Origin of the sequence: Glycomyces sp. L485, assembly GCF_022548875.1 — a bacterium.
Lineage (GTDB): Bacteria > Actinomycetota > Actinomycetes > Mycobacteriales > Micromonosporaceae > Glycomyces.
Genome location: NZ_JAKZEW010000001.1, coordinates 227,270 through 270,068, shown reverse-complemented (window position 1 = coordinate 270,068; position 42,799 = coordinate 227,270). Strand labels below are relative to the sequence as shown.

General features: G+C 68.9%; 38 protein-coding genes, 1 tRNA gene and 2 pseudogenes (1 of these 41 only partly in view). 15 read left to right on the top strand and 26 right to left on the bottom strand.

The features are described 5' to 3' along the window. Nucleotides 1-690: 690 nt before the first annotated feature. The 7 genes from pknB to L0U85_RS01230 form a co-directional block, all read right to left on the bottom strand. Nucleotides 691-2,622, bottom strand: a complete 1,932-nt coding sequence (gene pknB / locus L0U85_RS01260) for a Stk1 family PASTA domain-containing Ser/Thr kinase (RefSeq protein ID WP_241375793.1) — start codon at nucleotides 2,620-2,622, stop codon at nucleotides 691-693. Between the two features lie 70 nt (nucleotides 2,623-2,692). Beyond that, nucleotides 2,693-3,967, bottom strand: a complete 1,275-nt coding sequence (locus L0U85_RS01255; RefSeq protein WP_241375792.1) for a serine/threonine-protein kinase — start codon at nucleotides 3,965-3,967, stop codon at nucleotides 2,693-2,695. A gap of 44 nt (nucleotides 3,968-4,011) precedes the next feature. Continuing rightward, a complete protein-coding gene (locus L0U85_RS01250) occupies nucleotides 4,012-5,475 on the bottom strand; it encodes a penicillin-binding transpeptidase domain-containing protein (RefSeq protein WP_241375791.1) in 1,464 nt (487 codons plus the stop codon). Next, on the bottom strand, nucleotides 5,472-7,229 hold the full coding sequence (locus tag L0U85_RS01245; protein WP_241375790.1) for an FtsW/RodA/SpoVE family cell cycle protein: 1,758 nt from the start codon (nucleotides 7,227-7,229) through the stop codon (nucleotides 5,472-5,474). Before L0U85_RS01245 ends, L0U85_RS01250 begins: the two co-directional genes overlap by 4 nt. A gap of 51 nt (nucleotides 7,230-7,280) precedes the next feature. Further along, nucleotides 7,281-8,558 (bottom strand): PP2C family serine/threonine-protein phosphatase, encoded by a 1,278-nt coding sequence (locus L0U85_RS01240; protein WP_241375789.1) that lies wholly within the window; start codon nucleotides 8,556-8,558, stop codon nucleotides 7,281-7,283. A gap of 27 nt (nucleotides 8,559-8,585) precedes the next feature. Continuing rightward, the gene (locus L0U85_RS01235) at nucleotides 8,586-9,065 is read right to left on the bottom strand and encodes an FHA domain-containing protein (protein WP_241375788.1); all 480 of its coding nucleotides are present in this window, start codon (nucleotides 9,063-9,065) and stop codon (nucleotides 8,586-8,588) included. A 74-nt stretch (nucleotides 9,066-9,139) separates the two neighbouring features. Continuing rightward, on the bottom strand, nucleotides 9,140-9,859 hold the full coding sequence (locus L0U85_RS01230; protein ID WP_241375787.1) for an FhaA domain-containing protein: 720 nt from the start codon (nucleotides 9,857-9,859) through the stop codon (nucleotides 9,140-9,142). 228 nt (nucleotides 9,860-10,087) lie between these two features. On the opposite strand from L0U85_RS01230, the pseudogene L0U85_RS21010 reads away from it, so the two are divergent. Then, nucleotides 10,088-10,423: pseudogene (locus tag L0U85_RS21010) on the top strand (helix-turn-helix transcriptional regulator); the annotation flags it as partial. Here L0U85_RS21010 and hisC read toward each other — a convergent pair. Both hisC and L0U85_RS01215 read right to left on the bottom strand, forming a co-directional pair. Continuing rightward, on the bottom strand, nucleotides 10,393-11,457 hold the full coding sequence (hisC, locus tag L0U85_RS01220; RefSeq protein ID WP_241375786.1) for a histidinol-phosphate transaminase: 1,065 nt from the start codon (nucleotides 11,455-11,457) through the stop codon (nucleotides 10,393-10,395). The pseudogene L0U85_RS21010 and the gene hisC overlap by 31 nt on opposite strands. Then, entirely contained in the window at nucleotides 11,454-12,308 is an 855-nt protein-coding gene (locus L0U85_RS01215) for an RDD family protein (RefSeq protein WP_241375785.1), read from the bottom strand. Before L0U85_RS01215 ends, hisC begins: the two co-directional genes overlap by 4 nt. Nucleotides 12,309-12,817: 509 nt before the next feature. Between L0U85_RS01215 and L0U85_RS01210 the strand changes: the two genes are divergently transcribed. Both L0U85_RS01210 and L0U85_RS01205 read left to right on the top strand, forming a co-directional pair. After that, the gene (locus L0U85_RS01210; RefSeq protein ID WP_241375784.1) at nucleotides 12,818-13,222 is read left to right on the top strand and encodes a DUF4190 domain-containing protein; all 405 of its coding nucleotides are present in this window, start codon (nucleotides 12,818-12,820) and stop codon (nucleotides 13,220-13,222) included. A gap of 49 nt (nucleotides 13,223-13,271) precedes the next feature. Continuing rightward, a complete protein-coding gene (locus tag L0U85_RS01205) occupies nucleotides 13,272-13,634 on the top strand; it encodes a DUF4190 domain-containing protein (RefSeq protein WP_241375783.1) in 363 nt (120 codons plus the stop codon). On the opposite strand, the gene nagA is transcribed toward L0U85_RS01205, so the two are convergent. Then, a complete protein-coding gene (gene nagA, locus L0U85_RS01200) occupies nucleotides 13,631-14,734 on the bottom strand; it encodes an N-acetylglucosamine-6-phosphate deacetylase (protein WP_277605234.1) in 1,104 nt (367 codons plus the stop codon). The genes L0U85_RS01205 and nagA overlap by 4 nt on opposite strands. A 109-nt stretch (nucleotides 14,735-14,843) precedes the next feature. Here nagA and L0U85_RS01195 point away from each other — a divergent pair. Then, nucleotides 14,844-15,545, top strand: a pseudogene (locus tag L0U85_RS01195) (DeoR/GlpR family DNA-binding transcription regulator); the annotation flags it as partial. A 110-nt stretch (nucleotides 15,546-15,655) separates the two neighbouring features. On the opposite strand, the gene L0U85_RS01190 reads toward L0U85_RS01195, so the two are convergent. The 7 genes from L0U85_RS01190 to L0U85_RS01160 all read right to left on the bottom strand — a co-directional run bounded on the left by L0U85_RS01190 (nucleotide 15,656) and on the right by L0U85_RS01160 (nucleotide 21,819). Continuing rightward, nucleotides 15,656-16,936, bottom strand: coding sequence for a hypothetical protein (locus L0U85_RS01190; protein WP_241375780.1), 1,281 nt, complete (start codon nucleotides 16,934-16,936; stop codon nucleotides 15,656-15,658). A gap of 50 nt (nucleotides 16,937-16,986) precedes the next feature. Next, nucleotides 16,987-18,270 carry a hypothetical protein gene (locus L0U85_RS01185; RefSeq protein ID WP_241375779.1) on the bottom strand — a complete coding sequence of 428 codons (1,284 nt, stop codon included), beginning with the start codon at nucleotides 18,268-18,270 and terminating at the stop codon, nucleotides 16,987-16,989. Nucleotides 18,271-18,334: 64 nt separating this feature from the next. Beyond that, entirely contained in the window at nucleotides 18,335-18,889 is a 555-nt protein-coding gene (locus L0U85_RS01180) for a DUF3180 domain-containing protein (protein ID WP_241375778.1), read from the bottom strand. After that, the gene (gene folK, locus L0U85_RS01175; protein ID WP_241375777.1) at nucleotides 18,882-19,406 is read right to left on the bottom strand and encodes a 2-amino-4-hydroxy-6-hydroxymethyldihydropteridine diphosphokinase; all 525 of its coding nucleotides are present in this window, start codon (nucleotides 19,404-19,406) and stop codon (nucleotides 18,882-18,884) included. Before folK ends, L0U85_RS01180 begins: the two co-directional genes overlap by 8 nt. After that, entirely contained in the window at nucleotides 19,403-19,801 is a 399-nt protein-coding gene (folB, locus tag L0U85_RS01170) for a dihydroneopterin aldolase (protein WP_241375776.1), read from the bottom strand. Before folB ends, folK begins: the two co-directional genes overlap by 4 nt. 66 nt (nucleotides 19,802-19,867) lie before the next feature. Continuing rightward, nucleotides 19,868-21,187 carry a hypothetical protein gene (locus tag L0U85_RS01165; protein WP_241375775.1) on the bottom strand — a complete coding sequence of 440 codons (1,320 nt, stop codon included), beginning with the start codon at nucleotides 21,185-21,187 and terminating at the stop codon, nucleotides 19,868-19,870. After that, nucleotides 21,184-21,819 carry a hypothetical protein gene (locus L0U85_RS01160; RefSeq protein ID WP_241375774.1) on the bottom strand — a complete coding sequence of 212 codons (636 nt, stop codon included), beginning with the start codon at nucleotides 21,817-21,819 and terminating at the stop codon, nucleotides 21,184-21,186. Before L0U85_RS01160 ends, L0U85_RS01165 begins: the two co-directional genes overlap by 4 nt. Nucleotides 21,820-21,890: 71 nt before the next feature. On the opposite strand from L0U85_RS01160, the gene L0U85_RS01155 reads away from it, so the two are divergent. After that, the gene (locus tag L0U85_RS01155) at nucleotides 21,891-23,654 is read left to right on the top strand and encodes a glycerol-3-phosphate dehydrogenase/oxidase (protein WP_241375773.1); all 1,764 of its coding nucleotides are present in this window, start codon (nucleotides 21,891-21,893) and stop codon (nucleotides 23,652-23,654) included. Nucleotides 23,655-23,883: 229 nt separating this feature from the next. Beyond that, nucleotides 23,884-23,956: transfer RNA gene (locus tag L0U85_RS01150), tRNA-Arg, on the top strand. A 153-nt stretch (nucleotides 23,957-24,109) separates the two neighbouring features. Here the strand turns inward: L0U85_RS01150 and L0U85_RS01145 are convergent. Beyond that, complete coding sequence (locus L0U85_RS01145) at nucleotides 24,110-25,552, bottom strand: FAD-dependent oxidoreductase (RefSeq protein WP_241375772.1); 1,443 nt, start codon at nucleotides 25,550-25,552, stop codon at nucleotides 24,110-24,112. Between the two features lie 58 nt (nucleotides 25,553-25,610). Here L0U85_RS01145 and L0U85_RS01140 point away from each other — a divergent pair, with 58 nt between their 5' ends. Beyond that, nucleotides 25,611-26,066, top strand: a complete 456-nt coding sequence (locus L0U85_RS01140) for a MarR family winged helix-turn-helix transcriptional regulator (protein WP_241375771.1) — start codon at nucleotides 25,611-25,613, stop codon at nucleotides 26,064-26,066. Between the two features lie 25 nt (nucleotides 26,067-26,091). Here L0U85_RS01140 and L0U85_RS01135 read toward each other — a convergent pair whose 3' ends face one another. Beyond that, entirely contained in the window at nucleotides 26,092-26,787 is a 696-nt protein-coding gene (locus tag L0U85_RS01135) for an NUDIX domain-containing protein (protein ID WP_241375770.1), read from the bottom strand. Nucleotides 26,788-26,953: 166 nt separating this feature from the next. On the opposite strand from L0U85_RS01135, the gene L0U85_RS01130 reads away from it, so the two are divergent. Genes L0U85_RS01130 through L0U85_RS01120 form a run of 3 tightly spaced genes read left to right on the top strand, consistent with a single transcriptional unit; the run spans nucleotide 26,954 to nucleotide 29,924 of the window. Next, nucleotides 26,954-27,847 carry a hypothetical protein gene (locus L0U85_RS01130; RefSeq protein ID WP_241375769.1) on the top strand — a complete coding sequence of 298 codons (894 nt, stop codon included), beginning with the start codon at nucleotides 26,954-26,956 and terminating at the stop codon, nucleotides 27,845-27,847. Nucleotides 27,848-27,876: 29 nt separating this feature from the next. Then, the gene (locus L0U85_RS01125) at nucleotides 27,877-29,505 is read left to right on the top strand and encodes a hypothetical protein (RefSeq protein WP_241375768.1); all 1,629 of its coding nucleotides are present in this window, start codon (nucleotides 27,877-27,879) and stop codon (nucleotides 29,503-29,505) included. A gap of 2 nt (nucleotides 29,506-29,507) precedes the next feature. Then, nucleotides 29,508-29,924, top strand: coding sequence for a hypothetical protein (locus L0U85_RS01120; protein WP_241375767.1), 417 nt, complete (start codon nucleotides 29,508-29,510; stop codon nucleotides 29,922-29,924). A gap of 266 nt (nucleotides 29,925-30,190) precedes the next feature. Here L0U85_RS01120 and L0U85_RS01115 read toward each other — a convergent pair whose 3' ends face one another. Further along, the gene (locus L0U85_RS01115) at nucleotides 30,191-30,505 is read right to left on the bottom strand and encodes a hypothetical protein (protein ID WP_241375766.1); all 315 of its coding nucleotides are present in this window, start codon (nucleotides 30,503-30,505) and stop codon (nucleotides 30,191-30,193) included. Between the two features lie 546 nt (nucleotides 30,506-31,051). On the opposite strand from L0U85_RS01115, the gene L0U85_RS01110 reads away from it, so the two are divergent. Together L0U85_RS01110 and L0U85_RS01105 are read left to right on the top strand one after the other, a co-directional pair. Continuing rightward, nucleotides 31,052-31,297, top strand: coding sequence for a DUF397 domain-containing protein (locus L0U85_RS01110; protein ID WP_241375765.1), 246 nt, complete (start codon nucleotides 31,052-31,054; stop codon nucleotides 31,295-31,297). Nucleotides 31,298-31,418: 121 nt separating this feature from the next. Continuing rightward, nucleotides 31,419-32,300, top strand: a complete 882-nt coding sequence (locus L0U85_RS01105; RefSeq protein WP_241375764.1) for a helix-turn-helix transcriptional regulator — start codon at nucleotides 31,419-31,421, stop codon at nucleotides 32,298-32,300. Between the two features lie 85 nt (nucleotides 32,301-32,385). Here the strand turns inward: L0U85_RS01105 and L0U85_RS01100 are convergent, their stop codons facing one another. From L0U85_RS01100 to L0U85_RS01085, 4 genes are all read right to left on the bottom strand, one after another. Next, on the bottom strand, nucleotides 32,386-33,228 hold the full coding sequence (locus L0U85_RS01100) for an SAM-dependent methyltransferase (protein ID WP_241375763.1): 843 nt from the start codon (nucleotides 33,226-33,228) through the stop codon (nucleotides 32,386-32,388). A gap of 171 nt (nucleotides 33,229-33,399) precedes the next feature. Continuing rightward, complete coding sequence (locus L0U85_RS01095; protein ID WP_241375762.1) at nucleotides 33,400-34,506, bottom strand: LCP family protein; 1,107 nt, start codon at nucleotides 34,504-34,506, stop codon at nucleotides 33,400-33,402. 9 nt (nucleotides 34,507-34,515) lie between these two features. Then, a complete protein-coding gene (locus tag L0U85_RS01090; protein ID WP_241375761.1) occupies nucleotides 34,516-35,505 on the bottom strand; it encodes an NAD-dependent epimerase/dehydratase family protein in 990 nt (329 codons plus the stop codon). 51 nt (nucleotides 35,506-35,556) lie between these two features. Continuing rightward, entirely contained in the window at nucleotides 35,557-37,044 is a 1,488-nt protein-coding gene (locus tag L0U85_RS01085) for a sugar transferase (protein WP_241375760.1), read from the bottom strand. A 243-nt stretch (nucleotides 37,045-37,287) separates the two neighbouring features. Here L0U85_RS01085 and L0U85_RS01080 point away from each other — a divergent pair, with 243 nt between their 5' ends. Then, entirely contained in the window at nucleotides 37,288-38,448 is a 1,161-nt protein-coding gene (locus L0U85_RS01080) for a glycosyltransferase family 4 protein (protein WP_241375759.1), read from the top strand. Here L0U85_RS01080 and L0U85_RS01075 read toward each other — a convergent pair. Next, complete coding sequence (locus L0U85_RS01075) at nucleotides 38,445-39,083, bottom strand: CDP-alcohol phosphatidyltransferase family protein (RefSeq protein WP_277605228.1); 639 nt, start codon at nucleotides 39,081-39,083, stop codon at nucleotides 38,445-38,447. The two genes, L0U85_RS01080 and L0U85_RS01075, sit on opposite strands and share 4 nt — an antisense overlap. A 272-nt stretch (nucleotides 39,084-39,355) precedes the next feature. Here L0U85_RS01075 and L0U85_RS01070 point away from each other — a divergent pair, with 272 nt between their 5' ends. Then, complete coding sequence (locus L0U85_RS01070; RefSeq protein ID WP_241375757.1) at nucleotides 39,356-40,852, top strand: glutamate-cysteine ligase family protein; 1,497 nt, start codon at nucleotides 39,356-39,358, stop codon at nucleotides 40,850-40,852. Here L0U85_RS01070 and L0U85_RS01065 read toward each other — a convergent pair. After that, nucleotides 40,849-42,051 (bottom strand): hypothetical protein, encoded by a 1,203-nt coding sequence (locus L0U85_RS01065; RefSeq protein WP_241375756.1) that lies wholly within the window; start codon nucleotides 42,049-42,051, stop codon nucleotides 40,849-40,851. The two genes, L0U85_RS01070 and L0U85_RS01065, sit on opposite strands and share 4 nt — an antisense overlap. A 188-nt stretch (nucleotides 42,052-42,239) precedes the next feature. On the opposite strand from L0U85_RS01065, the gene glyA reads away from it, so the two are divergent. After that, on the top strand, nucleotides 42,240-42,799 hold the 5' end (the start) of the coding sequence (gene glyA, locus L0U85_RS01060; protein WP_241375755.1) for a serine hydroxymethyltransferase. 715 nt of this gene lie beyond the right edge of the window; only the first 560 of its 1,275 coding nucleotides appear in the window; the start codon lies at nucleotides 42,240-42,242; its stop codon lies beyond the right edge, outside the window.

Below are 42,799 nucleotides of genomic sequence, written 5' to 3'. Positions count from 1 at the left end.
ACTCCGAACAGGACTTCAATCTGGGCTCCGGACCGGGCGGACGCTCCGGCCCCGAAGACGAGCACACCCCCACACCGACCACACCACCAGCAGACGCGGCCTCACCAGCCGCCCCGGTCGCGGCGATGCGCCTGGTACACCCGAAGACGAATAAACCGCTGATCCCGGTGCGCTCGAACGTGATCGAAGATCCCATCCCGTTCTTAACCTGCCCGCCGCGGGAGGCCGCGGCGGGGAAGGCGCCTCATACCGCCGCCAGCTCGAAACCGGAAACGGCTTCGAGCCATTCCCCGTGCTCAGAGCCAGAACAGCAAACCCGAGCGGCCCGAGACTCCGTGCTCGACCGGCCCGAACCGGCTCCCCCTCCCGGCCGTCCCGAACCGGCATCCCCTCACAGCCCCCGAACCCACGCCCACAGCGCCCGCCGCAGCCGCCGAACCGGCCCCTAGAGTCCCACTCCTGCTCCCCACGACCGGCCTCCGTGGCCGACGACCCGCCCCCGACCTCCACTCAGCTCTTTCGTCGCTGATCGATTGAAGCCCAAGCGAGAGGCACCGTGGAGCCGAAGACACCGCTCCGGGCCAACCACTACCTCGTCATCGCTAAGACGCCTGAAACTCAATCCAGCACAATTTACAAGCAACCCGGCCGACGACAACTCAGCACGACCTTCAAGAGCTGAAGCATCGACTAGCCCTCGCCGTCGTCCCCGTCAGGGTCGCACTCGGGATCGGTGAGCGGATTGCATTCCTCATCGGTCGGAGGGTCGTCACCGCCGCCACCTCCGCCTTCGTCCTCCGGCACCGTGACAATGGTGATGTCACTGCCGACGGCCACCACGTCGCCGCTGCTGAGGGCGCCGTCGGGTCCGGAGACCGATTCGATGGCGGTGGCGCCCTCATCGCCCTCGATCGTCACGTTGAGATCGGCGGCTTCGAGCGTGGTCTGGAGGTCCTGGGCCGTCGTGGCCTCGTCCCAGACGACTTCGACCCCCTGGACGGTGATGGTCACCGTAGTCCCGTCGGGCTCGGTGGAGCCGGCGTCCGGACTCTGCGAGTAGACCGCGCCGACCGAGCCGCCGCCGGTGCCGTAGACGACCTCCGGCTCGAAGCCCGCGTTCTGCAGCCGGTCGATGGCGACGTTCTCAACCAGACCGAACAGGTCCGGGACCTGTGACTGGCCGCCCTCGGAGACCGTGAGCGTCACTTCGGAGCCCTTGTCGAGCATTTCGCCCTCGCGCGGGTCCTGACCGAGGACCTCCCCGGCCGGTCTGGCGCTCGACTCCTCTTCCACTGTGACGACGAACTGGTAGTCGTCGCCTTCGAGCAGTTCTCGGACCTCGTCGACGTCATCGCCGACGACATTGGGCATCTCGACCTCGCCCGGCGGGTCCAGGACGACGATGGTCACCTCGGTGCCCTCCCCAACCTCCGAGTCGGGTTCCTCGGACTGCTCGATGACCGAATCGATCCGGTCGTCGTTGACGTCCGTGGCTGCCTCCCGCTCGACCACGAAGCCGAGACGACTTTCTGTGAGCCTTTCGGTCGCTTCCTCCTCGCTCAGGCCGACCACTTGGGGGACGATCACGGTGGGCGGCGTCTCCATGGCGCGCATGATGCCCCAGGCCGCCAGCCCGACCAGCGCGAGCGCGGCGATCACCCCGAGGGCGACGAGCCACGGCCTCCTGCGGCTGGACTGGGTCTCTATCGGGGAGATCGGCGCGGTCGAGTCGGCACCGCCGATGATCTGCGTGCGCGCTTCGGCGCCCATGACCATGGGCGCGCCGACGGCCTCGCCCCGGGCGGCGCGGATGAGGTCCTCGCGCATCTCCCCGGCCGTGCGGTACCGGTTCTCGGGGTTCTTCGACAGCGCCTTCATGACCACGGCGTCCACGCTCGCCGGCACGGCCGGGTTGAGCTCGGACGGAGGCCTGGCGTCCTCCCGGACGTGCTGGTAGGCCACGGAGACGGGGTTGTCGCCGGTGAAGGGCGGGTGGCCGACGAGGAGCTCATACAGGACGCAGCCGACAGCGTAGACGTCTGAGCGGCCGTCGACGGTCTCGCCGCGGGCCTGCTCGGGCGAGAGGTACTGGGCGGTGCCGATCACCGCAGAAGTCTGGGTCATGGTGGCCTGGCCGCTGGCCAGGGCCCGGGCGATGCCGAAGTCCATGACCTTCACCTGGTTGGTGTCGGACAGCATCACGTTGCCGGGTTTGACGTCGCGGTGGATGATGTGGTGCTTGTGGCTGAAATCTAGCGCCGAGCACATGTCGGCGACGATCTCGCAGGCGTTCACATAGTCGAAGCGGCCCTCGGCGATGAGGACCTCCTTGAGGGTCCGGCCGGTGACGAACTCCATGACCATGTAGGGGATGCCGTGCTCTTCACCGGTGTCGAAGACGGCGACGATGTTGGGGTGGTTCAGCGAGGCCGAGTTCTGTGCCTCGCGGCGGAACCGCACGAGGAACGATTCGTCGCGAGAGAGGTCGGCACGCAGGAGCTTCACCGCCACGTCGCGGCCGAGACGCAGGTCGCGGCCTTGGTGGACTTCAGCCATCCCCCCGTAGCCGACGACCTCGCCGATCTCGTATCTGCCGCCGAGAAGGCGGGGCTCTGTCGTCATCGCCGTTTACGTCCTCGTGTTCCGTTCATCGCGGATTGATTCTAATCGCAGCGGTCGGCCGGAAAGGCCGCTATCGGTCCTCGCAGTTGCTCCCCGGCAGGCAGCCGTGGGACGGGCCACCGTTCCCGGGGTCCTCGGACCTCTCGGGCTGCGACGGCGTCTCGGTCTGATCCGACTGGTCGGGTGTCTCCTCGTCGGTGGGCTGGATGGTCTGCCGGTCCGCCGGTTCGACCGTCTCCTCTGCACCGGGGTCATCGCCGGCGAGGTTCTGCAGCAGCAGCCACACCATACCGCTTATGAGGGCCAGCGCAACCACGCCCACGAGGGTGCCGACGAGGGTCTTGTTCACACCGGGCTTCGGGGCGGGCTGGACGGGCGCGCCCATGTTGATCTCACCGGGCGGCGGGCCGACGGCGGGCGGGTCGGCGACGGCGGCGAGCGGGCCGCCCATGCCGACGACGCCGGCGCCGGGGTTCGGTGCTGGCGGGCCGCTCGGCATGAGCGAGGTCGGCGGGTGGGCCGTGAGGGAGGCGCGCGCCGCCCCGGCCATGTCGGCGCCGGTCGCGAAGCGGTGCGAGGGGTTCTTGCTCATGGCGCGTTCGACGAAGGCCCGAACGCCCGGGGCGATCTCGGGCGGCAGCGGCGGGGCGGGGGTGCGGACGTGGTGGAGGGCCAGCTCGATCGGGTTCTCGGCGTCGAACGGGCGCCGCCCGGTGAGGCCGTGGAAGGCGACCACGCCGAGGGAGTACATGTCGGAGGCCGGGAGGACTCCGGTGCCTTCGGCCTGCTCGGGGGCGATGTAGGAGGCGGTGCCCATGACCGCGCCGGTGGCCGTGAGGTCGCCGGCGGCGCCGGACCTGGCGATCCCGAAGTCGGTGAGGACGGCCTGGCCGTTGGCTCTGACGAGGATGTTGCCGGGTTTGATGTCGCGGTGGATGACGCCGTGGTCGTGGGCGTGTTGGAGGGCCTCGGCGACCGAGGCGACGACGGGCATGAGCTCGGCGGCGGGGATGGCGCCGCGCCGGGAGATCAGGTCGGCCAGGGACTGGCCTTCGATGTACTCCATGACGAGGTAGGCGGTGGTGTCACCGCTGGGGAGGGGGGCCTCGCCGTAGTCGTGGACGTTGACGATGTGGGCGTGCGAGAGCGCGGCGACGGTCTTGGCCTCGGCGGCGAATCGCTTCGCGAAGCCGGGCTCGCTCAACAGGGCGGGCAGGAGCGCCTTGACGGCGACCTTGCGTTCGAGGACGGTGTCCTCGGCTCGCCACACCTCGCCCATGCCGCCCACCGCGATGCGTTCAAGCAGGCGGTAGCGCTGCCCGAGTCGCATTTCGGGGCTCAACACGGCGTGCTCCTAATTTCTCCAAGGGGATCGACGCTTCAGTCTAGTCAGTCGGCGCTCAGGACCTGTTCCATGAGGTCGCCGGAGATCTCGGCGGCCTTCGAGGAGGCGCCGTCGCCGTAGGAGTCGAGGAAGACGCAGACGGCGACGACCGGTTCGTCCTCGCCGTTCAGGGCCCAGCCGTGGAACCAGCCGTGGTCGGCCTCGGAGCCGTCGGCTTCGGCCGAGTGCTCGGCGGTGCCGGTCTTGCCGCCGACGGTGAAGCCGGAGACCTGGGCGTTCCGGCCGGTGCCGTCGTCGACGACGGCCTGCATGAGCTCGCGCATCTGCTCGGCGGTGGATCCGGAGATCGCCCGGCCCGCCGACTCCTCGTCGCCGCGCTTGACCGTGGTGCCCTCGGAGTCGGTGACCTCGGCGATCAGCTGCGGCGACATGCGCTCGCCGCCGTTGGCGATGGTGGCGGCGATGATGGTGTTCTGCAGCACCGTCTCGCGCACCTCCTGCTGGCCGATGCAGGCCTGGGCGCGGAAGGCGTCCGCGGAGATGTCACCGGTCTGGGACGGCTGGGTGGGCAGCGGCGTCTCGAATTCCTCGTCGAAGCCGTAGGCCTCGGCCATCTCCTGGATGTCCTCGTCACTGAGTTCCTCGACGCACAGCGCCGCGAACGTGGTGTTGCACGAGCGCTTGAACGCCTCCTTGAGCGACAGCTCGGACTCGGGGCACTGGCCCGAGGAGTTCGTGATCTCGTGGGTGGTGTCCGGCGCGGTGTAGCCGTTGCCGGCCGGGACCATGGTGTCGGCGTCGCCGTGGCCGCCTTCGATGAACGCCGAAGCGACGATGGTCTTGAACGTCGAGCCGGGCGGGTAGAAGTCCGACCGGGTCCGGTCGAGTCCGGGATTGTCGGGATCCTCGGTGAGCTCGTTCCAGGACTCGGTCGCGGAATCGTAGTCGTTCGAGGACACCCCGGTCGGGTTCCAGCCGGGGTGGGAGGCCTCGGCGAGGATCTGGCCGGTGCGCGGGTCGATGACGACCGCGCCGCCCTTGACACCGGCGTCGGCGAGGGCGTCGTACGCGGCCTTCTGGAGTTCGGCGTCGAGTGTGAGCGAGACGTTCCCGCCGATGCGCTGCTCGCCTGTGAGCGTCGAGCCGATCTCGTCGAGGAAGAACAGGGAGCTGGTGCCGTTGAGGACCTCGTCCTGGGCCTGCTCCATCGCGCTCGATCCGCGGAACATCGACTTGAATCCGGTGATGTTGCCGAAGTAGTCGCCCTCCGGGTAGTCGCGGTAGTAGCCGTAGGCCGAGTCCTCGGGGCTTTCGAGCGACTGGGCGATGACGACGTCGCCGGCCAGGATCTGCCCGCGCGGCACCTCGTACTCCACGAACAGGGTCCGGTTGTCGTCGTAGCGGTCGTAGTCGGCGTGGCTGAAGAACTGCACCCACGTCACCTGGAGGATCAGTGCTCCGAGGAGCACGAGAGCGACGACGCCGGTGCGTCGGAGCGCTGGGTTCACAGGTCGCCTTCCTTCTTCTCGGTGTCCCGGGGCCCCGGCGGCTGCGGCCGGTGGTCGAACGCGGGGTTCGGCGGCGAGGGCGGGGGGCTCGACTGGTGGTTCGGCGGGCCCGGCTGCCGGTCGGTCCTCTGGGGCGGGCTCTGCGGAGGAGCGCTGACGGGCGAGGACTGGCCGCCTTGGAGCTCGGCGGGAATGATCAGCTCGGTCGGCTGGTCACCGCCGGGCACGGGCCCCTCGACGCCCACGCCGGCGGCTTCGGCCTTCGCGGCCTCTTCGGCGGCACGCTTGGCGGCCTGCTCGGCGAGGAACTCCGGGGGCGCCTCGGTCTTCTGGAGCCCGTAGGAGACCTGCCAGGGCTTGCGGGCGTCGTCGGAGACGCGTACCAGCATCGCCACCAGCAGCCAGCCGCCCACCAGCGAGGAGCCGCCCGCCGACAGGAACGGTGTGGTCTGCCCGGTGAGCGGGATGAGCTGGGTGATGCCGCCGACGACGACGAACAGTTGGAAGGCGACCGAGAAGGCGAGGCCGCCGGCGAGCAGCTTCCCGAACAGGTCCCGCGACATGAGCGCGGTCTTGAAGCCGCGCTCGATGAACAGCGCGTACAGCACCAGGATGGCCATCACGCCGAACAGGCCGATCTCCTCGCCGAGCGTGGCGAGGATGAAGTCGGAGATGCCCGCGGGCACGATGTCGGGCCGGCCCATGCCCGGGCCGTTGCCGAGCAGTCCGCCCTTGTTCATGCCGATCAGGCCCTGCACGAGTTGGAAAGAGGAGGGCCACTGCCCGTAGTAGTACTCGTCGGTGAACGGGTTGAGCCAGATCGCCACGCGGACTTGGAGGTGCGAGAAGAACGGGTAGAGCGCGACGCAGCCGCCGACGAACAGGCCCAATCCGATGAGGATCCACGAGACCCGGCGGGTGGCGATGTACAGCATTGAAAGGAAGATGCTGAACAGCAGCAGGGAGGTTCCCAGGTCCTTCTCCAGGATCAGCATGCCCAGACTCGCGGCCCATACGATGACGATCGGGCCGAGGTCCTTCAGGCGGGGGAACTGGAGACCGAGGACCTTCGGGCCGGCCACGCTGAGCACGTCGCGCTTGCGCACCAGGTAGACGGCGAAGAACACCAGCAGCATCAGCTTGGCGAACTCGGAGGGCTGCACCGAGATCGGGCCGAGCCTGATCCAGTTCTTCGAGCCGTCGACCTCCGAGATCGATGCCGGCAGGAATCCCGGCAGGGCCGCGAACGCGATGCCCGCGAACAGCAGGATGTAGGCGTAGCCGCGCAGCATCCGGTGGTTGCGCACCAACGCCAGGAAGGCGCCGAAGAGCACCACGCCGGCGATGAAGTACATCAGCTGGCGCCCGCCCACGCCCGCGAACATGCCGTCGTCGACGTCGATGGCGTTCGCGCCGAAGGTGTAGTTGAGGCGGCGGATGAAGACGATGCCGATGCCGGTGAGCATCGCGGCGATCCCTACGAACAGCGGGTCGGCATACGGCGCGAAGGCCACCGTGATCCCCCACGCCGCCAGCGCGACGGCCGTGATGACGATGGGAAGCGCGAACGTCGTGGCCGAGGTCGTGTCGTGGAAACCCATGTCGACCGCCAGCTGGAGGGCGAAGATGATGAGCCCGCCGAGCAGGAGCAGCACCAATTGGCGGGCATTGCGTTTGGGCATGCCCGACAGCGGCGTCAGCGGGGTCTCCGACGGCGTCACCGGCTTAGCGGTCGCCGACATGGGCTGGGCCATCAGTCCCCCTCGCGTCTCGGAATGACGAAAGCGAGCCTACATTGGGCCCGCTTACTCGTCGCGGCAGTCCTTCGCGGCCGCAGGCACCGGGTCGGACACGCTGTCCCCAGAGGAGCACAGGGGCACCAGGTTGTCGTTGGCCGCGCCGGGGTCGATCAGCTCGGCCAGTTCCGACTCGGCCTCCTCGATGCCGTCGGCGGCGATGCCCGCGTCGAGCTCTTCGCGGACCTGCTCCACGGCGTCCTCCACCGGCCGCTCCGACTCGATCTCCAGCCACGCGGCCCGGGCGCCGGCCACTTCTACGGGGACGCCCCGGTAGACGGCTATGTTGCCGTCGTCGGAGACACCCAGAAAGTACTGCGTGCGGACCCACCATGCTCCCGCGCCGGCGACCATCGCCAGGATGACGAGCAGGGCAAGGACCGTCCGCCACACCCGCCCGGAGCGGCGCGGCTTCTCAGGTGCCTCGTCTTCTTCCGCCGCGGCCTCGTCTTCTGCGGTTTCGGCGTCGTCCTCGGCGCGCTTGACCGTCGGCAGCACCGCCGTGTCGGACTCGGCGAGCCGGGCGTCCGCCGCCGCACCGGCGATGATCGGCGAACGCTCCCCCGGGTCGTCCTCGACGACCTCGGCGACCAGCACGGTCACATTGTCGGGCGCGCCCGCTTCGAGGGCCTGGCTCACGAGCGACTCGACCGCTTCGTCGAGCGTCGCGGCGCCCTGGAGCGTCAACGCGATGTCGGCGTCCGAAACGGGCCCGGTCAGGCCGTCCGAGCACAGCAGCAGCCGGTCCCCCACGACCCCCTTCAGGGTCTGGAACGCCGGCTCGACCTCCGAGGCGCCCAAGGCGCGCAGCAGCAGCGACCGCTGCGGGTGCCGCTCGGCCTCCTCAGCGGTGATGCGGCCCTCGTCGACGAGCATCTGCACGTACGTGTCGTCCACGGTGATCTGCTCGAAGCCGCCGTCGCGCATCCGGTAGGCGCGCGAGTCGCCGATGTGCACCATGTTGAACCACTCGCCGTCGAACCACAGCGCGGTCAACGTCGTGCCCATGCCCTCTTTGCCCGGGTCGTCGGCGACCATCCGGCGGATCGCCCGGTTCGCCTCGCCCACCGCGTCGGCCAGCTCGTCGGCTACCGAGTCCGCCGGCGGCGGCTCGTCGAGCCGCGCCACGGAGTTGATCACGATCGCCGAGGCCAGATCGCCCGCGGCCATCCCGCCCATCCCGTCGGCCACCGCGATGAAATGCGGACCGGCGTACACCGAGTCCTGGTTGCCTTGCCTCACCACGCCGCGGTCGGAGACCGCCGCGTATCGCAGGTGCAAACTCATGAAATCAACCGCCGTCGCAGTGAGGCACTAGGCCCGCAGCTCGAATGATGAACGCCCGATCCGGATCGGGACCCCCAAGGGCACGGGAGTCGGTCTGGTGACTCTAGCGCGTCCGAGGTAGGTGCCGTTCGTGGAGCCCAGGTCCTCGACCATCCACTGCCCGTCGACCGGTGCGACGCGGGCGTGCCGGTTGGAGGCGAAGTCGTCGCGGATGACGATCGTCGAATCCGGGGCGCGCCCGATCGAGATGGACTGGCCCGAGAGCGCGAACCGGCGCCCGGCCAACTCCCCGGTGGTCACCACGAGCCACTGCGCGGACTGCTGGGGTTTCGACCTCCCGCCCGCGGCGGGCGGCGCCGAGACCGGTCCCGAGGCGGGGCCGCCGACGGTCGCGGGGCGGCGCTGCGCGAGCAGGTCCTTGGTGACCGTCCGGGCCGCCGCGAACACGAATAGCCACAGCAGCACGAGAAACCCGAAACGGGCTACGGTCTGGACTATCTCAGGCATACGGCACTCCCAGCGGACAAACGATCAGTCCCGAACACGGTAGCCCACGCGGACATCCCGAGCCCGTCGAGTGGCTATCCGGCCTGCAGCGTCAGCGAGGTCGTCCCGATCTGGACGACGTCGCCCGGCTGGATGCTCACCGTGGTCACACGCTGGCCGTTGACCAGGGTGCCGTTGGTGGAGCCGAGATCGGTCACCGACACCTGGCGGCCGTCGAAGTCGACGCGCACGTGGCGGCGCGAGATCCCGACGTCGGGGAGCCGGATCTGCGCCTGCTCGCCGCGGCCGATGACCGTGGCGCCGTGCGCCACCGAGAACTGGCGCCCGTCGGCGGCGACCAGCACCGGACCGGTCGGCGCCTGCTGCTGCGCGGGGCCGTAGCCGCCGCCGGAGACCGGCTGCGACTGGTCGGCGCCCTCGTTCAGGGCCGCGACCTCGGCAGTCACCCGGAACATGCCGGTGTCCAGGCCTTCGCCGCGTTCGATCTCGACGATGACGTCGCCGTAGACCGTCCAGCCGTTCTCACCGATGAACTCGGCTTGGGACTGGGCCAGCTCCTGGGCCAGGGCCGCCGCGTAGGGGGCGAGGCGGTCGTGGTCGGGCGGGGAAAGATCGATGACGTAGCGGTTCGGCACCAGCACGCGCCCGCCGGCCAGCACGGCCTTGTGGGTCTCCGCCTCGCGCTGCATGGCGCTGGCGATCTCGACTGGATGCACAACGCCCTTGAACATCTTGTTGAAGGTGCCCTCGAACAGGCCCTCCAGTTGTTTCTCCAAGCGTTGCAGAACGCTCACCGGTATCCTCCTCGTTTGAACGCCCACCAGGCGGTGACGCCGTCCCTAATTACACGCGTCGAACTCTGATGGTATCGGCTGAGTTCATGCTTCGGCGAGCGGTTGAGACGCAACCTTTCCGCGAGTCGCGCTCGGGTCCACTGTTCGGGTGATGGCCCCCTGGGACGCGCGTACCGAAGAACGCCACCGCAGGCCAGACCCGGTTTGCGCTTGCCACCCCGGGCGCGTATGGTGACGCGGGTGACAGATCGCGACTTTGGTTCATTCATCCGCGACGTGCGCAAACGGGCGCATGTCTCGCTCCGTGAACTCTCGGATCAGGCCGGAGTGTCGAACCCCTACCTCCAAGGGGAGCGAGGGGTACGGCGACCGAGTTCGGCCGTGCTCCGCCAACTCGCGGCGGCACTGCGGATGACCACCCCCATCATGTACCTGCGGGCCGGCCTCGGCTCGGACGAGGGCTCGGCGACGCCGCTGGCGATCGCCACCGACCCCGAGCTGACGGCCAAGCAGAAGCAGACCCTCACCGAGATCTACGAGGCCTTCGCCCGCGAGAACGAGCGCAGCCCCTCCAAGATCGCCTCGTTATCCCCCGGCAGTCCGAGCGTGACTCGGACTCCGTCGCCTGCGAAGGGGCGCACCAGGATCCCCCGCTCCTCGCAGTGCGCTGCGAACCGCACCGAGTCCTCGCCGAGCGGCAGCCAGAAGAAGTTCGCCTGCGAGTCGGGCACTTCGGGCACGATCTCGCGGACCGCCTCCAGCATCCGCTCGCGCTCGGCCACGACCAGACCGACGCGGCGGCGCATCTCGTCCTCCGCTTCGAGCGCCGCCGACGCGGCGGCCTGCGCGACATTGTTGACCGCGAACGGGATCACGCACTTCCGCACCGTCGCGGCCACCTCGGGCCGGGCGATCATGTAACCGACGCGCAGCCCCGCCAGACCCCAGGCCTTCGAGAACGTCCTGAAGATGACGGCGTTCGGCCTGTCCCCGTACCGCTCAAGGGCATCAGGTGAGTCCGGGTCGGTGACGAACTCCCGGTACGCCTCGTCGACGACCACCAGCACCGACTCGTCGACCGCGTCGAACAGCTCGTCGAGCTCCGCGGTCGTGGTGGTCCGACCGGTCGGGTTGTTGGGGCTGCACACGATCACCGCGCGCGTGTCGGGCCCGATCGACTTGGCCATCGCTGGAATGTCGTGGCGGTGGTCGGGCGTGTTCGGCACCTGGACGCTGCTGAGCCCGGCGACTGTCGCGGCGATCGGGTAGGCCTCGAATGAGCGCCACGAGTAGACGACGTCGCAGCCGGGGTCGGCGATCGACTGCATGAGGTGGCCGATGAGCGCGACCGAGCCGGTGCCGGTGGTGATGCGCTCGGCATCGACGCCGAGGCGTTCGGCCAGCGCGTCGCGGAGCCTCACGACCGCCAGGTCGGGGTAGCGGTGGACCTGGCCGGCCGCCTCGGCGACGGCGTCGGCGACGCCGGGAAGGGGCCCGTAGGGCACCTCGTTGCTCGAGAGCTTGACGGCGTCGGGGAGGGCCTTGCCCGGCACGTAGAGCGGAATCGATCCCAGGTCCTCGCGGAGCGGCTTGGTCATGCGGCGGGCTCTTTCTCTCGGGGCACCTCCACCACGGCGGTACCGGGGGACTTGTCGTGCAGACACTGACGGAACGGACGGTCACGTATGCAGTACAAGCCGTCAAGGATCCACAATATTGCGCCGAGCGGGAAGCAGATCATCGGGAGCGCCGCGTAGGACCAGCGCAGGATGAGGCGGCCCCAGCCGGGCTCGCCAGGGGCGAGGGAGACGACCTTGATGCCCATGAGGCGCTTGCCCAGGGTCTGGCCGGTGTTGAGGGTCGAGGGGACCTCGTAGGCGAACCACAGGCCCATGGCGATGAGGATCACGATCCACCACTGGTTCGTGGCGGCGGAGGGGATGTCGATCTCGTCGCCGCCGCCTCGCAGGGACTGCTCGACTGCGGGCCTGATGGAGTCGAAGAACTGGTAGACGAAGTAGCCGTTGACGACGGCGTTGAGCGCCACGAGGACGATGAAGTCGACGAGTCGGGCGATGAAGCGCTGGCCGGGGTGGGCGAGGACGCGGCCGGCGAGAACGCGTCGGACGTCGTCGTTGGTGATCCAGCCTACGGTTACGCCGAGAGAGCGGATGGGGACGGAGTCGGGCGGCTGGGTGACACCGGGGGCGCGCTGGATGATCTTGGGCGGGCCCTGCCGATCGGATCCCCGGCCGTACGCCGGGCGCTGCCCGACCTCATCCAATGGGGACTGGCTGGGTTCGGGGGTCGGAGGGGCTTCGGGCTCAGGTCGTTCGGGCGGTTCGGCGTCGGCCGGGACGGGCTTGCCGACCCAGGCGGAGCCGTCCCAGTAGCGTTGTGTGGCTGGTTCGGCGGGGTCTCGGTACCAGCCCGGTTCGATCGTGGTCATCGCGCCCATTGTTGCAGCCGCCGCCGAGAGTTCCCAGGGAGTTCGCGCACAGCTGCATCGGAGGGCCGTCAGGGCGCATAGATACGGCCCAGTCGGTGTACTACCTCGACTGGGCCGCTCGTCTTACTTGCTGTCACATCCGGACCGAGTTACCAAGCGTGAAGTCTATTAAGCGGTGTCCTGCTCCTAGGCGCTAGACCCGCTGTGCCTCCCGACGGCTCAGGTCGCACGTGGGTGCTCGGCGGCTGTGCCCGAATCCTTCCGGTCTGCGGAGACCGTGTCCCCGGGTAGTCCGTCTGGATCCGTAACTCATTTCTACTCGCATACTGACGGGTAGTAAAGGCCTACGCGCAAATTTTCCGAGCCCAGCTCGCGGATGCATGAGTTGCGCCGGTTCACCCAAGCGGGAGTCCAGTCGATCCGGGCGAACCGTCGCATCACGGTCGGGAATGGGTTACCTTCCGTGACAAGAGCACTTCGGCGCGACAGCACCGCAGGAGGAGGACCCGATGACCACGCAGGATCCGCGGATGGGACCGTCCAAAGACCCCGACGAGCAGGGCCGGGCCGGCGGGGGCGGCTACGACAGACCCGGTGCGTATTCGGGTGGCGCGATGCCGACCGCCTCGCCGGCGTACGGCGGCGGGCGAGCACGCAACGGCATGGGCGTGGCCGCACTGGTGTGCGGGATAATCGCGGTCGCCCTGTCGTTCATCCCGGGGGTCAACTTCGGCACGTGGCCGCTCGGTGTGCTGGCGGTCGTCTTCGGCGCCGTCGGATGGTATCGCGCCAACCAGGGGATGGCGACGAACAAGGGCGTCGCGATCGCCGGCTTGGTCCTTGGAATCGTCTCGTTCTTCACGTTCTGGCTGGCCTGGGCAGCAATCCTCGGCGCCAGTGCCACCCCGGGCTAGACCTGGGACCAGGCGCCACGGCGCCGACACGCCGGTTGAGGAGGCTGCCATGACCACGCAGGGACCGCAAGGGGGCTGGCCGGAGCCTCCTCCTCCGAGGAACAGCGGCGGCGGCAAGCCCCACGACCGGCCGCCGCGCAACGGGCTCGGCACGGCCGGCCTGGTGTGCGGCATCGTGGCGGTCCCCCTCTCGTTCATCCCGGTGGTCAACTTCTTCACCTGGCCGCTGGGGGTCCTGGCGGTCGTCTTCGGCGCCGTCGGATGGAGCCGCGCCAACCGGGGCGAGGCGACGAACAGGGGCCAGGCGATCACCGGGCTGGTGCTGGGGATCGCCTCGTTCTTCACAATCTGCCTGATCTACGTGCTCATCGGAGCGGGCTCCTCCACTGTGTACGGCACCGCGCCGTTCTAGACCTGGAGCCACGCGCCGCGGCGCATGACGGAGACGAGATTGAGGTCGTCGTCGAGCACGACCGCGTCGGCGAGTCTGCCCGGCTCGATGGCGCCGACCTCGTGGAGGCCGAGCAGTTCGGCCGGTGTCGCCGAGGCCATCTGGGAGGCGGCCTCCATGGACTGGCCGGCGAGGTTGACGGCGTTGCGGACGGCGTCGAGCAACGTGATGGTCGAGCCGGCGATGGTGTCGGTTCCGGCGACGGTCGCGACGCCTTCCCGAACCTTGACCTGGTGGCGGCCGAGCCGGTAGGTGCCGTCGGCGAGTCCGGCGGCGTCCATGGCGTCGGATACGAGGATGGTCCAGCCCGGCAGGGAGACGTCGAAGGCGAAGCGCATCGTTCCAGGATGGAGGTGGGCGGTGTCGGCGATGATCTCCGAGAAGATGCGCTCGTCGGCGAGAAGCGCCGGGATCGGACCCGGCTCGCGGTGGTCGAAGCCGCGCATGGCGTTGAACAGGTGCGTGGCCGACTGGGCGCCGGCGTCGATGCCGTCCATGGTCTGCTCGAAGCTGGCGTCGGTGTGGCCGATGGAGGGGACGACTCCCCTGGAGTCGAGGAACTCGATGGCCTCGATCGCGCCGGGCAGCTCCGGGGCGATGGTCACCATCTTGACGGCGCCTTCGCCGGCGTCGATGAGCTCGCCGAGTTCACCGGTGTCGGGATCGCGGAGCACTTCGGCGGCGTGGGCGCCGCGTTCGGCCTTCGAAATGTAGGGGCCCTCGTAGTGGATTCCGGCGAGCGTGCCGTCGGCGACCAGCGGCGCGAGGTTCCCGGTGGCCTCGAGCAGGAACTCGTGGGTGGAGGAGACGAGGGAGGCCACGAGCGTGGTGGTGCCGCGGGAGGCGTGGAACGCGGCCGCGCCGCGTGCGGACGCGGCGTCGCCGGAAGTGAGCGAGTGCCCGCCGCCGCCGTGGCAGTGGATGTCGACGAAGCCGGGCAGGACCCAGCCGGTGGGCTCCCCGTCGCGCTCCTCGACGGCGGCGATGCGGTCGCCCTCGACGACCAGGGCACCGGCCACGACCCCCTCCGGAGTGACGATCCGGCCCACGTTCGGCAGCATGACGCCTTCCACTTGCTCTCCTTCGATCCAACAACGCGCACGCAGTGAGCTCGTGCGACCATGAAGCGAACACTATCTTGCAGCCCGACGCACCTGATCGAGGAGTAACGTGGACCGCTATGCCCGGTGGAACACCCTGCTGGAGATCCTCGCCGAAACCGGACGCATCACGGTGGAGGACGCGGCGAGCCGCCTCGGCGTCTCGCAGGCGACCATCCGACGCGACTTCGACCAGCTCTCCCAACAGCAGATGATCACCCGCACCAGGGGCGGCGCCGTCGCCGGGGGCATCTCCTACGACCTGCCGCTGCGGTACAAGACCGCCCGGCACGTCGAGGAGAAGCACCGCATCGGCACCGCCGCCGCCGGGCTGGTGAGCCCCGGCCAGGTCATCGCGCTCAACGGCGGGACGACGATCACCGAGGTGGCCCGCGCTCTGGCCACCCGCACCGACCTGGTCGCGACGCCCGGGTCGACCGGGCTGACGATCGTGACGAACGCGCTGAACATCGCCAACGAGCTGATCGTGCGTCCGCACCTGAAGGTCGTGGTGGTCGGCGGCGTGGTGCGCCCGCAGTCGTACGAGCTCATCGGGCCGCTGGCCGCGCCGATCCTGCGCGAGATCACGCTCGACATCGCGTTCCTCGGGGTCGACGCGGTCGACATCAAGCTGGGCGCAACCAGTCATCACGAGGGCGAGGCGGCGATCAACGCCCTGATGGCGGCGCGGGCCAGGAAGGTCGTGGTGATCGCCGACGGCTCGAAGATCGGCGGCCACGCCTTCGCGAGGATCTGCGCGACCGACCGGATCCNGTGGTGATCGCCGACGGCTCGAAGATCGGCGGCCACGCCTTTTTTTGGTGACCGACGGGAACGCCCCGTCGGACCAGCTGCGGGCCTTCGAGGAGGCCGGCATCCGCGTCATCGTGGTGTAGTCGAGGGCTCCGCGTTCGGGTCGAACAGCCTCGGCGGATTCGGGGTGAACGGGCTCGACTCCTCGGCCGAGTCCTCGGCGTCCCCGGCTTCGCCGTCCTCCCTCGGCCGACCGAGGCGGTCGAGGCCGAAGGAGACGAACAGCGCCACCAGCAGCAGTCCGACGAACAGGATCTGCGACCAGTCGGTGTACAGCGATTCGTCGTTGGTCGGCGCCCGCAGCTCGCCCCACAGCAGCAGCCCGGACCACAGCAGCACCGTGGTCAGCACCGAGCCGAGCACACCGCCGCGGCGGCCCCACAAGCTCGTCCCGGCCGCCAATACCGCGATGAACATGAAGACCTCGAAGCCGATCGCCGTCTGACCGTCGAAGCTGTACACTCCGAAGTAGAGCGACGACTCCGTGTCCGGACTGCGCAGGTCGAAGACCGACATCATGAATCCCGCACCGCCTGCCAGCAGCATCGACAGGAAGGTCCCGCCGACGAGCAGCAGCGCCGGGGAGGCGCCGCGGCCCGTGGTGCCGTCGGCCATGGCCTTGACACCGCTGAAGCCGTCGCGGACCGACGGGAGCAGGCCGACCAGGCCGCCGCCGACGGCCAGCGCCGCCACTCCGAGGAAGATCCACAGGCCGCCCGGCGACTGCAAGGTCCGCACCTGTTCGAGGTCGGCTGAGAACCGGTCGAGCAGCGGCGATCCCGCCCAGATCAGCCAGGCCGAGGCCAGTCCCGCGAACCATGGCGGGACCCGCAATGCGAGCACCAGCAGGGAGAACAGCAGGGCTGCGACAGCCGCGCCGGCCGCGATCCAGGCGAGGTTGATCCACGGGTTCGCCGAGAGCGGCGGCGCGAAGGCCGCCACGAAGACCGCCGCGGGCGCTGCGAGGTTGACCGCCCCGAGTCGCAGGGACAGCCCGAGCGCGAGCACCCCGAGCAGCAGCGGCGACATCGACAGAAGGTGCGCGTCGGCCGCGTCGAGCGCGGTGCCGAACTCGTCGCCGAAGATCGCCTCGCGCCGGCGGTAGACCATGAACAGCGCGTTCAAGGCGAGCAGCAGGAGGATGGTCTCCCAGATGAGCTGGAATACGATCCGGTCGCGCCGCGGCCTGGCGTCGGCTCCGGTGGCCTCCGGCTCCGCGTAGTCCGCGGCGAACGTCGAGGCCGGCTGGGCCTCGGGCCGGAGCGGCCTGGGCACGGTGGCGAACTGCTGGGTCTGATCGCGCGGTTCGTCGTCCCCGCCGCCGTTGCGTTCGGGGGGTACGTAGGTCATCAGTGTGTTCCTCTGTGCCGGAGGGAAGGGTCGGACTTCGGTAGGGAGCGTCAGCGCAGAAAGCGCCGTTCGGCGTCATCGTATCGAGCGCCGCCGGACGACTCGAAGCCGTCGCGCGGGTTCGGCTCGCGCAGGTCGTCGAAGACGCCGGAGGCGCCGAACGGGTCGTCGCCGGCGCGCGGCATGCTCCCGGTGGTGGACCACGGGTCGCCGCCGCTGCCGACGGCCGCGAGGTCCTCGTCGTACTCCTGGTAGCCGCCGTCGGGCTGGTCGGGCACCGCTGGGTCGTCCTCGCGCAGGTCGTCGACAGCGCCGGCCCGGCTCGACGAGGCGAGCTCGGCCTCGTCGGTGTCGTTCATCGCCTCGACGAGGCGGGTGACCAGGAATCCGGCGATGATGGCGCCCAGGGCGATCCAGCTGGGGTTGAGGTCCCAGCCGCGTGCTTCGGCCAGCCACATGAGGGCGAGCAGGAGCGTAGCGGCGAAGACGGTGCCGCAGACTCCGCCGCGCCTGCCGAGCAGGCTGGTGCCGCCGAGGAGGGCGGCGCCGACGGCGACGACCGACAGCAGGATCGGGTCGGGCAGCGCGGCCGCGCCGTTCTCGGGGACGCCGCTCCAGACGGCGATGACGCCGGCGGCTCCGGCGAGCGACGTGGACAGCAGCAGGCCGAGGAAGACGAGTACGCCTTTGCCGTGCCGCTCCCCCGGCGGGGTGTCGCGGATCGGCGCGAGGCGCTCGCGGACGCCCGCGAACGCGCCGACGAGGCCGAGGAACATCGACAGGCCGGCGGCCGCGGCGAGGGCCGCGAGGACGCCGGTGTTCGGCAGCGCGGAGAGCATGAACGCGGCCGGGTCGTCGACGGTGCCCGACCAGAGTCCGACGGCGCCGCCGAGGGCGCCGCTGGCGGCCCATCCGGGCACGCGCAGCCAGGTGCACAGCGTCGCGAGCACGACGCCGGAGAACAGGGCGACGCCGAGGCCCATGGCCAGGGCGACGGCCGTGCCGGAGCTGGAGGCGTCGATGAAGATCCACGCCGACATCAGAGCGACGGGGCCGACGGCGAGGTTGACGGCGCCGAGCCGCAGTGAGACGGCCGCGGCGGAGGCGGCCATGACGGCCGGCGCGAGGGCGGCCATGAGGCCGCTCCAAGAGCCTTCGGCGAACGGTCCGGACGCGGACTGCGTGAGCGCGAACAGGACGCCACCGGCCAGAAGCAGCAGCCCGATCTCCCAGACCACGTGGACGGCCATTCGGTCGACGGGTGGATCGGAGACGACGTCCTTAGATGTGGTCGAATCGCGATCGTCGCTTCGACTTGGGGTGTCAATATTCATGTGGCGCACCTCATAACGCGCAATGCATGCGGGGATGTACGGGGAGTGTGCCGGGGGTATTGAGCTAGCCGGGCGACCGGTCGTCGTCCTCCTGCGACGGGGGAATTCGGCAGGAATGCTCCAGCCACAGGGCAGTCGTGACGAGCACCGCGCAGGCGACGGTGCCGAGCACCGCCCCCGGCAGGTCGTCCGAGGCCGCCTGGAGTCGGTCGCTCTGGACCGCGAGCCAGACGGTGAAACCCAGATAGGCGCCGAAGAAGGCCGCGCCGCCTATCGAAGCGGCCTTGGCCAGGACTGCGAACCTGGCGATCTGGAGCGCGTGCTCGGGCCCGCGGACGGTCCCGGTTGGCGCCGTGGTCTCGGATCGGTCGTCGGCCCGCGCGCTGCCGGTACGCGCGTTCGGGTTCAGCGTTTTCTTCGTGTTCCAGGCCATCCAGGCGATCAGCGCTGCGAGCGCGAGGATGGCGGCGGAGTTGTACCAGGCGAGGTCGGGTGCTCGCTGGTAGTAGCGGGCAACGAGGAGCAGCGTCAGCGCGCCGCCTGCGAGCGCGCTCACCGCGATGGTCGACGGGGTGGTCGGCCGCAGGCTCGGCTGGGGGCCGTGCTTGTCGTCACTCATGATGCCTCGACCATATCGGGTGCAGGCGGCGCAGTGCGCGCGCGTCGGCGGAGAGGCCTTCGCCGCGGAGCAGTTCACGGACGCGGCCGCGGCCCGGCAGCTCGGCTTCGCGGTCGATCGCGTACCACGGCACCAGGACGAAGGCGCGCAGGTGGGCGTGCGGGTGGGGCAGTTCGAGGCGGGGCTCGGCGCGGTGGACGGGCCGGCCGTCGTCGTCCCAGGCGGCGATGAGGTCGACGTCGAGGGTGCGGGGGCCGTAGGGGCGGTCGGGGTCGCGGACGCGCCCGGCGTCGATCTCCAGGTCCTGGGCGAGCTCGAGCCACTCGTCCGGGCCCTTGGCCGGGTCGGAGGCGATGGCGGTGAGGTTGTAGTAGGCGGGCTGCTCGTCGTCGCCGCCCCACGGCAGGGTCTCGTAGATGTCGGAGACGGCGTCGGGCTCGATCGCCTCGACGGCGGCGGCCAGGTTCGCCTCGCGGTCGCCGAGGTTGGAGCCGAGGCTCAGGACTACGCGGCTCATTCGGCTCCCCCTTGGCGAAGTCCGCTGGTCATGTCCCGGTCACGCTCGATGGTCACCGAGACGTCGGCGAAATGCTGCGCGATGGGAGCCTGGGGCTTGTGGACGGTGACGGTGGCCCGCTGGACGCCCTCACGGCGCAGGCAGGCCGCGGCGAGACGTTCGGCGAGCGTCTCGATGAGATTGCACGGCTCGCCGGCGACGATGTCGGCGAGGTCGTCGGCGAGGGCGCCGTAGTCGATGGTGTGCCGGAGGTCGTCGGCGGCGGCGGCCTGGGCGATCGAGGTCGCCAGAGCGACATCGACGACGAAGTCCTGCCCCGCCTCCCGCTCGTGGTCGAACACGCCGTGGCGCCCGTGCACACGCAGGCCGGACAAGGTGATGACGTCGGTATCCACGACCCCGACCCTACTCGACGTCCTCGGCTTCGCCGAGAAAGACGATTCCCGTCGGGAGGCCGCCGCTCATTCCGAATCCGTCCAGTCGCAGTTCTGGAGTCCGTCCATGACCGCCTGCGCCTCCTCGGGCGTCATCGGTTCGGCCCGGCCCTGGGTGAACGATTCCTGTGCGTACCGGTCAGGGTCGATGCCCATCAGCGAGATCCAGGTGAAGCTGAGGCGGTCCATGCTCGTCCAGAACCCATCCCCCGGCGGAGCGCCCGAATGGAGTTCCTCGCATTGCTCGGGGTAGACCAGGTCGTACGCCAGGCGGTAGGGATCGATCTCGCCTTCCTCATGAATCGACGGCACGAAGGTGAATCCGGCGACTGATCCGTCGGCGGGCGCGTACGTCCGGCTCAGTTCCCAGGCCTTCTCAAATACGAACGCGTCATAACCGTTCTCGACGGCCGCCTGCCGCAAGGGTCGATACACTCGGTCGAGCTCATCGATATAGCCGCGATGCTCCGCGAAGACGCAGTACTCGGCCCAATCGGCATCGCCCACACCGACACAGGTGTCCGGTGGCTGAGGCGCCGCCACCCACCGCTGATCTGGCCCAAACGCATTGGCCACTCCGAGGAGCACCGCAAGGGTCACGCTCACACCGACGGCGACCCAGCGGGCCTGCGCCCCCCTGCCGCGAGGAAAGAGGGTCACCGCCGCCATGAGGACGGCCGAAACGAGCAGAACCGCCGCCTGAAACCCGAGGTATCGCGGGTTGTAATCCAATCCGATTCTCGAGACCGTGGAGGCGCCGAAGTCCAGCAGAGCGAATTCATCGCCGACGTATGAGGAACCGAGCGCATAGAACGAACCGAATCCGAGGACGGCGGCAACGACACCGGACACCAGCGGGGGCATGACGCGTCCCGCCGCCATGCCGATCGCGGTGTACCAGAGGATCGCCAGGCATTGCAGCAGCAAACCTCCGGCCATCGAAGCCCAATCGACCGAGCTCGGTACCAGGCCAACTATCAACCCCGCGGCCGTGAAACCGATATGCACGGCGCACACCGCGAGACCGCACCATGTGACGACATTCCAGAGAGCACGATGCCTTTGGCGCGAAACGGTGATCTGGTGGACCGATCCCGGTCGGAACAGCCGGGCCGTCTCCACTGCCGCGAAGCCCGATATGACAGGGCCGAGCAGGAACAGGCCGATGGCCATCCACTCGACGGTCCAGATTCCCTCGCCTCTCCAAGGCATGCCGCGCTGGAAAAAGTTCAGGAACTCGATGACGACTGCGGGCACCACCACCCACGCGGCGACGGTGGTCCGGAACGCGTATGGAAGCCGATCGATCATTCGCCGATCGGAAAACGACGAGCTGTCCTCTCTCATTCCTCTTCCTCCTCGGCTTCGGCGCGGCCGCGCACGACGAGCCAGGTGGAGAACGCGAGGATGGCGCCGGCCACGAGGATCGGGACGATCTGCAGATTGTGGTCGAACCACGAGACGAGATTGATGTACTCCGAGGTCGGGTCGGCCAGTACCACCGCGACGAAGATCGCGGAGATGATCCCGGCGGTGCCGAACAGGGCCGAACGCCACCACAGGCCGAGCCCGAAGCGGCGGTTGAGGACCTGCGCGGCGGTGATGATGCGCTTGGCGCGCAGCACCCGGATCGAGCCGATGACATAGAACAGCCGCAGGATCTGCGCGCCACCGGCCGCGGCTACGAGGCTCACGAAGGTGAGCGCGCAGATGCATAGCAGCCACTTGTGGCGCATGAGCCATTTTCGCTTGTTCTCGGCGGCGAGCAGCAGGATGACCGTCTCGACCCACAGGACGGCGCCGGCCGCCCAGCCGAGAATCTTTCCGGCCACGACGAACTGGCCGTCCGACCAGACCGTCAGGAACACCGCGGGTATGGAGGCGCATACGGCGATCACCACCGGAAGGGTGAGCCGGTCCTCTATGCGCTGGGCGAGCGCGGTGAGTCGCCGCAGACTCCATCGGGGGGAAGGGTCCACGCTTATACGATACCGAAAGCGCTTATCCCCGATGCATCACCAGGTCAAGACGACGCCAGTATCGTTGCGGTATGCGCCCGCCCACCGCTTGGACCCGTTCGCAGTCTGGCCGTCTCTCGCCCGAGCGGCGGCGCTCCGACCTGGAGCGGCTGCGCTCGGAGCCGTTCGACGTGGTCGTGATCGGGGGCGGAGCCACGGGAGCGGGGGCGGCCGTGGACGCGGCGAGCCGGGGTCTGCGGGTGGCGTTGGTGGAGGCTCGGGATCTGGCGTCGGGGACGTCGTCGCGGTCGAGCAAGCTGGTGCACGGCGGGCTGCGGTATCTGGAGCAATTGGACCTGGCCCTGGTACACGAGGCGCTGCGGGAGCGGGGGCTGCTGACCGAGCGCCTGGCGCCGCATCTCGTGCGTCCGGTCCCGTTCCTGTTGCCGTTGAAGGACGTGTGGGAGCGGCTGTACTACGGGGCAGGGGTGGCGGCGTACGACCTGCTCGCCTCCGGCTCGGGCCGATTCACGGCTCGAGAGGCTCGCCGTAGTGGCATGCCGTGGCACCGCCATCTGGGCAGGGCCGCGACCAGGCTGGCCTTTCCGGACCTCTCGGGCGGGGTTCGGGGCGCGATCCGGTACTACGACGGGCAGGTCGACGACGCGCGGCTGGTGGTGACACTGGCGAGGACGGCGGCGGCGCTGGGCGCGGCGGTGGTGCCGTCGGTCGAGGCGCTGGGATTCGTGCGCGAGCGCGGTCGGATCGCCGGGGTCGAGGTGGCGGACGTGGAGTCCGGTGAGCGGCACCGGGTCCGGGCGTCGACGGTGATCAGCGCGGCCGGGGTGTGGAGCGACGAGCTGGCGGCACTGCTCCCCGAGCGGACGGGGATGGCGGTGCTGGCGTCGAAGGGCGTCCACCTCGTCCTGCCGCGGGAGGCGATCGAGGGGAACGCCGGGATCATCACGAGGACGAAATGGAGCGTCCTGTTCGTCATACCGTGGGACGGGCACTGGATCATCGGAACCACCGACACCGATTGGAAGCTCGACCTGGCGCACCCGGCGGCCTCGGCCGGAGATGTCGCCTACCTCCTCCAGCAGGCCAGCGAGGTGCTCCGAAAACGCCTGGACATAAGCCAGGTGGAGGGCGTCTACGCGGGACTGCGGCCGCTGCTGCGAGGGGAGACCGAGGAGACTTCGAAGCTGAGCCGGACGCACGCCGTCGTCGAGCCGGAGAGGGGCCTGTTCTTCGTGGCGGGCGGGAAGCTGACGACCTACCGGGTGATGGCCCGCGACGCCGTCGACCGGGCGGCCGAACGGCTCGACCGCGAGGTGCCGGCTAGCGGCACGCACCTGCTTCCGCTCATGGGCGCGGACGGCTTCGGCGCCTACTGGTCAGGGCGGGCGGCCCTGGCGAAACGCTTCAAGGTGCCGGTCCGGACGGTCGAGCACCTGCTGCGCCGCTATGGGAACCTGGCGACGCAGCTCTTGCGGCTGGTCTCGGACCAGCCGCAGCTGGGTCGGACGCTGCCGGGCTCGCGGGACTACCTGCGCGCGGAGGTGGTCTACGCCGTGCGGGCCGAGGGGGCGCTGCATCTGGACGATGTGCTGACGCGCCGGCTTCGCATCTCGATCGAGTCGGTCGACCGGGGCACCCGAGCGGCGATGGACGCGGCCTCGCTGGCCGGGGCTGTCCTCGGCTGGGACGAGGAGCGGCGCGCCGAGGAGGTGGAGGCGTACCTGCAGCGGGTCGATGCGGAGCGGCGCTCGCAGCGGCAGCCGGACGACGACGCGGCCGAGGCCGCGCGCCTCGCAGCCGCCGAGATCCGAAGGATCGTCCCGCTCGGCCGCTGACGAGGCCCCGGGATTCTCGCATCGAGGATCTCAGGGCGGCGATCGAGCCGCTCGAAGATCGCCTCTCATTGCCGCTGCGTGCAGGAGGGAGTGGAGAAATCCCTGGCGGATTCCGATCGGCTCATGAGCGGCGGACGGGCCATCGCGACTCGCCGCGGCCGGACCGCGGCAAGACCGATTCATGCGACTTCATCTCAAGACGGCCCATGGGCTAGACTCTACCGCTGTCGCCTCCGTAGCTCAGTGGATAGAGCACCGCTCTCCTAAAGCGGGTGTCGTAGGTTCGATTCCTACCGGGGGCACTGCTGTCATCTGGTGACTCCCAGGGTTTCCAGGTGAACTGGCGCTCCGACTCGCGATGGAGGGGCTCCCGCAGTCGTGCGGGAGCCCCTCCTTGCTTCCCGAGCGCTCCGCCCGGAAGCCGCTCGAGGTGCCCCCGGGGGGCAGCGGTGCTGTCAAGCGGTGCCGCACCAGGTTCGGAGCGCTCGTTCTAGGCCGTCGGGGGCTCCGGACCAGGCCGCGTGGCCGTCCGGGCGGACGAGGACGGGCTCGGACCGCCGCCCGGTCGCGGGGAGGAACGCCACATGCTCACCCCACGCGGGCAGCTCGGGGCCGCCGAGGACGGCGAACCTGCCGCCCCGCAGGCGCTCGAAGAGCCGGGCGCCGTCGGGAAAACGGTGGTCCGGCACGCGGGCGCCGACGATCGCCGCCTCGCCGGCGCGGCTCCCGTAGTCGATGCCGAGGCCCGACACCTGCATCGCGACCCTTCGGGTGATTCCGGCCGAACCCAGGACCAGCGGGGCCAGAGCGTTGCGCAGGGCGACGGCAGGGCGGGAGTGGAGCGTGGCCATGCGGGCCATGCGACCGCTGGAGCGCAGCACCTCCTCGCCGACGGGGTGGCGCTCGGCGTGGTAGCCGTCGAGCATTCCGGGGTCGGCGCCGCGGGCGAAGGCGGCGAGCCGCCACGAGAGGTTGGCCGCATCCTGGATCCCGGTGTTCATGCCCTGCCCGCCGGCCGGGGTGTGGCAGTGGGCGGCGTCTCCGGCGAGGAGGACACGGCCTACCCGGTATCGGGGCACTTGCCGTTCGTCCGAGTGGAAGCGGGAGATCCAGCGCGGCGATCGCATCCCGTAGTCGGTGCCGAAGGCCTGCCGGGCGGCGGCGGCGATCTGCTCCAGCCTCAGCGGGGCGTCGTCGTCGGCCTGGTCGTGGCGGTTCCATGCGGTGATCCGCCAGAAGCCGTCGCCGAACGGGGCGATGAAGGCGAAGCCGTCGCGGTTGGTGTTGACGGTGGGTGCCGAGGGCGGCTCGGCCAGCTCGACGTCGGCGAGCATGATCGACTTGAGGACAGGACCGCCGGGGTATGGCAGTCCGACCAGGTCGCGGACGGTGGAGTGGACGCCGTCGCAGCCGACCGCGTGGTCGGCGCGGAGCCTGACGGCCTCCCCGTCGGGCCCCGCTGCGGTCACGGACACCCCGTCTGCGTCCTGCGCGAGCGCGGTGACCTCGGTGCCGTAGCGGATCTCGACGCCGAGCTTCGCGAGCCGGTCGAGCAGGACCCGTTCGATGTTGGTCTGCGAGCACACGAGCAGGTAGGGGAAGCCGGTGGGCAGCACGGACAGGTCGAGCTCGGCGTTGCCGAAGGCCGCGATCCTGTCCATTTTGTAAGAAGCTTGGGAAAGCAGCTCGTCGGCCAGTCCGCGCATGTCGAACACCTCCATGGTGCGGGCGTGGACACCGAATGCGCGGGAGAGGTTGGACAGCCCGGCGGGGCGCTTTTCGAGGACGGTGATGTCGAGGCCCGCTTCGGCCAGGTCGCCTGCGAGCAGGAGGCCGGTCGGTCCCGCTCCTACGACGACGGTTGTTGCCATGACGTCCTCCTCAGATTTAGTTGCCATGGAAACTACTAGAGCACGGTTTTGTTTCCATGGCAACTAAGATGTTAGGGTGGTCACCGTGGATTCCGGAGCATCACTCGGCGAACGCGAGCAGCGGGCGTGGCAGGCGTTCGTCACCATGCGGCGCGACCTGGAGGCGGCCCTCGCCGGGGACCTGGCTCGCAATGGACTGTCGGTCAGCGACTTCGAGGTGCTCGCCCGGCTCCGCCAGGTACCCGGCGGCGAGATGCGGGCCCGCGACCTGGCGGCCGCCATCGGCTGGGACAAGGCTCGCCTTTCCAAGCACGTCACCCGCATGGCCCGGCGCGAGCTGGTGGAGCGGCGCGGGGTCGCCGCCGACGGACGCGGTCAGGCCGTTGCGCTCACCGGGAAGGGCGAACAGGTCATGGCGACCGCCATCCCCGATCACATGGCGGCCGTCCGTCACCACTTCTTCGACCTCATCGAGCCCGAGGAGCTAGAGGTGCTCGAACGGGTCATCGGTCGGATCAACGAGCGGGCCGCGAACGGGTGACGCGGGCGCACCCGGCGCAGGTCGTTCAGGACCGGTCGGGCCGCGACAGCGGGAGCTGGAGCCAGCGCCGGGTCCCGGCCCTGTACAACCCGGCGGGTCGGCCGCCGTCCCGGGTGGTGGTCTCGCCGGTGGGTTCGAGGAAGCCCTCGATGCGGGTGACCTTGCGGTGGAAGTTGCCCGGATCGAGCTTGGTCTGCCACACGATCTCGTAGACGCGGCGCAGTTCCGCGACCGTGAACTCCTCGCGGCAGAAGGCGGTGGCGGCGGTCGTGTATTCGAGCTGCCTCCGGGCGTGCTCGACGGCGTCGGTGAGGATGCGGCGGTGGTCGAAGGCGAGCGGTTCGTTCAGGGCACGTTCGACGCTGATCCACTGGGTGTCGGCCGCGTCGCCGCCCGCGGCGGCCTCCGGGGGGTCGGGGACCATGGCGGCGTAGGCGACCGAGACGACCCGCTGACGGGGGTCGCGGTCGGGGTCGGAGTAGACGCCGACCTGTTCGAGGCGGGCGTCCTTCGCCCACAGGGCGGTCTCCTCGCGCAGTTCGCGGCCGGCGGCCTGGTCGACGGTCTCGCCCGGTTCGAGGAAGCCGCCGGGCAGCGCGAGCTCGCCCTTGAACGGCGGCTTGCCGCGCCGGACGAGCAGGACCTCGAAGTCGCCGCGACGGATCGTCAGGATGACGATGTCGGCCGCAACGAACACGGCAGGGGCCGTTTCCTCGCCCATCGTCGCCCCCTTCTTGACTACTTGACAATAATTCATGTCTCACCCTATGATGGACCCTAGTTCTTGTCGAACGAACAATATAGCGATCGGCACAGATTGGGCATTGTCGGGTTTCCGACAGTCCTACCCCACCATCCCCCCACCTGCGAGATTCACGGAGACCCCTATGAAGCACCTGCCGACAGCCGTCCTCTGCACCCCGCTGGACGTCGAGCACCGGGCCGCGCTCGACCTGCTCGACGGACACCGCATCACCGAGCACCTCGAAGGCGGCACGGTCTACGAGGTGACGGAGTTCGAAGGTCGCCATACCGCCTGGAGACTCGTCCTCACCCTCACCAGCCGCCGCAACGAAGACACCGCGGCGGCCGTCGAACACGCGATCGCCGTCTGGGACCCGCAGATACTGCTGCTCGCCGGAATCGCGGGCGGACTGCGCGACTCCTCCATCGGCGATGTCATCGCCGCCACCAAGGTCTACGGTTACGAGTCCGGACAGGACACCGACGGCGGCTTCGAGCCGCGCGTCGACACCATCCGCTGCTCCCACATGCTCATCCAGCAAGCCCACCGAGTCGCGGAAGACCGGACCTGGACCGGCCGTCTCGACCCTGATCAACGGCGGCCCCGGGTCTTTCATCGGCCCATAGCGGCCGGCGGCAAGGTCGTCACCGGCACCGGCTCCGAAACCGCCGCCCTGATTCGGCGAACCTTCGGCGATACCCAAGGTATCGAGATGGAGGGCTACGGCGCGATGGCGGCGGCCTCCCGAAGCAGCGGCGTGGACGCCATGGTCGTACGCGGCGTCTCCGATCTCATCGACGACAAGACGAAATCTGCGGATCGCACTCGCCAGCCGCTGGCGGCCCGCAACGCGGCTGCCTTCGCCTTGGCGCTGATCGAGCGCTGCAAGCCTGCCCGGCAGCACCGCGCAGAAGACGACCAGGTCATCGGCGGCGGCAACTACACCGGCGCGATCGGCGACGGAGCCGTCGCCAATACCGCCGCCATCGGGCCCGGGGCTTCGGGTCACCTCACGATCAACCAGCACGGCCGCTAAGGCGGCCATCCCCACCGGAGACATCCGATATGGTCCAGCACCATCCCGCACCTCAGTTCGGCAAGGCCAGCCCTGACCGGACGCGCAAGAACGACGCCACCATCCACCTCTGCGCCGCCGCCTACCTCGACCGCGAGTTCCGAGAATCCGTCATCGAGAAGGTCTGCGCGCGACGCGACCAGGCCATCGCACCGAATCCCGGGACCGATGCGGTCCCCGTGATCCGGCACGTGCACCGGGCCAGGATTCTCGACATCGCCGAGCAGAGTCTCCTTGCCGCCATGCTGGTCGCGTTCCTCCTGACGCCCGCCGTCGACGACTTGTCGCTCCTCATCTGCCTCGGCGCATGGCTCCTCGTCGGGCTCAAGGCGCGAAAGATCGGCAACGAGCTCAAGATCTCGTCCAACCAGCGGCGCATCGACACGAGTCCGCTGCTCAAGAAGATCAAGTCGAAACTCACGGTTCCGAAGGCCGCCTTCATAGCCTTGGCGTTGGGCGCCTATCTGTGGATCGACATCCGCACCTCGGGAACCCCGATATGGATCTGGCTTGCGGCCCTCGCCGTCTGCACCGCCGGATTCGAGATGGCACGGATGTACCACCTCACCCGAATCCCGAGCGAGCCCGAACCAGGCCGTCCACCGCGTGGAAGACTCGCGTACATAGGCGCCGCGCAGCGCTCGCAGGTGATCACATACTCCCCCGGTGAAAGCGAGTTCGTCGGATTCGGGAACCACATCACCACCCACCCGCTTCCGCTCCCCCTGCATGCGAAGGAACCCAACGGCAAATCGCCGCCCACTCTAGACATAGCGGACCTGAACCGTCATCTGAAGGCGCGGATCGAGGCGCTCAGTGACGACTCCCCCGCCACTCGGGGCCTTCCCGACCTCGAAGTCTCTGATCAGTTGTTCGTCTCCGGGCGCGCCATCACGCGCCCCGTGCTCGACATCGCCGGCCTTCCAGCCTCGGAATTCGATCTCCGGAGCATCGAGGACGTCCTGGACGCACCGGCGTCACCAGTGCGGCACCGCATCCGCTGCCAGGTCTCCTGCCTGGGGGGCGAGGTGGTCACCACCGGTTTCATCCACCTGGCGCTGCAGGGCGAGACGCTGTACATCGAGTACGCGAGCTACTGGCTGCCCATGACGAAAAGGGATTACCACGTATTTCGTGACGGGGCGGTACAGCGAATGCGGGCGATGCTCTGGTGCGGGGGTCTCGCAGTGGCGACCGCCCCGATCGAGGTCCTTCGCAGCCCCTACGACTCCGTCGTCAATGCCTGGCGCGGCGTCTTGAACGCCTCTCGGGGACGGCCGAAGCTGAAGGGTTGGCGCCCACCCGACTGGGGACCGGAGACGAGCGTCCGCCAACTCGGCTGCGATCTCGATGATTTCACCAGCTACCCAAGAGAGGCCGTCAAATACTCCCTGATCCTCGAACACCAGACCCTCGAAGCACTGAGCGATTTCCTCGATGAACGCGGCATCGACACCAGCGCCCTCAACGACCGAATCACCGCGATCGTCCACAACCAAGGCGTCATCAACTACGGCGAGCTCTCCGCCGGCGCCGTCGGAACGGGGGCCACGGCGACGACCGGCGCCGTCGGTCCGGGCAGCACGGGCGCGGTCCAGCAACCAATGGCGAAAGGATAGAAATGAACCAGCAGCACGACGAGGACCAGAAGGACGGCGGCTACGTGTTCCGCGGAAGCGTCCAGACCGGAGCGATCGGAACCGGGGCCTCGGCCACCGTCGGAGCGATCGGCGAGCACTCCCGCGGCTTCGTCACGGTGGCGCGGGACCCGGAAGCGGAGCGCATGCTGGAGCAGACGCTCGCTCTCATCGACGAGCTCCGTGACGCCCTGGACGCCCACCGCAGCGCGGTCGGCGACGACTTCGAGGCCATCCGGGACAACATCGACGACCTTGAAGAGTCGCTGGAGCAGATGAAGCCGGCCAGGCGAATCCACAGCAAGCTCAAGGCGATCGAGCAGTTGGTGAAGCCCTTCACGGCGCTGACCGAACTGGTCACCAGGATCGTGGAACTCGTGCAGCGGTCGGAGGCCTCATAAGCATGTTCTTGAGTTCATTTGGGGCACAAGGGGTTTTGAGTAGGTTCCCTGGTAGGCGACGGGGTGTCGGCGATGGCTTACGGCTGGTAAACTCGCAGGTCAAGCCGTGCTCGGGGTAGCCGGCGAACCATAGGCCGTACAGGCCCTCGGGTTGCCACGGCTGCGATGAACCTTGCCCGATGTGGAGCTCGGGGAGGCCCCCACCGGCCTCCCCGAGTCTTCCCACCGAACAGAGCAAAGCCTGTCACCGCGCGAGGCCTCCGGAATCAGCGGAAGCGCGCGGTGTAGATATCGCCGTCGCGCACCCAGGCCAGTTGGAGTGCCGCGAACATCTCGTCGACTATGTCCTCGTCGGGCAGTCCGTACAATTTGCCGACGCTGCGGCCCCGGTAATGCCACAGCAATCCCGCCTGGACCTGCCTCGCGTCGGCGAAGTGCTTGCCGCAGGACGGGGCGCACCGGTATATCGCCTGGCCGTTCCTGTCGTACTCGATCGCCATGACCTGCTGGCACATAGAGCTCCGCAGCTTGCCTGCCGCGGCCGCCTGTAGCAACGTCTGGGTCTGAAGACGTTCCACCATGGCACCCAACCCCTCTCCGGGCGACGATCAAGACCTGCCGGGGTGCGGCCCGGCCGGGTTCTGCAACGACTTAGCGAGATCCGGTTGTGCGATGCGAGACGCCCGGTCGTGTAGGCGGTTGCCGTCCAAGGAGCCTCAACCCCTGGACCGATTCCACCGAGCGCCGGACGCCGGTTAGCGGCTTTGAGTCTGCGATCACGATCGCACACTCGAACCATATATGTCTATGTGCAGTATCACATTCATCCTAGCATGCATTCACACAGGGCAGATGCACGTGCAGATGCGCGCGAATAGGCGCGTGCAGATCACTGTCTGTAATGTGCAACACTGTCCTGGACCAGCAAAGGAAACGTCGGAAACATCCGGTATGCGGTTCTCCTGACAGGGCCGAATCTCGGCCCCCCGGCGTCGCCCAGCGGGCCGACTCGGCTCCGGGGCGTCGCGAGGAACGTCCGCCGCCGAAGCTCTCTTCGGATCCGTGCGCAGGTCATTGACAGATCGAGATACCGGTCGGTTCGCCGGCCACTGGTGGAAGGAATTTCGATGAACGAGGCACGCAACGGAATCCCCGCAGGGGACCTCCCCCCGTCGATTACCTGGCAGAAGAGCAGCCGCAGCGGCCCCAACGGCGGCAACTGCGTCGAGCTGGCCGCACTCCCCGGCCGGCAGGAGATCGCGGTCCGCAACTCCCGCGACCCCGAGGGCCCGGCCCTCGTCTACACGATCGCGGAGATCGAGGCGCTCATCGAGGGCGCCAAGGACGGAGAATTCGACAACCTGATCGCTTAGCGGCCCTAGTCGATCACTCGGCCGCACGCTCACCCTGACGAGAATGCCCGGCAGGTTACCCTGTCAGGGTGAGCTTTTCGTCCTGGACCGCCTCTACATTGCCCGTATGGAGGTGAGAGGCATGAACACGTCACCCCCCGTCGGCGGAAGCACGGGAGGCCCCACCGCGCTGCGCATGATCATGGGCGGCTACCTCCGGCGACTACGCGAGGCACAGGGCATCACCCGCGAAAGGGCGGGCTATGAGATCCGCTCGTCGGAGTCCAAGATCAGCCGCATGGAGCTCGGCCGGGTGGGCTTCAAGGTCCGCGACGTCGAGGACCTGCTGCACATGTACGGCATCACCGAGCAAGCCGAGGTGGACCGGCTTCTCGCACTGGTCAAAGAAGCCAACCAGCCCGGCTGGTGGCACCGCTACGGCGACGCCCTGCCTGACTGGTTCAGCGCCTACCTGGACCTGGAGGGCGCGGCGTCGATGATCCGGACCTACGAGGTCCAGCTCGTCCCCGGTCTGCTCCAGACCCGGGAGTACGCTCGCGCGCTGCTCATGCTCGGCTTCGGGCACACGCCGCTCCAGGAGATCGACGACCGCGTCAACGTGCGCCTCTCGCGCCAGAACGTCCTCAAGAAGCACGACCCGCCGATCCTGTGGACGGTGATCGACGAGGCGGCGCTGCACCGGCCCTTCGGCGGCAGGGCGGTGATGCGCGATCAGATCCAGGCGCTCATCGAGGCCTCCGAGATGCCGAACGTGCGCATCCAGATCGTCCGCTTCTCCAGCGGCGCGCACTCCGGTGCCGGCGCCCCCTTCACCTGGCTGCGGTTCGCCTCCGAGGACCTCAAGGACGTCATCTACCTCGAACACCTCACCAGCGGTCTCTACCTCGACCGCGAAGACGAGGTCGACGCCTACCAGGCGGCCATGGAGCACCTGTGCGTCCAGGCGGCGCAGCCGTCGAAGACTCCCGACATCCTGCGCGAGATCCTCAACGCCAACTACTGATCGTGACGTCGAGCTCGCAGTTTCGACGCCGGTGAGAACGACGAAAGGCGCGCGGCTCGGCCGCGCGCCCTGCTGCTCGGGGCGGTTATTCCTTGTAGCCGAGCCCTGCCATCATGATCCGGTTGTACGGCTCCAGGTCCTCGGCCGCCGGGACCTCCTTGTCTGGCTCGCCGGGGAACCAGCGCGGGACCCATTCCAGACCCGGCTCGACGAGCGGCAATCCGCAGAAGTGCTCCTCGATCTTCTCGGGCTTGCGGACCCACCCGTTGCCGAGGCTCTCCAGGCCGGCCTTCTCGATGGCCTTCTGCTGGGGTTCGCCGGTGTCGGCGAAGTCGGTCATGAGCAGGTAGGACCCGCTCGGGCAGGCGTCGACGAGCTCCTGGACCCAGTCGCCGGGCCGCTCGTCGTCGTGGAAGTGCATGAACAGGCCCACGACCATCAGCCCGACCGGGCGCGAGAAGTCGATGACCTTCTTGACGTCGGGGTGGTCGAGAATGCTCTCGGGGTCGCGCAGGTCGGCGGTGACGATCGTGGTCGAGTCGTTGGTCTCCAGCAGCGCCCGGCCGTGCGCGAGCACGATCGGGTCGTTGTCGACGTAGACGACCTTCGCGTCGGGGTTGATCTCCTGGGCCACCTGGTGCGTGTTCCGCATGGTCGGCAGGCCGGCGCCGACGTCGAGGAACTGGTCGATGCCCTTCCGCGCCATGTACGCGACGCCCTTTTCGAGCCCGGCCCGGTTGTCGATGGCGACCTCACGGGAGTTGGGAACGAACTTCATGTACGCGGCCGCGCCTTCTCGGTCGGCCGCGAAGTTGTCCTTGCCACCGAGGATCGCGTCGTAGACGCGCGCGATGGTGGGTCTGCTGATGTCGAACTCGGGTGTGTAGGGCGGGTCTTCGCCGGGCACGGTGACTGATTCTTCACTCATCGGCACAACCTCTTCGTCGAAGGTACGTTCCGACCATGGTACGACCGGTGAACCCCATGTCGGAGTTCGGGATCGAGCCATTACGGCACATTGGCCGCACTCGTTCGGAAGCGAATCACCGGCCACACCAACAACATGGGACGCGTTCGTGTCGAAGTGGACGGGCGCGGTCTACGCGTCCTCGCTCTGGCCGGCGGCCTCGGGGTTCGCCTCGATCCACTCGCCGACGGCGTCCTCGCGGAGCGCCGCCCACAGGCCCGAGGCGGTCTCCTCGTCGTACACGACGACCGACTCGCCGCCCTCGGTGCCGGTGCCCAGGTTCGGCGTGGTCATGAAGACGATGTCGTCGCTGCGCAGGTGCATGAACTCGATCCCGGTGGACACCACGTTGAACTGGGTGTCGACCTTGACCGCGTCCGATACCGACTCGATGAACGAGCTCAGCTTCGACTGGGAGGTGAGGACCTCGGCGGTGACCGCCGCATCCATGATGGCCTTGATGAGCTCCTGCTGGTGGCGCATGCGGGCGAAGTCGCCCGAGGCGTACTGGTACCGCTGGCGCACGTAGTCGAGCGCCTCCTCGCCGTCCAGCAGGTTCTTGCCGGCGGGGAAGAAGCGGCGCGGCGGGTGGATCGAGGTCACGCCGGACTCGTCGTAGTAGTTCGGCGCGTCGGCGGGCTCGATGTCCATCTCGACGCCGCCGAGCGCGTCGACGACCTCGACCAGGCCCGGGAAGTCGATCTCCACGACGTGGTCGATACGGGCTTCGGTGAGCTCCTCGATGGTCTGGACGGTCAGGGTGGCGCCGCCCCACGCGTAGGCGGCGTTGAACTTCGCGTTCGTGTCCGAGTAGTCGGCTTGGGAGTTCGGAGGGATGTAGACGTACAGATCGCGCGGTACCGAGATGCCGTACGCCTCGGTGCCGCCCTCGTTGACGTGCATGACGATCGAGGTGTCGCTGCGCGCGTCGTCGCCCTCCTCGCGGGCGTCGGAACCGAGGATCAGGACGTTCATCGCGCCGTTGATCTTCTCCGGGCGGTCCTCCTCGGGGATGCCTTCCAGGTCGAAGGCCCGGTTGAGGTCCGAGTTGGCGCTGTTGGCGGTCGTCCACACGGCAGCGCCGCCGCCGGCCGCGGCCAGCGAGGCCACCAGGCCCACGGCCGATCCGATCAGGCCGCGCCGAGTCGGGCCGTCGGCCGCCGAAGCGGCCACGCGCGCTCCGCCGCCTTCGGGAGGCACCGAGGCGGCGCCCCGGTAGTTGGAACCGGAATACGTCATGGCGACAGCTTACGCGGCTGCCGCTCGCGGGCCATGACGATGCGCGCCCGGCTGCGCCCCAGCAGTTGCGAAATAGTCGATAGTGGCCTTGAGACCCGCTTCGTAGGGGACCTGCGGGTGGTAGCCGAACAGTTCCCGCGCGGCAGTCAGGTCCGGGCGGCGGCGCTCGGGGTCGTCGGCGGGCCGGTCGGTGTACTCGATGGTCGAGGGCGAACCGGTGAGGCGGATGATGATCTCGGCGGTCTCGCGGACCGTCAGTTCGTACTCGGCGCCAAGGTTGACCGGGCCGTACTCCCCTGATTCGAGGAACATGACCAGGCCGCGGACCAGGTCGTCGACGAAGCACAGCGAACGGGTCTGGGAGCCGTCGCCGTGGACGGTCAGCGGCTCGCCCGCGAGCGCCTGGGTGATGAAGGTGGGAACGAAGCGGCCGTCGTCGGGGCGCATCCGGGGCCCGTAGGTGTTGAAGATCCGCACGATGGCCGCGTCCAGGCCCTTGTGGCGGTGGTAGGCGGCGACGGCGGCCTCCGAGAAGCGCTTGGCCTCGTCGTAGCAGGAACGCACCCCGATCGGGTTGACGTTGCCCCAGTAGGACTCCGGCTGCGGGTGGACCTGCGGGTCGCCGTAGACCTCCGAGGTGGAGGCCATCATGAAGCGGGCTCCGTCGGCCAGCGCGCGGTCGAGCGCGTGCAGGGTGCCGAGGGAGTCGACGCGGAGGATCTCGACCGGGAGGGTTGCGAAGTCGACGGGGCTGGCCGGGCACGCGAAGTGCAGGACGGCGTCGAACGGCTCGTCGCCGACGGGGAGGCCCTCGGTGACGTCGGCTTCGACGACGGTGAGGTTCGGGTGAGGGGTGAGGTTCTCGGCCGAGCCGGTGGAGAAGTTGTCGACGGCGGTCACGCCGCAGCCGCGCTCCAGGAACGCGTCGACGAGGTGCGAGCCCACGAGGCCCGCGCCACCTGTGACGAGGATCCGGCTGCCTGTTCCGTAAGAAGTCATCAATTCCCCAGATTATCAGGGTTCCCACGGCGTTCACCTGGTCGTAGCCGGTCAGTAAGCGCCTTTTCGCCGCAACACTACCGCCACGGTGCGGAAGAGGATCTGCAGGTCGGTGGTGAGGGACCAGTTGTCGACGTAGTAGAGGTCGAGGCGCACGGCGTCGTCCCAGGACAGGTCGCTGCGGCCGGAGACCTGCCACAGGCCGGTGATGCCGGGTCTCACAAGCAGGCGGCGACGAACGTCACCGAGGAAGTCGCCGTTCTCGGCCGGGAGCGGGCGGGGGCCGACGAGGCTCATATCGCCCCTGACGACGTTGATGAGCTGGGCGAACTCGTCGATGGAGGTGCGTCGGAGGAACTTGCCGACGCGGGTGATGCGCGGGTCGTCCTTCATCTTGAACAGCAGGCCGTCGGTCTCGTTGTGCATCATGAGCGCGGCCTGGCGCTCCTCGGCGTCGATGTACATCGTTCGGAACTTCCAGCAGTAGAAGGTCTCGCCGTCGCGGCCGACGCGGGACTGCCGGAAGAACACGGGGCCGGGGCTGTCGGACTTGATGGCGATTGCCACGGCCAGGAACAGCGGCGACAGGACGATGAGGCCGAGCACCGAGGAGGAGATGTCGAGGACGTTCTTGATGAGCCAGCTGATGCCGGAGATCTTCGGCTCTTCGACGTGGAGGAGCGGGAGGCCTTCGACCGGCCGGATGTGGACGCGCGGGCCGGCGATGTCGGTGAGCTGGGGGGCGACCACGAGGTCGCGGCCGGTGCCTTCGAGTTGCCAGGCGAGGCGGCGCAGGTCGGCGGAATCGGACGAGGCGGTGCCGCAGACGGCGAGGGTGTCCGCTCGGAGCTGCTCGGCGCAGGTGACGACGTCGGTGCCGGCGAAGACCGGCACGGGCGTGTCGAGGTTGCGCACCGAGGAGGCGCCCTCGGTGACGTAGATGCCGACGGGGACGAGCCCGGCTGCGGTGGCTCGGCGCACGGTCCGGTAGACCTCCAGGGCCTCGGGGTAGGAGCCGATGAGCAGGACGCGTTGGACCGCGCGGCCCGCCTCACGCATCCTGTGGAGGCCCAGGCGGGCCCCGTAGCGGAATGCGGCGATGAGAATGGCGCCGGCGGCGAGGACCACCGCGACCGTGGCGCGGGAGACGTCGGCCTTGAAGGTGAGGGCGAGGAACGAGACGAGGGCCAGCATGAACATCGAGGCGCGGATGACGCGCTTGAACTCGTCGTTTCCGAGGCCGAGGTAGCGACGGTCGTAGGAGCCGGTGCCCCAGAGGGAGAGGAGCCAGGCCACCGGAAGCAGGAGCCAGACGACGAGGTGGTAGAAGACCATCTGGCCGTCGAAGCCGGCGTAGGAGTGGGGGGTGAGGTTGACGGCGATGGCCGAGGCGGCGAGCGCGGCCGCCAGATCGACGCCCACCAGCGCGGCCTGGTAGGAGCGGTGCCAGTTGGAGGCGCGGACGAGTCGACGCCACGCCGAGCGCGTGACTCCGTTCGTGACGAGCTTCGGATCACCGTCCTCTTGCGTGCCAGCCACTTGGGTCCCCGTCCGTCCGTACTTCCCGGCTGGGTATTGCTCTGCTGGGCGTTCCAGGCTCGTCGCCACTGCACATCCCTGCGGTCGTCAGCTTACGGTGGAGGTGAGTGTCCGCGGGGGAGATCGAAGCCACCGATCCCTACCGGGCGGCCCGCCGGACACGGTACCCGACAACCTACACCTATTCAGCACCTGAGGTATCTTCGCCCGAGTTGGAAGCCGTGCGCGCCACCCGGAGGAATCTTGAAGATCGTCATCGCCCACAACCGCTACGCATCGGCGCAGCCGTCGGGTGAGAACGTGATCGTCGACTACGAGATCGGCGCTCTACGGGACGCCGGTGTGGACGTGGTGCCGTTCCTGCGGTCCTCGGACGAGATCGGAAGCCTTGCGGCCCATAAGAAAGCAGCATTGGTGGTCTCGCCGGTCCACGCGGCGGGGACGCAGCGAGAGCTGGCGGCGCTCCTGGAGCGCGAGCGGCCGGACGTCCTGCACCTCCACAATCCCTATCCACTGCTGTCACCGTCCGTGGTGACGACGGCGCACCGAGCAGGGGTCAAAGTGGTGCAGACCATTCATAACTACCGTCACGATTGCGTCAACGGGCTGTACTTCCGCGACGGCCACGACTGCCACGACTGCCACGGTCGGCGGTGGAACGGCCCGGGCGTGCTGCACGGGTGCTACCGGGGCTCGCGGGCGCAGAGCGCGGTGATGGCGGTGGCACTGGGCGTCCACCAGGGGACGTGGAGGACGGTGGACCGATTCGTCGCGCTGACCGACGCGATCGCCGACTACCTGCGTGGCATCGGGATCGCGGACGAGCGGATCCGGGTCAAGCCGAACGCGATCGCCGACCCCGGCGCGGTTCCGCCCGGCGAGGGCTTCCTGTTCGGGGCCCGCCTGGTGCCTGAGAAGGGGGTGGAGCTGCTCCTGGACGCCTGGAGGCGGGCCGACCTGCCCGGGCGGCGGCTCCGGATCGCCGGCGACGGCCCGCTTCGCCCTCTGGTGGAGGAGGCGGCCGCAAGAGAAGAAGGCATCGAGTACCTGGGCCAGCTGGACGCCGCGGGCATGCGGGCGGCGCTCGCGGCTTCCGCGGTGATGGTGATCCCCTCGATCTGGCAGGACATCCTCCCGACGACCGGCCTGGAGGCGCTGGCGAGCGGGAGGGCGATCGTGGCGACGCGGATGGGCGGCGCGCCGTTCATCGCGGGCGCCGACACCGGCGCGCCGGCCGGAGTGGCGGTCGAGCCGACCGCGGAGGCGCTGGCGCGGGGCCTCGAATCGGTGGCGGGGGATCCGACGTACGCGGCGAACGCGCGGGCCCGCTATGAGTCGACCTTCTCCCCCGACGTGGTCTTGCAGCGGCTGATCGCCGTGTACGAGGAACTGCTCGCGGCTTAGCGGAGCGTGGTGCGGGCGGCGGCGGCGATGCTCGCGAGGAGGAACAGCGCGTTGATCGCACCGAAGAACAGCATGACCGCGGCCATCGCCTCGGGCCGCAGGAGTGCCAGGGCGATGACGACGATCATGAAGCCGTAGTCGCGCACGAGCTTGACCAGGCGGACGACGAGGTTGTCGGCGGTCACCAACGAGGCGCCGCCGCCGTCCTTGGCCATGACCGCGGTCACGAGGTTGGTCATCCACAGCGCCGCGAAGGCCGCCCCCGTCCAGGCGGGGATCTGGGGCGTGTAGGCGTTCACGACCGCCACGACTACTGCCACCACCGATGCCTGGATCGCCACATCGGACAGGATGTCGACTCGGGCGCCGGCGTCCGAGCCGGTCTTCGTCACCCGGGCGAGCTGACCGTCGGCGCAGTCGAGCATGTAGGCGACGTGCCAGATCACGAGGGCGGTGATCGCGACCGGCCACCATGGAGCGCCGTCCTGCGCGGCCGGGATGTAGGCGATGACGCCCGCGGAGGCGAGGAGCCCGAGGAGCAGGTTCAGCAGTGTCAGATGCGTCGGTTTCAGGCCCGTTCGCCATGCGAGGTAAGCGAAGAGCGCGCCGCCGCGCTGATCCACCATTGTGAGCATGCCGCCGCCTCGATTGGCGGCGAGGAAGTCGGCCGGGCCTGGGCCCGAAGCGCTCTGTTCGGTCACGCCATGATCTTACAAGTCCTTGGAAGCGCACCCACCGTTGCCAAGTCAGACCTGAATGTGTCAACCTTCGGACACCACTCGGAGTAGTCAGTACCTAATATGTGCGTGAACCACGGCATTTGGGACTAAACAACGTCTCCCTTGGTAGCCATGACGTGACCTACCGTCTTAAGGTTGATGAACCATCGATTCCTGGGGAGGAAAACATGGGCGACGAGGTGAGCGGTTCTGCCTTGGCGCATTGGGATCAATCCGCATACCGAGCGAAGCTCCAAGCAGGACGAGAGGCCCTCGCGCAGCTCCTGGCCGACCGGCGACTCGACAGGGACCGGCCCCTCACCGGACTCGAGCTCGAACTCGATCTCCTCGAGCACAATGGAGACCCGGCGTTCGCCAATGAGGCCGTCCTGCAATACCTGCACACCACCGGCGACGAGGAGGCCCTCTACAGCGCCCAGCACGAGCTGGGCGCCTTCAACATCGAACTGAACCTGCCCCCCAGGATGCTCGACGGCGCCGGGATCTCCTGGTACGAGAGCGATCTCGCCGCCGCTCTCGCCGAGGTCCGCGAAGCCGCGGGCAAGGCGGGCGTCTACTGCTGCCCCATCGGCACGATGCCGACCCTGTTCACCGAGCACATGGACGTCGAATCGCTCTCCAGCGCCGAGCGCTACCGAGTCCTCAACGACGGGATCATGGCCGCGCGCGGCGAAGACCTCCGCATCGACATCACCGGCGCCGAGTCGGTCGACTACTCCTGCGCGAACATCGCCCCCGAGTCCGCCAACACCTCGGTCCAGTTCCACCTGCAGGTCGCCCCCGAGCGCTTCCACCGCTACTGGAACACCGCCCAGGCGCTCGCCGGAGTCCAGATCGCCCTCGGCGCCAACTCCCCCTACCTGTTCGGGCGCCAACTGTGGGCCGAGACCCGCATCGTCCTGTTCGAGCAGGGCACGGACACGCGGCGCGCCGACCAGCGACGAGCGGGGGCGATGCCCCGCGCCTGGTTCGGGGAGCGCTGGATCGACAGCGTCTTGGACCTGTTCGATGAGAACTACAAGCACTTCGCGCCGCTATTACCGCTGTGCGACCCCGAGGACCCGCTCGCGGTAGCCGCCTCGGGCGGCGTTCCCGTCCTCCGCGAGCTGCGCTTCCACAACGGCTCCATCTACCGCTGGAATCGCCCGGTCTACGACATCAGGTCCGGCCGTCCGCATCTGCGGGTGGAGAACCGGGTCCTGCCGGCCGGGCCGACCCCGGTCGACATCTGCGCGAACATGGCGCTGTTCTACGGGCTCATGGCGCATTTCGCCGAGCGCGGCGAGCAGCTCAGCGACGAGCTGGACTTCGCGTCGGCGACGGCGAACTTCCGCGCCGCCGCCAGGCACGGCATCCAGGCCGACCAGGTCTGGCCGGGCCGGGGCCGGGTCCCGGTGCGCAAACTCGTGCTGGAGGAGCTGCTGCCACTCGCGGCGGAGGGGCTCGCGTCGATGGGCGTGGTCCGGCGCGACGCCGACCGCTTCCTCGACGTGATCGAGCAGCGGTGCCGCCGCGGGGTCAACGGCGCGTCCTGGCAGGTCGCCAGGGTGCAGGTGGCCGAGCACCGGCAGCGTCTGGAGCGGTTCGACGCGCTGCGCGCGATGGTGCTCGACTACGCGGCGCAGGCGGCCGACGGCCGCCCGGTCCACGAGTGGGAGGTCTAGGAATCGTCCTCTGAAGCGGGCTCGGCGTCGGAGAGTTTGCGCCGGGTCCGCTTCGACGCCTTCCTCGTCCGCTTCGGCTTTGCCTCGGTCTTCGTCTTCGTCTCGGTCTCGGTCTCGGTGTCGGAGCCGGTGACGGTGGAGCCGTCGACGGGTTTGAGCTCTTGGACCCAGTCGACCTCGGGGTCCGAGGTCTCGGCGTCGGCCGGCTCGCCGGCCATGGACTCGGTCTTGCCGTCGTTCGAGTCGTCGAAGGCCGAGCTCGGCGCCTCGGGGACCGTCCAGGCGGGTGCCGTCTCGACCGGTTCGTCGGGCGTGTCGTCGATCTGACCGCCCGAACGCGGGATGGCCGAGACGATGAGCGAGCCGAGGAGTCCGGCGATCGCCGCGTACGGCCCGACGAGGAACACCGCCGTCGACTCGGGGCTGTCGACCTGCGGAGGGCCCGCGATCAGGTGCGCGACGGTGACGATGAGCGGCCCTGCGATTCCCGAGGCCGCGGCGATCCGGTAGCCGGAGCTGGTGATCGGCTTGCGGCGGGCCATGACTGCGACGACCGCGCCGATGAGCGCCGAGCCGGTCACGAACGGCACGACGATCGAGAAGCCGCGCCGACCCAGCGCCGATTCCGGACTCGCCCACGAGCCCCACACGGCCAGTTCGGTGACGGGGGTGGCGGGCTCGCCGATCTCCACGAACGTCGCCAGGACTGCGAGCAGCCAGATCAGTGCGACCGAGGCGCCGACGTTGACCGCGACCGAACGCGAACCGAGGCCGATGAGGGTGAGCACGAAGCCGACGACCGAGCCCGCCCCCGCGGCGATGAGCGGGTCGGTCAGGAACGAGGAGAACCCGGCACCCTGCTGAGCGGACAGCGACACGAGGGGCCCGACGGCGAACGCGCCGACGGCGGAGGCGACGACGGCGGCGACGCGCACGGCCGGGGAGCCGGCGGCCTCACCTTTGCCGCCGATGACGCCGGAGGCGAGGCCGCCGACGACGCAGGAGGCGGCGGCGAACCACGCCACCCAGGCGAGGTTCGCGTTCGCGCGGTAGTCGAGCACGGGGTCCGCGGAACCGGGGGCGGCGTCGGCCCAGGACAGCAGTCCGAACCCGTACGCCAGCCCGAGCTGGGCGAGCGCCGCGGTCGCGGCCACCGCGAATCCCACACCGATCGCGTTGGTTGCGGTTTTAGGTGACATGCATCGCACGGTACTGCGTGTACGCAATGGAGTCTCGAACAGGCGGATGAGTCACGGCCCGCTCAGCCGGGGTCACAGGCTCCAAACGCAGCTGAGCGCGGACAGCTCCGGCGGTTATGCTCGGGGAAGTCAAGGCCACCTGCCCGGTCGCCGTGCTGAGACCATGCCATTCGACAAGGAGAGCATGCATGACTGACGCCTATGAGGCCCTGACGGCGAACCTCGCGGCCGCCGACCCTGAAATCGAACGGCTCATCGAGGCCGAGGGCCGCCGGGAGTCGGAGAAGATCCGCCTCATCGCCTCCGAGAACTACGTCTCCGAGGCGGTCATGGAGGCCACCGGGTCCATCCTGACCAACAAGTACTCCGAGGGCTACGCCCGCAAGCGCTACTACGAGGGCCAGCAGTTCATCGACGAGGTCGAGGAGCTGGCGATCGGCCGCGCCAAGGAGCTGTTCGGCGTCGACCACGCCAACGTGCAGCCCTACTCGGGATCCCCCGCGAACCTCGCCGTCTACCTGGCGTTCCTGAAGCCGGGCGACACCGTCATGGGCATGGGCCTGCCGATGGGCGGGCACCTGACCCACGGCTGGAGCGTCTCGGCGACGGGCAAGTGGTTCAACGCCGTCCACTACGGCGTCCGCAAGGACACCGGCCGGGTCGACCTCGACGAGGTCGCCGAGATCGCGCGCCGCGAGCGACCGAAGCTCATGATCTGCGGCGGGACGGCGATCCCGCGCACGATCGA

Excerpts from the sequence above, each read along its gene's own strand:
- pknB (WP_241375793.1), bottom strand. The coding sequence starts at position 2,622 with ATGACGACAGAGCCCCGCCTTCTCGGCGGCAGATACGAGATCGGCGAG.
- L0U85_RS01245 (WP_241375790.1), bottom strand. The coding sequence starts at position 7,229 with ATGGCCCAGCCCATGTCGGCGACCGCTAAGCCGGTGACGCCGTCGGAG.
- L0U85_RS01240 (WP_241375789.1), bottom strand. The coding sequence starts at position 8,558 with ATGAGTTTGCACCTGCGATACGCGGCGGTCTCCGACCGCGGCGTGGTG.
- L0U85_RS01235 (WP_241375788.1), bottom strand. The coding sequence starts at position 9,065 with ATGCCTGAGATAGTCCAGACCGTAGCCCGTTTCGGGTTTCTCGTGCTG.
- hisC (WP_241375786.1), bottom strand. The coding sequence starts at position 11,457 with ATGACCAAGCCGCTCCGCGAGGACCTGGGATCGATTCCGCTCTACGTG.
- L0U85_RS01215 (WP_241375785.1), bottom strand. The coding sequence starts at position 12,308 with ATGACCACGATCGAACCGGGCTGGTACCGAGACCCCGCCGAACCAGCC.
- L0U85_RS01210 (WP_241375784.1), top strand. The coding sequence starts at position 12,818 with ATGACCACGCAGGATCCGCGGATGGGACCGTCCAAAGACCCCGACGAG.
- L0U85_RS01205 (WP_241375783.1), top strand. The coding sequence starts at position 13,272 with ATGACCACGCAGGGACCGCAAGGGGGCTGGCCGGAGCCTCCTCCTCCG.
- nagA (WP_277605234.1), bottom strand. The coding sequence starts at position 14,734 with ATGCTGCCGAACGTGGGCCGGATCGTCACTCCGGAGGGGGTCGTGGCC.
- L0U85_RS01190 (WP_241375780.1), bottom strand. The coding sequence starts at position 16,936 with ATGACCTACGTACCCCCCGAACGCAACGGCGGCGGGGACGACGAACCG.
- L0U85_RS01185 (WP_241375779.1), bottom strand. The coding sequence starts at position 18,270 with ATGAATATTGACACCCCAAGTCGAAGCGACGATCGCGATTCGACCACA.
- L0U85_RS01180 (WP_241375778.1), bottom strand. The coding sequence starts at position 18,889 with ATGAGTGACGACAAGCACGGCCCCCAGCCGAGCCTGCGGCCGACCACC.
- folK (WP_241375777.1), bottom strand. The coding sequence starts at position 19,406 with ATGAGCCGCGTAGTCCTGAGCCTCGGCTCCAACCTCGGCGACCGCGAG.
- L0U85_RS01165 (WP_241375775.1), bottom strand. The coding sequence starts at position 21,187 with ATGAGAGAGGACAGCTCGTCGTTTTCCGATCGGCGAATGATCGATCGG.
- L0U85_RS01155 (WP_241375773.1), top strand. The coding sequence starts at position 21,891 with ATGCGCCCGCCCACCGCTTGGACCCGTTCGCAGTCTGGCCGTCTCTCG.
- L0U85_RS01145 (WP_241375772.1), bottom strand. The coding sequence starts at position 25,552 with ATGGCAACTAAATCTGAGGAGGACGTCATGGCAACAACCGTCGTCGTA.
- L0U85_RS01135 (WP_241375770.1), bottom strand. The coding sequence starts at position 26,787 with ATGGGCGAGGAAACGGCCCCTGCCGTGTTCGTTGCGGCCGACATCGTC.
- L0U85_RS01130 (WP_241375769.1), top strand. The coding sequence starts at position 26,954 with ATGAAGCACCTGCCGACAGCCGTCCTCTGCACCCCGCTGGACGTCGAG.
- L0U85_RS01125 (WP_241375768.1), top strand. The coding sequence starts at position 27,877 with ATGGTCCAGCACCATCCCGCACCTCAGTTCGGCAAGGCCAGCCCTGAC.
- L0U85_RS01120 (WP_241375767.1), top strand. The coding sequence starts at position 29,508 with ATGAACCAGCAGCACGACGAGGACCAGAAGGACGGCGGCTACGTGTTC.
- L0U85_RS01115 (WP_241375766.1), bottom strand. The coding sequence starts at position 30,505 with ATGGTGGAACGTCTTCAGACCCAGACGTTGCTACAGGCGGCCGCGGCA.
- L0U85_RS01110 (WP_241375765.1), top strand. The coding sequence starts at position 31,052 with ATGAACGAGGCACGCAACGGAATCCCCGCAGGGGACCTCCCCCCGTCG.
- L0U85_RS01105 (WP_241375764.1), top strand. The coding sequence starts at position 31,419 with ATGAACACGTCACCCCCCGTCGGCGGAAGCACGGGAGGCCCCACCGCG.
- L0U85_RS01100 (WP_241375763.1), bottom strand. The coding sequence starts at position 33,228 with ATGAGTGAAGAATCAGTCACCGTGCCCGGCGAAGACCCGCCCTACACA.
- L0U85_RS01095 (WP_241375762.1), bottom strand. The coding sequence starts at position 34,506 with ATGACGTATTCCGGTTCCAACTACCGGGGCGCCGCCTCGGTGCCTCCC.
- L0U85_RS01090 (WP_241375761.1), bottom strand. The coding sequence starts at position 35,505 with ATGACTTCTTACGGAACAGGCAGCCGGATCCTCGTCACAGGTGGCGCG.
- L0U85_RS01075 (WP_277605228.1), bottom strand. The coding sequence starts at position 39,083 with ATGCTCACAATGGTGGATCAGCGCGGCGGCGCGCTCTTCGCTTACCTC.
- L0U85_RS01070 (WP_241375757.1), top strand. The coding sequence starts at position 39,356 with ATGGGCGACGAGGTGAGCGGTTCTGCCTTGGCGCATTGGGATCAATCC.
- L0U85_RS01065 (WP_241375756.1), bottom strand. The coding sequence starts at position 42,051 with ATGTCACCTAAAACCGCAACCAACGCGATCGGTGTGGGATTCGCGGTG.